The organism is Micromonospora sp. S-DT3-3-22 (genome assembly GCF_015354745.1).
Taxonomy (GTDB): domain Bacteria; phylum Actinomycetota; class Actinomycetes; order Mycobacteriales; family Micromonosporaceae; genus Micromonospora; species Micromonospora wenchangensis.
Map to the genome: position 1 here is coordinate 1 of NZ_JACGMO010000020.1, position 57671 is coordinate 57671.

At 71.9% G+C, this 57671-nt stretch carries 48 protein-coding genes; 33 read left to right on the forward strand and 15 right to left on the reverse strand.

The features are described 5' to 3' along the window. Nucleotides 1–4 precede the first annotated feature (4 nt). Entirely contained in the window at nt 5–601 is a 597-nt protein-coding gene (locus H1A17_RS08345) for a DUF3152 domain-containing protein (RefSeq protein ID WP_375372799.1), read from the forward strand. Nucleotides 602–705: 104 nt separating this feature from the next. On the opposite strand, the gene H1A17_RS08350 is transcribed toward H1A17_RS08345, so the two are convergent. Next, nucleotides 706–1134 (reverse strand): ATP-binding protein, encoded by a 429-nt coding sequence (locus tag H1A17_RS08350; protein ID WP_145917662.1) that lies wholly within the window; start codon nt 1132–1134, stop codon nt 706–708. 396 nt (nt 1135–1530) lie between these two features. On the opposite strand from H1A17_RS08350, the gene H1A17_RS08355 reads away from it, so the two are divergent. From H1A17_RS08355 to H1A17_RS08385, 7 genes are all read left to right on the forward strand, one after another. Further along, nucleotides 1531–3066, forward strand: coding sequence for a glycosyltransferase family A protein (locus H1A17_RS08355; protein ID WP_145917663.1), 1536 nt, complete (start codon nt 1531–1533; stop codon nt 3064–3066). A gap of 287 nt (nt 3067–3353) precedes the next feature. Further along, nucleotides 3354–3443, forward strand: a complete 90-nt coding sequence (gene kdpF, locus H1A17_RS08360; RefSeq protein WP_067312053.1) for a K(+)-transporting ATPase subunit F — start codon at nt 3354–3356, stop codon at nt 3441–3443. Beyond that, nucleotides 3443–5098 carry a potassium-transporting ATPase subunit KdpA gene (kdpA, locus tag H1A17_RS08365; protein WP_145917664.1) on the forward strand — a complete coding sequence of 552 codons (1656 nt, stop codon included), beginning with the start codon at nt 3443–3445 and terminating at the stop codon, nt 5096–5098. Before kdpF ends, kdpA begins: the two co-directional genes overlap by 1 nt. Before the next feature lie 20 nt (nt 5099–5118). Continuing rightward, the gene (gene kdpB / locus H1A17_RS08370) at nt 5119–7308 is read left to right on the forward strand and encodes a potassium-transporting ATPase subunit KdpB (protein WP_145917665.1); all 2190 of its coding nucleotides are present in this window, start codon (nt 5119–5121) and stop codon (nt 7306–7308) included. Beyond that, a complete protein-coding gene (locus tag H1A17_RS08375; RefSeq protein WP_194821556.1) occupies nt 7308–8189 on the forward strand; it encodes a potassium-transporting ATPase subunit C in 882 nt (293 codons plus the stop codon). Before kdpB ends, H1A17_RS08375 begins: the two co-directional genes overlap by 1 nt. 84 nt (nt 8190–8273) lie before the next feature. Further along, nucleotides 8274–10814, forward strand: a complete 2541-nt coding sequence (locus tag H1A17_RS08380) for a DUF4118 domain-containing protein (RefSeq protein ID WP_194821557.1) — start codon at nt 8274–8276, stop codon at nt 10812–10814. Next, a complete protein-coding gene (locus H1A17_RS08385; protein WP_145917668.1) occupies nt 10811–11494 on the forward strand; it encodes a response regulator in 684 nt (227 codons plus the stop codon). Before H1A17_RS08380 ends, H1A17_RS08385 begins: the two co-directional genes overlap by 4 nt. Before the next feature lie 15 nt (nt 11495–11509). Here the strand turns inward: H1A17_RS08385 and H1A17_RS08390 are convergent, their stop codons facing one another. Beyond that, nucleotides 11510–12106, reverse strand: a complete 597-nt coding sequence (locus H1A17_RS08390; protein ID WP_194821558.1) for a hypothetical protein — start codon at nt 12104–12106, stop codon at nt 11510–11512. 194 nt (nt 12107–12300) lie between these two features. Further along, complete coding sequence (locus H1A17_RS08395) at nt 12301–12690, reverse strand: DUF1304 domain-containing protein (protein ID WP_194821559.1); 390 nt, start codon at nt 12688–12690, stop codon at nt 12301–12303. Nucleotides 12691–12832: 142 nt separating this feature from the next. Between H1A17_RS08395 and H1A17_RS08400 the strand changes: the two genes are divergently transcribed. Further along, on the forward strand, nt 12833–14047 hold the full coding sequence (locus H1A17_RS08400; protein WP_145917671.1) for a PP2C family protein-serine/threonine phosphatase: 1215 nt from the start codon (nt 12833–12835) through the stop codon (nt 14045–14047). Nucleotides 14048–14087: 40 nt separating this feature from the next. On the opposite strand, the gene H1A17_RS08405 is transcribed toward H1A17_RS08400, so the two are convergent. Both H1A17_RS08405 and H1A17_RS08410 read right to left on the reverse strand, forming a co-directional pair. Continuing rightward, complete coding sequence (locus H1A17_RS08405) at nt 14088–15227, reverse strand: hypothetical protein (RefSeq protein ID WP_194821560.1); 1140 nt, start codon at nt 15225–15227, stop codon at nt 14088–14090. A gap of 275 nt (nt 15228–15502) precedes the next feature. Beyond that, nucleotides 15503–18505: a family 16 glycoside hydrolase gene (locus tag H1A17_RS08410; protein ID WP_194821561.1), complete on the reverse strand. Its 3003-nt coding sequence runs from the start codon at nt 18503–18505 to the stop codon at nt 15503–15505. Nucleotides 18506–18766: 261 nt separating this feature from the next. Here H1A17_RS08410 and H1A17_RS08415 point away from each other — a divergent pair, with 261 nt between their 5' ends. After that, on the forward strand, nt 18767–19438 hold the full coding sequence (locus tag H1A17_RS08415) for a DUF305 domain-containing protein (protein WP_145917674.1): 672 nt from the start codon (nt 18767–18769) through the stop codon (nt 19436–19438). 118 nt (nt 19439–19556) lie between these two features. On the opposite strand, the gene H1A17_RS08420 is transcribed toward H1A17_RS08415, so the two are convergent. Continuing rightward, the gene (locus tag H1A17_RS08420; protein ID WP_228543153.1) at nt 19557–22106 is read right to left on the reverse strand and encodes an LVIVD repeat-containing protein; all 2550 of its coding nucleotides are present in this window, start codon (nt 22104–22106) and stop codon (nt 19557–19559) included. Nucleotides 22107–22455: 349 nt separating this feature from the next. On the opposite strand from H1A17_RS08420, the gene H1A17_RS08425 reads away from it, so the two are divergent. Next, nucleotides 22456–22803, forward strand: a complete 348-nt coding sequence (locus tag H1A17_RS08425) for an STAS domain-containing protein (RefSeq protein ID WP_194821562.1) — start codon at nt 22456–22458, stop codon at nt 22801–22803. A 6-nt stretch (nt 22804–22809) separates the two neighbouring features. Here H1A17_RS08425 and H1A17_RS08430 read toward each other — a convergent pair whose 3' ends face one another. From H1A17_RS08430 to H1A17_RS08445, 4 genes are all read right to left on the reverse strand, one after another. Beyond that, on the reverse strand, nt 22810–24057 hold the full coding sequence (locus tag H1A17_RS08430) for a PP2C family protein-serine/threonine phosphatase (protein ID WP_145917677.1): 1248 nt from the start codon (nt 24055–24057) through the stop codon (nt 22810–22812). Between the two features lie 132 nt (nt 24058–24189). Further along, nucleotides 24190–24741: a DUF5872 domain-containing protein gene (locus tag H1A17_RS08435; protein WP_145917678.1), complete on the reverse strand. Its 552-nt coding sequence runs from the start codon at nt 24739–24741 to the stop codon at nt 24190–24192. Nucleotides 24742–24773: 32 nt separating this feature from the next. Next, the gene (locus H1A17_RS08440; protein ID WP_194821563.1) at nt 24774–25553 is read right to left on the reverse strand and encodes a SigB/SigF/SigG family RNA polymerase sigma factor; all 780 of its coding nucleotides are present in this window, start codon (nt 25551–25553) and stop codon (nt 24774–24776) included. A 203-nt stretch (nt 25554–25756) separates the two neighbouring features. Next, nucleotides 25757–26323, reverse strand: a complete 567-nt coding sequence (locus H1A17_RS08445) for a hypothetical protein (RefSeq protein ID WP_145917680.1) — start codon at nt 26321–26323, stop codon at nt 25757–25759. A gap of 89 nt (nt 26324–26412) precedes the next feature. Between H1A17_RS08445 and H1A17_RS08450 the strand changes: the two genes are divergently transcribed. From H1A17_RS08450 to H1A17_RS08490, 9 genes are all read left to right on the forward strand, one after another. Then, on the forward strand, nt 26413–27663 hold the full coding sequence (locus H1A17_RS08450) for an HlyD family secretion protein (protein ID WP_145917681.1): 1251 nt from the start codon (nt 26413–26415) through the stop codon (nt 27661–27663). A 26-nt stretch (nt 27664–27689) separates the two neighbouring features. After that, a complete protein-coding gene (locus H1A17_RS08455; RefSeq protein ID WP_145922537.1) occupies nt 27690–28346 on the forward strand; it encodes an ABC transporter ATP-binding protein in 657 nt (218 codons plus the stop codon). Continuing rightward, the gene (locus H1A17_RS08460) at nt 28343–29602 is read left to right on the forward strand and encodes an ABC transporter permease (RefSeq protein WP_145917682.1); all 1260 of its coding nucleotides are present in this window, start codon (nt 28343–28345) and stop codon (nt 29600–29602) included. The genes H1A17_RS08455 and H1A17_RS08460 overlap by 4 nt, the downstream gene beginning before the upstream one ends. A 787-nt stretch (nt 29603–30389) precedes the next feature. Beyond that, the gene (locus H1A17_RS08465; protein WP_228543155.1) at nt 30390–31709 is read left to right on the forward strand and encodes a cellulose binding domain-containing protein; all 1320 of its coding nucleotides are present in this window, start codon (nt 30390–30392) and stop codon (nt 31707–31709) included. Nucleotides 31710–31938: 229 nt separating this feature from the next. Next, entirely contained in the window at nt 31939–33570 is a 1632-nt protein-coding gene (locus H1A17_RS08470) for an ABC transporter substrate-binding protein (protein WP_309236731.1), read from the forward strand. A gap of 2 nt (nt 33571–33572) precedes the next feature. Beyond that, nucleotides 33573–34580, forward strand: coding sequence for an ABC transporter permease (locus tag H1A17_RS08475; RefSeq protein ID WP_194821594.1), 1008 nt, complete (start codon nt 33573–33575; stop codon nt 34578–34580). Then, entirely contained in the window at nt 34573–35472 is a 900-nt protein-coding gene (locus H1A17_RS08480) for an ABC transporter permease (RefSeq protein WP_194821565.1), read from the forward strand. Before H1A17_RS08475 ends, H1A17_RS08480 begins: the two co-directional genes overlap by 8 nt. Then, on the forward strand, nt 35469–36476 hold the full coding sequence (locus H1A17_RS08485) for an ABC transporter ATP-binding protein (RefSeq protein WP_309236732.1): 1008 nt from the start codon (nt 35469–35471) through the stop codon (nt 36474–36476). The genes H1A17_RS08480 and H1A17_RS08485 overlap by 4 nt, the downstream gene beginning before the upstream one ends. Beyond that, nucleotides 36473–37156 carry an ABC transporter ATP-binding protein gene (locus H1A17_RS08490; RefSeq protein WP_145917685.1) on the forward strand — a complete coding sequence of 228 codons (684 nt, stop codon included), beginning with the start codon at nt 36473–36475 and terminating at the stop codon, nt 37154–37156. Before H1A17_RS08485 ends, H1A17_RS08490 begins: the two co-directional genes overlap by 4 nt. A gap of 24 nt (nt 37157–37180) precedes the next feature. On the opposite strand, the gene H1A17_RS08495 is transcribed toward H1A17_RS08490, so the two are convergent. Both H1A17_RS08495 and H1A17_RS08500 read right to left on the reverse strand, forming a co-directional pair. Further along, complete coding sequence (locus H1A17_RS08495) at nt 37181–37846, reverse strand: response regulator transcription factor (protein WP_145917686.1); 666 nt, start codon at nt 37844–37846, stop codon at nt 37181–37183. After that, nucleotides 37834–39123 (reverse strand): sensor histidine kinase, encoded by a 1290-nt coding sequence (locus tag H1A17_RS08500; protein ID WP_194821566.1) that lies wholly within the window; start codon nt 39121–39123, stop codon nt 37834–37836. The genes H1A17_RS08495 and H1A17_RS08500 overlap by 13 nt, the downstream gene beginning before the upstream one ends. A 192-nt stretch (nt 39124–39315) precedes the next feature. Between H1A17_RS08500 and H1A17_RS08505 the strand changes: the two genes are divergently transcribed. Together H1A17_RS08505 and H1A17_RS08510 are read left to right on the forward strand one after the other, a co-directional pair. Then, nucleotides 39316–39753, forward strand: a complete 438-nt coding sequence (locus tag H1A17_RS08505; RefSeq protein ID WP_194821567.1) for a SigE family RNA polymerase sigma factor — start codon at nt 39316–39318, stop codon at nt 39751–39753. A gap of 52 nt (nt 39754–39805) precedes the next feature. Further along, nucleotides 39806–41368 carry a recombinase family protein gene (locus tag H1A17_RS08510; protein WP_194821568.1) on the forward strand — a complete coding sequence of 521 codons (1563 nt, stop codon included), beginning with the start codon at nt 39806–39808 and terminating at the stop codon, nt 41366–41368. 538 nt (nt 41369–41906) lie between these two features. On the opposite strand, the gene H1A17_RS08515 is transcribed toward H1A17_RS08510, so the two are convergent. Then, nucleotides 41907–43271: a hypothetical protein gene (locus tag H1A17_RS08515; protein ID WP_194821569.1), complete on the reverse strand. Its 1365-nt coding sequence runs from the start codon at nt 43269–43271 to the stop codon at nt 41907–41909. A gap of 104 nt (nt 43272–43375) precedes the next feature. Here H1A17_RS08515 and H1A17_RS08520 point away from each other — a divergent pair, with 104 nt between their 5' ends. From H1A17_RS08520 to H1A17_RS34325, 6 genes are all read left to right on the forward strand, one after another. Further along, the gene (locus tag H1A17_RS08520) at nt 43376–44128 is read left to right on the forward strand and encodes a DUF5131 family protein (protein ID WP_194821570.1); all 753 of its coding nucleotides are present in this window, start codon (nt 43376–43378) and stop codon (nt 44126–44128) included. Nucleotides 44129–44276: 148 nt separating this feature from the next. Beyond that, complete coding sequence (locus H1A17_RS08525) at nt 44277–45365, forward strand: three-Cys-motif partner protein TcmP (RefSeq protein ID WP_194821571.1); 1089 nt, start codon at nt 44277–44279, stop codon at nt 45363–45365. Nucleotides 45366–45927: 562 nt separating this feature from the next. Further along, nucleotides 45928–47076 (forward strand): IS3 family transposase, encoded by a 1149-nt coding sequence (locus H1A17_RS08530; RefSeq protein WP_145919019.1) that lies wholly within the window; start codon nt 45928–45930, stop codon nt 47074–47076. Nucleotides 47077–47124: 48 nt separating this feature from the next. Next, nucleotides 47125–47619: a hypothetical protein gene (locus H1A17_RS08535; RefSeq protein WP_375372798.1), complete on the forward strand. Its 495-nt coding sequence runs from the start codon at nt 47125–47127 to the stop codon at nt 47617–47619. 441 nt (nt 47620–48060) lie between these two features. After that, a complete protein-coding gene (locus H1A17_RS08540; protein ID WP_194821572.1) occupies nt 48061–48999 on the forward strand; it encodes a replication-relaxation family protein in 939 nt (312 codons plus the stop codon). A gap of 654 nt (nt 49000–49653) precedes the next feature. Beyond that, nucleotides 49654–49797 (forward strand): hypothetical protein, encoded by a 144-nt coding sequence (locus H1A17_RS34325; protein WP_228543157.1) that lies wholly within the window; start codon nt 49654–49656, stop codon nt 49795–49797. A 169-nt stretch (nt 49798–49966) separates the two neighbouring features. Here the strand turns inward: H1A17_RS34325 and H1A17_RS08550 are convergent, their stop codons facing one another. Further along, entirely contained in the window at nt 49967–50599 is a 633-nt protein-coding gene (locus H1A17_RS08550) for a 2'-5' RNA ligase family protein (protein ID WP_194821574.1), read from the reverse strand. A gap of 13 nt (nt 50600–50612) precedes the next feature. Then, nucleotides 50613–52082: a helix-turn-helix domain-containing protein gene (locus H1A17_RS08555; protein ID WP_194821575.1), complete on the reverse strand. Its 1470-nt coding sequence runs from the start codon at nt 52080–52082 to the stop codon at nt 50613–50615. 375 nt (nt 52083–52457) lie between these two features. Here H1A17_RS08555 and H1A17_RS08560 point away from each other — a divergent pair, with 375 nt between their 5' ends. From H1A17_RS08560 to H1A17_RS08580, 5 genes are read left to right on the forward strand one after another with little or no spacing between them, the layout of a single operon-like run. After that, a complete protein-coding gene (locus tag H1A17_RS08560; protein ID WP_194821576.1) occupies nt 52458–53864 on the forward strand; it encodes an APC family permease in 1407 nt (468 codons plus the stop codon). A gap of 5 nt (nt 53865–53869) precedes the next feature. Next, nucleotides 53870–54874, forward strand: coding sequence for an acetamidase/formamidase family protein (locus tag H1A17_RS08565; RefSeq protein ID WP_228543169.1), 1005 nt, complete (start codon nt 53870–53872; stop codon nt 54872–54874). Nucleotides 54875–54884: 10 nt separating this feature from the next. Further along, entirely contained in the window at nt 54885–55565 is a 681-nt protein-coding gene (locus tag H1A17_RS08570) for a GPP34 family phosphoprotein (protein WP_194821578.1), read from the forward strand. 24 nt (nt 55566–55589) lie between these two features. Beyond that, nucleotides 55590–56258, forward strand: coding sequence for a GNAT family N-acetyltransferase (locus H1A17_RS08575; RefSeq protein WP_194821579.1), 669 nt, complete (start codon nt 55590–55592; stop codon nt 56256–56258). Nucleotides 56259–56266: 8 nt separating this feature from the next. Further along, entirely contained in the window at nt 56267–57394 is a 1128-nt protein-coding gene (locus tag H1A17_RS08580) for a hypothetical protein (RefSeq protein WP_194821580.1), read from the forward strand. Nucleotides 57395–57671 lie beyond the last annotated feature (277 nt).

Genomic DNA, 57671 nt, shown 5'->3' on the forward strand with positions numbered 1-57671 from the left:
GGCGCTGCGTTATCCGCAGCGGGGGACCGGCACCTGGCGGACGGCTACCGCCCAGGGTGCGGTGGCCGGGCGCGGCGGGCAGCTGCTGCGCTACCGGGTGGCGGTGGAGGGCGGCATCGACGACGTCGACCCGGAGCGGTTCGGTCGGGAGGTGGCGGTGGTGCTCGCCGACCGCCGGGGCTGGACCGCCGACGGCCGGTGGCGGCTGCAACGGGTCGGCGGCGACACCCCGGCCGACTTCACCGTGCTGCTGACCACCCCGGTCACCCGGGGTGAGCTGTGCGGGGACACCTCCGACCGGTACACCTCCTGCCGCAACGGCGACCGGGTGGTGGTCAACGTGGCGCGCTGGGCCCGGGGCGTGCCGGACTTCCGGGGCGACCTCGGCACCTACCGGGCGTACGTGCTCAACCACGAGGTGGGGCACCGGCTGGGCCGGGGGCACGAACGGTGTCCGGCGGCGGGCGGGCCGGCGCCGGTGATGCAGCAGCAGACCCTCGGCCTGCACGGCTGCCGCCCGAACGCCTGGCCGATGGTGGGCGGCAGCCTGCTCACCGGCCCGGCCGGCGAGTACGACGACCCGATCCCCTCCGACGGCTGACCCGGCCTCCGGGCGGGCGTTGATCGGCTCAGGTGGGCCGATGTTGCGCTGTCCCGGGCGGGCGAAGGCGCATCATCGGCCCCGTTGCTTCGCGTCCCGTCCGCTCAACGGCGGGGGAAGGACGCCCAGATGTTCTTGGTGCGGTCGGTGGCGTACCAGCCGACCTTCAGCGAGACGGCCATGGCGATCTGGAGTCCCCGGCCCCCGGCCCCCATCGGGCGGGTGTCGGCCAGCTCGGGGATGCTGCTGAGGTCGTGGTCGGCCACGTCGAGGATGAGCGAGTCGTCGACGGTCAGTAACCGGACGATAGTCGGCGGAATGCCATGCTTGAGGGCATTCGTGGCGAGTTCGGTGGCAACCAGGACGACCAACTCGGGGACCTCGTCCATCCGTTGACCGTCGAGGAGCCGCTCACCGGTGAGGGCCTCGTGCAGGGAAGCGCGCAGGGTACGCAGGTCGGCGGGATCGGCCAGTTCCCACCGTCGCAACTCGGTTGCCTGCGGCGGGGGCGGCGAGGTGAGAAGCTGTGCCATGATCCCGGTTTACCCTACGTAGCGGTCAGCTATGCCAGCCCCGGCTGTCGGGGATTCGTCGCATGCCACCCGCCGTACGGCCCCTCGCGTCGGCCCGGTTCGACGACCCCTGGGCGGCCCGGGGCAGGAGCCCCGTCGGCCCGCCTCCGGCGCCCGGCGGGGTGTGCTTCGGGCCACTGTCCAGGGTGGTGTGCCAGGCGGGGACGGGTGGGGTTCCGGCGTCCCGCCGGGGATCGCAGAAATCATCCGATTCGGGGCCTGCGTCAGCCCTTGCGGTCGCGTAAAGTCCGCAAACTGAACGGGCCATGTCGGCGACGGAACGCCCCGCTAACGGGTGCCCGTCCGCACGGTTGGGCGCATCCCCGCGCCGGCTCGCGGACCGCCTCAGGAAGAGCCATGACCGCCAGTACAAAGACCCCCAAGGTGACCGTCGTGGTCCCGGCGTACAACTCCGGACCGCACATCGAGAAGCTCGTCACCTCGTTGCTGGGCCAGTCGCTGCCCGCCGGTGAGTTCGAGGTCATGTTCGTCGACGACGGCTCGACCGACTCGACCGGTGCCCGCCTCGACGAGCTGGCCGCCGCCCACCCGCACTTCCGGGTGCTGCACATCGACAACTCCGGCTGGCCGTCGCGCCCCCGCAACCTCGGCGTCGAGCACGCCCGGGGCGAGTACGTCTTCTTCGCCGACGACGACGACTGGTTCGGCGAGGAGGCGCTGGAACGCCTGTACGCCTGTGCCACCGGGCACGACGCCGACCTGGTGGTCGGCAAGATGGCCGGGCACCGCCGCTCGGTGCCGCGCGAGCTGTTCCGGCGCAACCGGTTCGACGCCACCCTGGAGAACTCGCCCCTGATCGACAGCCTCACCGCGCACAAGCTGTTCCGGCGCTCCTTCCTCGTCGAGCACGACCTGCGCTTCCCCGAGGGCAAGCGTCGGCTGGAGGACCACGTCTTCGTCACCCGGGCCTTCTTCCTGTCCCGGCGCACCTGCGTGCTGGCCGACTACGTCTGCTACCACCACCAGCGGCGGGTCGACGCCGGCAACGTCACGGCCACCGCGCTGGAGCCCGCCGGCTACTTCGTCAACCTGCGCGAGGCGCTCGACATCGTCGACGCGCACACCGAGCCCGGCCCGCTGCGTGACCGGCTGCACCGGCGGTGGCTGCGCAACGAGATGGTGTCCCGGTTGCGCGGCCGGCGGCTGCTCGACGCGCCCGCCGACTGGGTGGACCAGCTGGTCGGCGAGGCGCAGCGGACGATCCGGGACCGGTTCGCCCCGGGCGTCGCCGCCGGTCTGCCGCCGCTGCAACGGATCATCACCCGGCTCATCGAGCAGGGACGCACCCCGGACCTGCGCCGGCTCGCCGAGTGGGAGGCGGCCGTCCGGGCCGTGCCCACCGTGCAGCGGGTCGAGCGGGACGCCACCACCCTGACCGTCACGCTCACCGCCGAGCTGTCCTTCGGCGACCGGCCGCTCACCCTCACCGCCGACGGCGAGCAGCGGCTGCTGGTGGTGCCGGTGGACGACGTCCCGGCCGACCTGCGGGACGCCACCACCCGGATCAAGCAGTCCAAGCTCGACGTGATCGCCCGGCGGCGGGACACCCGGGAGGAGTTCTTCGTGCCGGTCACCGGCACCGTCGAGCTGGTCCCGGCGGCCGACGGCATGCTGCGACTGGTCCAGCGGGGCACCGCCCGCCTCGACGTCGGGGCGCTCAACGGCGGCCGGAGCAGGGGCACCTGGGACCTCAAGGCCCGGGTCACCTGCTGCGGCTGGACCGAGGACGCCGTACTCCCGGTGGCGTTCCGCTGCGCGGCCGACGGGGCCCGGCCGGTCTCCGTGCCGTACCTGGGCAGCCTGCGTTTCCGGCTGCGGCGGGCGGTGGCCCGCCGGGTGCCCGAGTCGATCCGGCGGGTCATCCGCCGCTGACCCCGCCCGTCCCGTAGCGGGACGTGGACCGGCGCCACCGTGACCCCCGTCACCGGTCGGGCGGCCGGCGTGAAGAACGCGTCAAGAAACCGTGGCCCCCCGTCACGGTCGCGTTATGGCCCCTGTCCGGTCGGACGACAGCGCGTTGTGATTGCCCGGCGTGGCCGGGAGGCGGTCACGCGTACCCGTCCGGTTGGGGGAGTCCGCGTGTCTGACGTGGTGTTCGTGCTGGTGACGGTGGTGCTGTTCGCGGCGCTCACCCTCGTGGTGAGGGGCGTGGAGAAGCGGTGAACGCCGTCAACGCCGTCGGCCTGGTGCTGGCGATCGGTCTGGGTGTGTTCATGGTCGTCGCGCTGCTGTTCCCGGAGCGTTTCTGATGACCACGAGGACAGCCGGCGTCGTTTTCGTGGTGTCCCTGGTGGTGGCGCTCGCCGTCGCGTACCGCCCGGTCGGTGACCACCTGTACCGGTCGGTCGCCGGCACCCGTCAGTCCCGGGTGGAGCGCGGGGTGTTCCGGCTGGTCGGGGTGAACCCGGCCGCCGGGCAGTCGTGGGGCGTCTACGCCCGCAGCGTGCTGGCCTTCTCCGCCGTCTCGGTCCTGTTCCTCTACGCCCTCCAGCGGTGGCAGGACCACCTGTGGCTGTCGCTGGGCTTCGACCCGGTGGTCCCGCACGGGGCCTGGAACACCGCCGTGTCCTTCGTGACCAACACGAACTGGCAGTGGTACTCGGGCGAGTCGACCATGGGGCACCTGGTGCAGATGGCCGGGCTGGCGGTGCAGAACTTCGTCTCCGCCGCGGTGGGCATCGCCGTGGCGGTGGCCCTGATCCGGGGCTTCGCCCGCAGCCGCACCGGCGAGGTGGGCAACTTCTGGGTCGACCTGGTGCGGATCGTGCTGCGGGTGCTGCTGCCGGTCGCGGTGCTCGGCGCGCTGGTGCTGATGCTCGGCGGCGTGGTGCAGAACCTCTCCGCCGGCACCGACGTGACCACCCTGACCGGCGGCGGCCAAAGCCTCCCCGGCGGGCCGGTGGCCGGCCAGGAGGTGATCAAGGAGCTGGGCACCAACGGCGGCGGCTTCTACAACGCCAACAGCGCCCACCCGTTCGAGAACCCCACCGCCTGGACGAACTGGATCGAGCTGTTCCTGATCCTGCTGATCCCGTTCAGCCTGCCCCGGGTCCTCGGCCGGATGGTCGGCCAGCAGCGGCAGGGCTACGCCGTCGTCGCGGTGATGGCCGTCCTGGCGCTCGGCAGCGTCGCCCTCACCACCGGGTTCGAGCTGGCCGGGCAGGGCACCGTGCCGCAGGCGGTCGGCGCGGCGCTGGAGGGCAAGGAGGTCCGCTTCGACGTGTCGGACTCGGCGACGTTCGGGGCCGTCACCACGCTGACGTCGACCGGCGCGGTGAACTCGTTCCACGACTCGTACACGGCGCTGGGCGGGATGATGACGCTGGGCAACATGATGCTCGGCGAGGTCGCCCCCGGCGGCGTCGGCGCCGGCCTGTACGGGCTGCTGGTCCTCGCGGTGATCACGGTGTTCGTCGCCGGGCTGATGGTCGGCCGGACCCCGGAGTACCTGGGTAAGAAGATCGGCACCCGGGAGATCACGTTCGCCTCGCTGTACTTCCTGGTCACCCCGGCCCTGGTGCTGATCGGCACCGCCACCGCCTTCGCCACCGGCAACGACGCGACCGCGTTGAACACCGGCCCGCACGGCCTGACCGAGGTGCTCTACGCGTTCACCTCGGCGAGCAACAACAACGGCTCGGCGTTCGCCGGGATCACCGTGAACACCGCGTGGTGGAACACCGCGCTCGGGTTGTGCATGCTGCTCGGCCGGTTCCTGCCGATCATCTTCGTGCTCGCCCTGGCCGGCTCGCTCGCCCGCCAGGCACCCGTCCCCGCCTCCGAGGGCACCCTGCCGACGCACCGACCACTCTTCGTCGGAATGGTCGTCGGCGTCACGGTGATCCTGGTGGCGCTCACCTTCCTGCCCGCGCTCGCGCTCGGCCCGCTGGCCGAAGGGCTGTGACCCGCATGAGGAACGAGGACATGTCCGTCGCGTCCGTGACCACCGACGACGACCGGCCGGCCGTCGACACCCCCGCCGTCGACACCCCCGCCCCCCGGGCCGGTGGCGGCCTGCTCGACCCCCGGCAGCTGGTCAGGTCCCTGCCCGGGGCGCTGCGCAAACTCGACCCGCGCACCCTGTGGCGCAGCCCGGTGCTGCTGATCGTGGCGATCGGCGCGGCCTTCACCACCGTCCTGGCGGTCACCGACCCGTCGGTGTTCGGCTGGGCGATCACCGGCTGGCTCTGGCTCACCGTGATCTTCGCCAACCTCGCCGAGGCGGTCGCCGAGGGCCGGGGCAAGGCGCAGGCCGCCACGCTGCGCCGGGCCCGGCAGGACACCGTCGCCACCCGGCTGGTCGGCTGGACCCCGGGCGCGCCCGCCGACGCGTACACCGACGAGGCGGTGCCGGCGCCGCAGCTGCGGCAGGGGGACGTCGTCCTGGTCGACGCCGGCGGGATCATCCCCGGCGACGGCGACGTCGTCGAGGGCATCGCCAGCGTCGACGAGTCCGCGATCACCGGGGAGTCCGCCCCGGTGATCCGGGAGTCCGGCGGCGACCGCAGCGCCGTCACCGGCGGCACCCGGGTGCTCTCCGACCGGATCGTCGTGCGGATCACCCAGCGGCCGGGGGAGAGCTTCATCGACCGGATGATCGCCCTGGTCGAGGGGGCCGACCGGCAGAAGACACCGAACGAGATCGCGCTGAACATCCTGCTCGCCGCGCTCACCCTGATCTTCCTGCTGGCCGTGGTCACCCTCCAACCGTTGGCGATCTCCGCCAAGGGCTGGCAGGCCGCCGCCCCCGACACCGGGGCGGTCACCGGCACCGGGGTGACCGGGGTGGTGCTGGTGTCCCTGCTGGTCTGCCTGATCCCCACCACCATCGGGGCGCTGCTGTCGGCGATCGGCATCGCCGGCATGGACCGCCTCGTGCAGCGCAACGTGCTGGCGATGAGCGGCCGGGCGGTGGAGGCGGCGGGGGACGTCAGCACCCTGCTGCTCGACAAGACCGGCACGATCACCCTGGGCAATCGACAGGCCACCGCGTTCCTGCCGGTCGAGGGGGTCACCGCCGACGAGGTGGCCGCCGCCGCGCGGCTGTCCAGCCTCGCCGACGAGACGCCCGAGGGGCGGTCGGTGGTGTCGCTGGCCACGCGGGAGTTCGACCTGGGCACGCCGGAGCCGGATCCGCTGCCGTACGCCGACTTCGTGCCGTTCACCGCGCAGACCCGGATGAGCGGCGTCGACCTGACGCCCCCGGACGCGCCGGCCCGGAAGGTCCGCAAGGGCGCGGCGACGGCGGTGCTGACCTGGGTACGGGAGCACGGCGGCGAGCCGGGCACCGGGGTCGACCGGATCGTCGACGGGATCAGCGGACACGGCGGCACCCCGCTGGTGGTGGCCGAACACGTCGCCGGGGAACCGGCCCGCGCGCTCGGCGTCATCCACCTCAAGGACGTGGTGAAGGCCGGGATGCGGGAGCGGTTCGCCGAACTGCGCCGGATGGGCATCCGGACCGTGATGATCACCGGCGACAACCCGCGTACCGCGAAGGCGATCGCGGACGAGGCCGGGGTGGACGACTTCCTCGCCGAGGCCACCCCGGAGGACAAGCTCGCCCTGATCCGCCGGGAGCAGGAGGGCGGCCGGCTGGTCGCGATGACCGGGGACGGCACCAACGACGCCCCCGCCCTGGCCCAGGCCGACGTCGGCGTCGCCATGAACACCGGCACGTCGGCGGCGAAGGAGGCCGGCAACATGGTCGACCTGGACTCCGACCCGACGAAGCTGATCGAGATCGTCGAGATCGGCAAGCAGTTGCTGATCACCCGGGGCGCGTTGACCACCTTCAGCATCGCCAACGACGTGGCGAAGTACTTCGCGATCATCCCGGCCATGTTCGCCGGCATCTACCCGGGCCTGGACCGGCTCAACGTGATGCGGCTGGGCAGCCCCGAGTCGGCGATCCTCGCCGCGGTGATCTTCAACGCCCTGGTCATCGTCGCGCTCATCCCGCTGGCCCTGCGCGGCGTGCGGTACCGGCCGGCCGCCGCGTCGACGCTGCTCGGCCGCAACCTGCTGATCTACGGCGTCGGCGGCCTCGTCGCGCCGTTCGTCGGCATCAAGCTCATCGACCTGCTCATCCAGTACGTCCCGGGGATCTCGTGATGCGCCTACCCACCTGGCTCGCCCAACACCTCGCCGCCCTGCGTGCCCTGCTCGTGTTCACCGTGCTGCTCGGCGTCGCCTACCCGCTCGCCCTGGTCGCCGCCGGCCGGCTCCCCGGCCTCGACGCGAAGGCCGACGGATCGCTGCTGACCGTGGACGGCCGGACCGTCGGCAGCGCCCTGATCGGGCAGTCCTTCACCGACGCCGACGGCGACCCCGTCCCGCGCTACTTCCAGTCCCGCCCGTCGGCGGCCGGCGACGGCTACGACCCGACCGCCTCCGCCGCCTCGAACCTCGGCCCGGAGAGCGTGCTGGACACCCTCGCCGCCGACCCGCAGCAGTCGACCCGGAGCCTGCTCAGCCAGGTCTGCGCGCGCAGCCGGGCGGTCGGCCTGCTCGACGGCGTCGACGGGCGGCGGCCGTACTGCACGCCCGACGGGGTGGGCGCGGTGCTCGCGGTGTTCCGCGCCGACGGGCTGACCGGCCGGATCACCCGGGTGGTCAGCGTCAACCAGACCGCCCCGGCCACCCCGTTCGTCGCCTCCTGGCAGGGGGTGCCGGTGGAGCTGGCGGAGCCCGGGGAGGACTACCGGGCCGCCGGTGGGCTGGTCACCCCGGTCCGGGGGGACGCACCGGAGCATCCCGCCGTCCCCGCCGACGCGGTCACCGCCAGCGGCAGCGGCCTCGACCCGCACATCAGCCCCGCGTACGCCGAGATCCAGGTGGCCCGGGTGGCGCGGGAGCGGGGCGCGGACCCGGCGGTGGTGCGGCGGCTGGTCCGGGAGCACACCACCGGGCGGACGCTCGGCTTCATGGGCGCCCCCGCGGTGAACGTGCTGGAACTCAACCTGGCCCTGGACCGGAACCTGCCCGCCCGCTGACCCCCGACGCCGGCACCCCCGCCCGGGGGTGCCGGCCCGGCGGTCGCGCCCCCGGGACGGTACGCACAGCGGGAGGATGGACGCGTGCCACGAGGTGAACTGCGCATCTACCTGGGCGCCGCCCCCGGCGTCGGCAAGACGTACGCGATGCTGGAGGAGGCCCGGCGGCGGGCCGGGCGGGGCACCGACGTGGTGGTCGGCCTGGTCGAGACGCACGGCCGGCCGCAGACCGCCGAGATGATCGGCGACCTGACGGTGCTGCCCCGCCGCCCGCTGCGCTACCGGGGCACCGACTTCACCGAGCTGGACCTCGACGCCGTGCTGGCCCGCCGCCCGGACCTCGTCGTGGTCGACGAACTGGCCCACACCAACGTGCCCGGCTCCCGGCACGAGAAGCGCTGGCAGGACGTCCAGGAGCTGCTCGACGCGGGCATCTCGGTGCTGTCGACGGTCAACGTCCAGCACCTGGAGTCGCTCAACGACGTGGTCGCCCGGATCACCGGCACCACCCAGCGGGAGACCGTCCCGGACGCCGTGGTCCGCGCCGCCGAGCAGGTCGAACTGGTCGACATGACCCCGGAGGCGCTGCGCCGGCGGATGGCGCACGGCAACATCTACCGGCCCGACCGGATCGACGCCGCGCTCGGCAACTACTTCCGGGTCGGCAACCTCACCGCGCTGCGTGAGCTGGCCCTGCTCTGGCTGGCCGACAAGGTCGACGACCAGCTCGACCGGTACCGGGCACAGCAGGGCATCTCCGCCACCTGGGAGGCCCGGGAACGGGTCGTCGTCGCCCTCACCGGGGGCCCGGAGGGGGAGACGCTGATCCGTCGGGCCGCCCGGATCGCCGACCGGAGCAAGGGCGCCGACCTGCTCGCCGTGCACGTGGCCCGCAACGACGGGCTGGCCGGGGCGGACCCGGCCCAGCTCGCCCGGCAGCGGGTCCTGGTGGAGAGCCTCGGGGGCAGCTACCACCAGGTGCTCGGCGCGGACGTCCCGGCCGCGCTGCTCGACTTCGCCCGGGGGGTCAACGCCACCCAACTGGTGCTCGGCGCCAGCCGGCGCGGCCGGTTCGCCCAGCTGTTCGCCCGGGGTGTCGGCGTCACCACCACGGCCCGCTCCGGGGCGATCGACGTGCACCTGGTGACCCACCCCGAGGCCGGGCGGGGCCGGCGCGGGGCGGCCATGCCGGCGGCGCTGTCCCGGCGGCGTCGGCTGCTCGGGTTCGCCCTCGCCGGGCTGGGCCTGCCGCTGCTCACCCTGCTGCTGTCGGTGTTGCCGGACCTCACCCTGACCAACGACATCCTGATCTTCCTGGCCGGGGTGGTCGGGGTGGCGCTGGTCGGTGGACTGTGGCCGGCGCTGGTCGCCGCGCTCGGCGGATCGCTGCTGCTGAACTGGTTCTTCACCCCGCCGTACCGCACGCTGACCATCGCCGAGGCGGACAACCTGCTCGCGCTGGGCGTCTTCGTCGCGGTGGCGGTCGCGGTGAGCGGGGTGGTGGACGTGGCGGCCCGGCGTACCCGGGAGGCGGCCCGCGCCGCCGCCGACGCGCAGACCCTGGCCACCGTCGCCGGCAGCGTGCTGCGCGGCGAGCGGCCGTTGCCGGCGCTGCTGGACCGGCTGCGGGAGACCTTCGCGCTGCGCGCGGTCAGCGTGCTGGAACTCGCCCCCGACGCGTACGGCCGGCCCGGCCGCGCCCACGAGGAGGGCGTGTGGCGTCGGGTCGCCAGCGTCGGCGTGGACCCGGCGGGCAGCCCCGGCGCGGGGGAGACCACGGTGCCGGTCGACGAGCGGCTGACCGTGGTGCTCAGCGGTCGCCGGCTGGAGGCCGCCGACCGGCGCATCGTCGAGGCGTTCGCCGCCCAGGCCGCCGTCGCGCTGCGCCAGGAACGGCTCGCCGAGGAGGCGGCCACCGCCCGGCCGCTCGCCGAGGCCGACCGGTTGCGCACCGCGCTGCTCGCCGCCGTCAGCCACGACCTGCGTACGCCGCTGGCGTCGGCGAAGGCGGCGGTGAGCAGCCTGCGCAGCCCCGACGTCGAGTTCGACCCGGAGGACCGGGCCGAACTGCTCGCCACCGCCGACGAGTCCCTGGACCGGCTCGGCCGGCTGGTGGCGAACCTGCTCGACATGAGCCGGTTGCAGGCCGGCGCGTTGGGCGTCACCCGCACCGCCGTCGGGCTGGAGGACGCCGTACCGCTGGCCCTGGACGAGCTGGGGCCGGCCGCCGCCGGGGTGCGCACCGACATCCCCGCCGACCTGCCGGCGGTCGACGCCGACCCGGGCCTGCTGGAACGGGTGCTGGTCAACGTCGTCGCCAACGCGCTGCGGCACAGCCCGGCCGGCCGGCCCCCCACGATCACCGCCAGCGCCCACGCCGGGCGGGTGGAGCTGCGGGTCATCGACACCGGCCCCGGTATCCCCGAGGACCGGTGGGAACACGTGTTCCTGCCGTTCCAGCGGCTCGGCGACCGGGACAACCAGACCGGGGTGGGGCTCGGGCTGGCCCTGTCCCGGGGGCTGGCCGAGGCGATGGGTGGCAGCATCACCCCGGAAACCACCCCCGGCGGAGGGCTGACCATGGTGCTGCGGCTACCCGCCGCCGACGAGAGGCCGGTCCGGTGACCCGCATCCTGGTCGTCGACGACGAACCACAGATCCTCCGCGCGCTGCGGATCAACCTGCGCGCCCGGGGGTACGACGTCGAGGTCGCCGGGACCGGCACGGCCGCGCTGAAGGCCGCCGCCGGCCACCCGCCGGACCTGGTGGTGCTCGACCTCGGCCTGCCCGACCTCGACGGCGTCGACGTGATCCGGGGCCTGCGCGGCTGGACCGGCATCCCGATCATCGTGCTCTCCGGCCGGGCCGGCAGCGCCGACAAGGTCGCCGCCCTCGACGCCGGTGCCGACGACTACGTCACCAAGCCGTTCGGGGTGGACGAACTCCTCGCCCGGATCCGCGCCGTCACCCGCCGCCTCGCCACCTCACCGGCCGACGCCACCGCGACCGCCCGGGTGGGGCGGCACACCGTCGACCTCGCCGCCCGCACCGTCACCCGGGACGACGGCACCGAGGTCCGGCTCACCCCCACCCAGTGGGCGGTGCTGGAACGGCTGCTGCGTCACCCCGGGAAGCTGATCAGCCAACGTCAGCTCCTGCACGAGGTGTGGGGGCCGGAGTACCAGCAGGAGACCAACTACCTGCGGCAGTACCTGGCGCAGTTGCGGCGCAAGCTGGAGGTCGACCCGGCCCGGCCCCGGCACCTGATCACCGAGCCGGGCATGGGCTACCGCTACCGTCCCTGACCGGCGCGCCCGGTCTCAGGCCGCGCCCCGGCCGAGCGCCTCGGCGGCCACCGCCGCGACGACCACCAGGCCGTCGGTGTTGCTCTTGCGGCTGGACCCCTGGATCACCATCACGGCCGACACCAGGTTGCCCCGGGCGAGGAAGGCGTCGCAGGCGACGAAGTCCGTCCCGCTGGCCCGCTCGGTGCGGTAGCAGTATCCGTAGCGCGCCTCCGTACCCGGGTAACTCGGCAGGGTCGCCGGCCCGAGGATGGCGATCGACTCGTCCTGCGACTTGTACTTCTTGCAACTGCCGACGGCCTCCTTCACCTGGGCCAGCACGGTGGTGCCGGGGACGGTGTACGCGTGGGTCGTGTTGCGCACCCACAGCCCGTCGGCGGACCAGGTGCGGGCGTGGCTGGCGTGCACCGGGCCGGCGTCGGCCGCGATGTTCCGGTCGCACACGTCGGTCACCCAGAAGGTCTCCTTCTCGTCTTCCGAAGGCTTACGCGCACCTCCGACGGCCACCAGGCCACCCGGGGCGATCAGCGCGGCGGTCGCCTGCTTCTGCAACGTCGGCAGATCCGGTGCGGCGGTGGTCGGGGTCGAGGCGGCCAGGGTGGTGCTGGTCACGGTCGTCGGCGTCGCACTCGCCGAGGGTGGCGCCGCCGCCGGGTCGCTCTGCCCGCAACCGGTGAGCAGGAGGGCTACGCAGCCGACGACGGCCGCAGCCCACCGTGGGCGATGAGGGGACATGGAGCGCTCCTGTCGGTCGTACGGTGGCAGCATCGTACGAGGACATCACGGAGCGTCGCTGTCCCGCCTCGCTATCCGAGGCTGAGCCCGACCGCCAGGGCGACGACGCCGAGCAGTGGAGGGAGGAGTTGCTTGAGCGCGGTGCTGGCCTTGGACGGTGCCGAGATCAGCAGCACCAGACCGGCGGCGACCATCGACCCGGCGCCGACGAAGACCAGGGTCGCGCCGACGGTGTGCGCGCCCACGGCGTACGCGACGATGCCGACGACCACCGCGACCGCCAGGAAGAGGTTATAGAAGCCCTGGTTGAAGGCGAGCTGCCGGGTCACCTCCGCCTCCTGGCGGCTGGTGCCGAAGACCGCGCGGGCGCGGGCGGAGGTCCAGACGACGGACTCCAGGTAGAAGATGTAGACGTGGACGAGGCCGGAGATTCCGGCCAGGACGAGCCCTGCGACGATCACGACGCTGCCTCCTGCGTTCGGGCGGGCCGGAGATGTCCGCCACCGGCATTCTCCCTGTCCGCTGTGCCCCCGTATCGGCCGGTGGCGGGTTGTCCCCGTGACTCCTACGGTGTGGAGGACAACGTGGGGGAGGCTCAGGTAGATGGTCGACGCGGGTGACGCGGTGCGTTGGCTCCAACTCGCCGCACCCCGCGGTGGGCCGGACGACCTGCCCATGCTGGTGAACCGGGCTGCGCCAGCCATGGACGCCACCGAGATCGTGATCTACCTGGCCGACTACCAGCAGGCCAGTCTCGTACCGCTGCTCGGTGCCGGCCTCGACCGGGGTGAGCTGTCGATCGAGACGACCCTCGCCGGTCGGGCGTTCACCGGCCTCGACGTGCAGCGGGCGGCCGACAGCCCGGACCGGGTCTGGGTGCCGCTGCTGGTCGGGTGCGAGCGGATGGGTGTCCTGGAGATCGTCTCGCCGGTCGCCGGGGACCCGGCGATGGACGAGCCGGCCTGGGAGTTGGCGACCTGCGTCGGTCAACTGGTGGTGAACCGCCGACCGTACGGCGACGTGGTCGAGCGGCTGCGACGTCGGCTGCCGATGCAGGTCGCCGCCGAGATCGTCTGGGGCCTGCTGCCCCCGCTGACCTTCGCCACCGACGACATGCTGCTCACCACCATCCTCGAACCGTGCTACGACGTCGGCGGCGACATCGTCGACTACGCCCTCAACGGTGACGTGCTCAGCGTCGGGCTGTTCGACACCTGCGGGCACGGCATCAAGGCGAGCACCCTGGCCTCCCTCGTGGTCAGCGCCTACCGCAACGCCCGCCGGTGCGGCCTCGACCTGGTCGACACGGCGATCAGCATCGACAGGTGGGTGCGCTCCGAGCACCCCCACCTGTTCGCCACCGCGCTGCTGGCCGAGCTGGACCGGAGCACCGGTCGGCTCCGGGTGATCAACGCCGGTCACCCGGGCGCCCTGCTGCTGCGCGACGGCAAGGCGATCCGGGAACTGCCGGGCCCGACCGCGCTCCCGCTCGGCCTGGGCCACCTGACGACCCACCGCCCCGAGGTGTACGAGGAGGAGCTGCATCCGGGGGACCGCATCCTCGCCTACACCGACGGCATCACCGACGCGCGCGGCGTCGACGGGGAGCGGTTCGGGTTGGAGCGTCTCGTCGACTTCGTCAACCGGGCCCTCAACGACCGGTTGGCGACCCCGGAGACGATGCGCCGGCTGGTGCGCGCGGTGGTCGCCTACCAGGAGGGGCAGCTCGACGACGACGCGACGGCGCTGCTGCTGGAGTGGCGTCCGTCGCGGTCGCCGCTCCCCGACCTGCCCGGGGGTCCGACGCCCGGTCGCTGAGCGACCCGTGCGGGGTGGCCGGCGGTGCCGGGACGACGGGTCACCCGCTCGGATCGGTGTCCCGGTGGCCGGAGCGGGGCACCGGGACGGGGTCGGTCCGCGGGGGCCGGTCGGGCTCGGTGAGCTGGAGCAGGCGGTACATGGTGCGCCGCAGCAGCAGCGCGGCGTCGCCCGGACGGGCGGTCAACGCGCCCGTCACCGCCGCCCGGTCGACCTCGCCGGTCCGGGCGAGCTGGGGCAGCAGCGGCTGGTGCGGGTCCAGCCGGGGCGCGTGGAGGGCGAGCAGGTGTTGGGGTGTTCCGGGGGCGGGCGCCGGCTCCGGGGTGGGAAGGACCAGGGTCCGTCGTCCGACGGCGGCGGCGTAGGCGGTGACGGAGCCGTGGTCACCGATGACATGGTCGGCGGCGACCAGGGGGGCCCGCCAGTCCTCGGTCGGCTCGGGCAGCAGCAGCCCGGCGTCGAGGCACCCCCGGAGCCAGGCGCGGACCTGGCGGTGCCCATGGGCGGCCCAGATCGCCGGGTGCAGCAGCGCGGCGACCCGGTACCGGTCGGCCGGGAGCTGCGTCATCACCTGCGGAAGCAGGTCGGGCCAACGACCGAAGCTGCCGTCCGGGCCCCAGGTGGAGGCGACCACCACGAGTTCCTGCTGCTCACCGAGCCCGAGAGCCCGCCGGTAGTCGGGGCGTCGGGCCAGGCTGGCGACGAGCCGGTCGACGCAGGGGTCACCGACGACCACCGCCGCGCCGACCGCCTCCGGGCACTGCCGTCGCAGCACCTCCACCTCGGAGTCGTGGCAGAGGGCGAGCGCCGCCGGGAGGACCCGCCCGTCATGGGTGAGCCGTTGCGCGTCGAGGCCGTAGACGGGGCGGTCGGTGGGTGCCGGCCCGGCGTCCGGGCCGGACCGGACCCGTTTGCTGCGCCCGGCTCCGTGGGCCATCAGCAGCAGGGGGGCGTGGACCTGGTGCAACCCGCCGTGGGCGGCGGCGAGGCCGAGGTCGAAGCGTTCCCGGACGGCCTGCTGCCAGGGCAGGACGAGCGCGCCGAGCCGGTCGAGGAGCTGGTTCACCTGGTGGTTGAAGACGTCCGGTGCCACCGTGTAGACCACCTGCACCCGAGGATCGCTCTCGACGTGGCCGACGACGTCCAGCAGCCGGTGGCAGCTCGCGACGGTGTGGGTCACGGCGAGTACCGTGCGGCGGACCGACCGGGTCACCCAGCGGTCGGCATCGATGCCGATGGGGGCGGGTGGCCACGCCGACGTCATGGCTTCCCCCTCGACCGTCCTGTCCCTACTGTCCGATCAGGACGGTACCTGCGTCGGTGGCAGGGCGCCGGACCGTACCGCGATTCCCGGGAGCGGCGGGCGGTCCGCGCCACGACGACGGCCGGCCGATTCGCGACGCGGAACGGCCGGGACCGCCGCAACGGTCCCGGCCGCATCGCCTGCCGGCCGGGTCACCCGGCCAGCGGCTTGATCCAGATATTGCGGTACTGGACGGGGTTGCCGTGGTCCTGGAGCCGGATCGCGCCGGCCGCCGGACCCTCGGGCCGGCTGCCGCCGGTCGGGCCGAGGATCTCCACGTCGTCGTGCACGGTGACGCCGTTCCACACCACGGTGACCCGGGGGTTCGCCACCTTGACGCCGGCCGCGTCGTAGCGGGCCTGACGGTACTCGATGTCGTACGTCTGCCAGGTCTGCGGCGGTCGGGCCGCGTTCACGTCGGGCGCCTTCTGGGTGTAGATGGCGGCGGCGTCGTTGTTCTGCGGCGGGTCGATGCCGAACGAGTCGAGCACCTGGATCTCGTAGCGGTCCTGGAGGTAGACCCCGCTGTTGGCGCGCTGCTGGCCGGTCACCTCCGGCGGGTAGAGCGGCAGGTTGAACTCGACGTGCAGCCGGAAGTCGCCGAACGCCTGCACGGTACGCAGGTCGCCGCCGCGTACGGTCATGGTGTTGCCGTCGAGCGTCCACTCCGGTTCGCGCCCGTCGGTGTGCTGCCACTCGGTGAGGTCGCCGCCGTCGAAGAGGGTGATCCGTTCCCCGCGTGGCCGGACGGCGAGCACGTCGAGGTTGACGTGCCCGGAGTCCGCGCTCTCCTTGCGGTACTCGACGATGTTGCGGCCCCGGCGCAGGTGCGCCTTGGTGGTGACGGTGCCCCACTCCTCCCAGGTGACGGTGGAGGGGAAGATCGTCTGTTCGATCCGCTTGCCGTTGACGTACAGGCTGAGCTGTTTCGGGCCGGAGAACGGGTTGGGGCCGTTGCTGTAGCGCATCGCCAGGTCGTAGTTGCCGGCCTCGGGGACGTCGACGGAGATCCGGGTCGACGCGCCGTCGTCGGCGAATCCGGCGGCGAAGCCGGCACCGGAGTAGGCGGCGTGGTCGGTGGCCATCCCGACGCCGACGGTACGGCCCTCCTCGGCCTCGAAGAACGTCTGCGGCTGGGCCACCCGGCCGGGGATCTCGTTGAGCGTGTACCAGGCTTCGGTGTTCCACAGCTGCTCACCGTCGGCGGCGGAGAACGGGCGCGGCGAGCGGACGTGCACCACCCGGTTCTCCTTGAGGCCCGGAATCCGCAGCCGCACGGTGCGCCCGTTGGCCGCCAGCACCGCCCTGGTCACGGTGAGTTTCTCCAGGTCGAGCTTGGGGCCGCCGTACTGGCTGGTCGCCCCGTAGCGCCACTGCGTCACCTGGTACGCCTCGGCGAGCCGGGCGGCGGTCTCGGTCGAGACCGGCTCGGTGTACTCCAGGTCGAACCCGTTGGCGGTGGCGCGCATCTGCTTGACCTCGAAGGTCGAGGTGCCGTTGGGGGTGAGCTTCTGCAACCCGTAGCTGAGTTTGCCCTCCTGGCCCCAGTTGCCGCCGGCACCCACGCCGCCCACGTAGAGCGCGCCGTCCGGGCCGAGGGTGACCTCGTTGACGCCGGCCTCCAGGCCCTGCGTGTGCCGGAACACCGCCCCCTGGTACTGCCCCTCGACCTCGTCGAGGTACACCCGTTGCAGACCGCCGTAGGTCACGTCACCGACGACGAGCTGGCCGGCGTACGGGCCCTGCGACAGCAGCACCGGGCTGGACGGGGAGTTGCCGATCTCGTTCTGCGGCAGCCAGACGATGGGCCGGGTGACCGGCTTGTCGTCGTACGGCCCGTCGGGGGTGGTGTAGTGGTTGAAGAACGCCCCCTGCTGGATCTGGACCAGCTTGGACGCGGGCAGCCAACCGCCCTGGTTGTCGGTGACGAGGACCTCGCCGCGCGGCCCCCAGCCGATGCCGTTCGGGGTGCGCAGCCCACCGGCCACGTACGTGATCTTGCCGGTCCGGGCGTTCACCGTGATCGAGGTGCCCCGGTTGGGCGCGGGCTGCGGCACGGTGGTGGCACCGCCCTGGTTGATCGCGACCGACAGGTTGAGGTGGAAGAACCCGTCCCGGTAGAGCAGGCCGAACGCGAACTCGTGGAAGTTGCCGCCCCACGGCCAGGTGGCGACCGTACGCCGGTCGTCGGCGACGCCGTCGCCGTCGGTGTCGCGCAGCGCGGTCAGTTCGTGCTTCTGGCTGACGTAGACGGTGCCGTCGACCACGGCGACGCCCTGCGGCTCGCGCAGCCCGTCGGCGAACCGGCGGTAGGTGACCTGGTCGGGGCCGGTCGCGCCGGTCGCGCCCGTGGCCACCCAGATCTCGCCGGTGGCGTTGTCGGTGCCGCCCCAGGTGCTCAGCACGAGCGCGCCGTCGGGTCGGAACGCCATCCCGGTGACCTGTGGTCGGAACCCGTCGGGGCGCAGGTCGGTGAGGGTGTAGCCGGGGTGCACCCGGTCGAGCGGCAGGCCGTCGCCGGCCGAGTCGGTGGCCCCCTCGCAGTACTTCCAGCCGGGCGCGGTGACCCGGACGACCCCGGCGTCGGTGCTCAGCGCGGAGGTCGGGACGAGGGTGAAGTCGGCGCTGCCGGGCGGACGCCATTCCAGCCGGAGCACCTGGCCGCCGCCGTCGTCGAAGTGCTCGATGCGCAGCGGGTGCCGGCCGGCGGTGAGGGTGGTCGACCCCTCCTTGGCGGTTTCCCCGTGCAGCCCGTCGTGGTCGACGACGACGGTGTCGCCGATGCTCAGTCGGGAGCCGTCGTCGCTGGTGAGGCGGAAGGCGTAGGCGCCGTCGACGGGTGCGGCGAGGTTGCCGGTGACGTGGCTGACGAACCGGTCGGAGAGCCCGAAGTCGTCGGTGCTGCTCCAGTTGACCTGCGGCATCAGCTTGTCGACGTTCGGTGTCTGGGCGGGCTTGAGGGTGCACAGCGCGGACAGCGGGGTGCCCATGTCGTACGTGCGCAGGGTGACGCCGGGCTCCTGGGGCGGCAGGTCGGCGGCGGGGGCGGCGGTGGCCGGGGCGACGGACCCGGTGGCGAGCGCGGTCGCCAGGGCGGTGCCGGCGGCCACGAGCGCGGATCTGCGCCGCCGGTGCCGCCGGTGCGGGGTGGTCATGGTGCCTCCAGTGGTGGTGGGCCCGGCCGGGGGACCGCGCCACTTTCTCCCGTTGGCGGTCCGGTAGGGAACGCGTCACACCAAAGATTGATCGCAGACACTAGCACTTTGGATCGATTCGGGGAAACTTTTCGATGGTCGTACAAAAGTCGCCCGGGGGCGGGTCGAATCCACCGGCTCGTGGGCTGGTGGGCGGGGTCGGGGTGAGGCACTATGCCCATGGAATCCGCGCAGCTCAAGCCCAGGACTGGTAGGTGAACCGTGCCGCTGCCCCGTCGCGTGGTCGTTTCCGGTGTGGTCGCCACGGCCGTCCTCGGCACGGCGGTGGGCGTCGCCGTCTGGGCCGGCCGGGACGACCCGGCGTACCAACCGCCGACGTCACGCGTGGTGCAGCCCGGCGCACCCGGGCAGCCGGGCCGGCAACTGTCCGGCACCGACCTGTCGCAGGTCTCGCCGCCCGGGTTCACCGCCGCCGACAGCCGTTTCGTGCAGGGCATGATCCCGCACCACACCCAGGCCCTGGCGATGACCGCGCTGCTGCCCGGGCGTACCACCAGCCCCGACGTGACGCTGCTGGCCAAGCGGATCGAGGTGTCGCAGGGCGACGAGATCGCCCGGATGCGCACCTGGCTCGCCGAGCGCAACGTGCCGGCCGCCGGCCCGCACGACGGGGCGGCGCACGACGCGCTCATGCCGGGGATGCTCACCGCCGCCCAGTTCGACCAGCTCAAGCAGGCGCGCGGTACGGAGTTCGACAGGCTCTTCCTCACCGCGATGATCCGTCACCACCAGGGCGCACTGACCATGGTGGAGCAGCTGTACGCCGCCGGCGGCGGCCTGGAACCGGCGAGCGACCAGTTCGCCCGGGAGGTCAACGCCGACCAGGGCATCGAGATCCAGCGCATGCAGCAGATGCTGGCCAAGCTCGGCTGAGCCGCCGCCAGGCGGCGCCGGCCCGGCCACAACGGTCGGGAACGGCCGGGGCCTGCCCAGCGATGCTGGGCAGGCCCCGGTTCCGTGCGGTCCCGTCGGTCCGGCCGGACCGGGCGGGTTACCTGTCGAACTGGTCGATCAGCGCCTGGGCGTCGCGGACCAGCAGGTTGCGCGCCCCGATGGCGTTGAGCGCGCGGGCCTGGTCGAGGAAGGCGGTCAGGTGGGTGACCGCCTCCGCCGGCTGGCCGCCGCTGGCCGCCGCGCCGGCCTTGCCGAGGCTGGTGGTCAGCTTGTCGGCGTTGCCCGCGCTGACAGTGCCGGCGGACCGGTAGCCGCCGACGAGGGCCTGCAGGTCGGCGAAGGACGTCGTGGTGGTGAACGTGACGGACCGGTTGGTGGTGTTACCGGCCTTGTCCTTCGCGGTCACCGTCAGGGTGTGGCTGCCCAGCGGGAGGCCGGACAGGGTGACCGTCGCCCCCCGGGCGACCCGCTTGCCGTCCAGCAGCGCGCTGTCCGGGTTGATGCCGGGCCCGGAACCGGTGTCGGTGACCGTCCAGTCCACCGTCACCGTGCCGGAGTCGCCGTACGCCGTGCCCTCGGTCAGCCCGGACACCTGCACCTCGGGGGCGGTCCGGTCGATCTTGAGCCACTGGCTGCCCTGCCGGGAGGTGTTGCCGGCCCCGTCGACCGCCCGGTACCGCACCGAACCCCTGACCTCGGCACTGATCGTCGCGACGCCGCTGGCCGGCACGTCCACCCAGGTCACGCCGTCGTCGACGGAGTACTGGCCGGTCCACATGCCGGGGATCAGGCCGGTCAGGGTGAGCGTGACGGCATCGGTGTACCAGCCGTTGTTGCCGGTCGGCTCGGCCGGGCCCACCGTGGCGGAGACCCGGGGGTTGAAGGTGTCCGCGAGGTCCACCACGGCCCCGCGGAGCGTCCCGTACGCCGCGGCGTCGAGCCGGTCGGCGAGCGTCCGCAGTTGCGTCTCGGCGGCGAACCGCCTGCCCTCGGCGGCGAACCCGCCGGCCCGGCCCAGGGCCGTGTCGACCTCCGCGCTCAACGCCTGGTCGATCGCGCCGGCCCGGACCAACTGGTCGTGGTAGGCGCGGACGAGCGCGAAGCTCGGCGTCCAGCTGATCTTCGGCTGCCCCTGGGCGTTGAACCCGGCCAGCTTCACCTGGGTGGCGGCCTCGATCTCGGCCGCCGACAGGTGGGCGCTGGGGGTCAGCTTGAACACGTCGAAGCCCCGGGCGATCTCGTTACCGTACAGATTGCCGTTGTACCAGTACGCCGACCAGAAGCCACCCAGCACGAGCGCGCTCGGGTTGACCGGTCCCCGGTCGAAGTACGCGATCTCGTGCGGGTTCTTCGAGTCGGTGAAGTCGAACACCGAGATGCCGCCCTGGTACCAGGCCTGCATCATGACGTCGCGGCCGGGCACCGGGATCAGCGAGCCGTTGTGCGCGACGCAGTTCTCCTGCAACGACTGGGGCACCGGCAGCTTGTAGTAGCTGGCGAAGGTCATCTTCCGGTCGACGATGTCGAAGATGGCGTTGGCGCCCCACTGCGGCAGGTCGGTGTCGCGGCAGCGTGCGCCGCTGCCACCGCCCCACTCGTCGGTGAAGATCACCTTGGTGCCGTCGTTGTTGAACGTCGCCGAGTGCCAGTACGCGAAGTTCGGGTCGGCCACCTCGTCGATCCGCTTCGGGTTCGCCGGGTCCGAGATGTCGATCAGGATGCCGTTGCCCTGGCACGCGCCGGCCGCGAGCCCGATCTCCGGGTACGCGGTGATGTCGTGGCAGGCGTTGGTGTTCGGCGTGGGCGACCAGGTCGACCCGGACGGGTGCCGGGGCGTCACCGGGCCGTTCTGGAGGCCGTCGACCCGACCGGTGACCGGGTCCTGGAACAGCCTCGGCTGGTTCACCACGGCGGCGTCCTGCGGGGCGGCCAGCGGCACCTTGATGACGTCGATCCGCCACCGTGACGGGTTCTCCCCGTCGGCCGCGTTGTTGTTGCAGCCCTCCATCGTGGTCGCCGGCCGCACCGAGGTGGTGCCGGAGACGTAGACGTAGACGTTGTCGGCGTCGCGGGGGTCGGTCACCACGGAGTGCGTGTGCGAGCCACGGCAGAGCTGGACGGCCGCCACCTGCACCGGGCTGCGGACGTCGCTGATGTCGAAGACCCGCACCCCCTGGAACCGGGTGCCGACGTTGGGGTTGGTGCCGCAGTCGACCCGACCCCGGCTCTCCTCGACCGACATGAACAGCAGGTTGCCGTGCACGGAGAGGTCGCCCTGCCCGCCGGGGCAGACGACGCTGGTGACCAGCGTCGGCTCGGCCGGGTCGGCGATGTCGACGATGGTGAACCCGTTGTAGTTGCCCTGGAAGGCGTACCGGCCGCCGAAGGCGAGATCCGAGTTGTAGTACCCGCCGTTGCCCGGGTTCGTCGGGTCGACGAATCCGGCCGGCTTGTCGCGGTGTGCGACGTGTTCCAGATTGCTGATCGCGGACTGTGCGTCGAGCCAGCCGCCGCCGAGGCCGACGCGCGGATCGGGCTCCGCCGCCGACGCGGTGCCGGGGAGCGCGCCGGCCAGCAGCAGCCCGGCGGCTATCAGGCCGAGGGTCCGTCGACCCCGGCGTGCCCTGGTGGTTGGGGGAGTTGTCATGTGTCGCCTTCCGATCGAAGACCAGCCGCGACGTCCACATCGGGAGAAACGCGTCGCGTGAGTAAGGACCGTACCGACGATGCGGTGCTGGTCAAGACGCCCAGGTGAGCTATGTACGTGTTTGCGCGGCAAGCCGTACGCAATTGCTCCCGGGCGATCACGCAGGTCACGACAGTCGTAGGAGCGAGTGCCTCGGTCCTTACGCCAACCGTCGAGTCACCGCCCGCACCCCCGGACGCACCGGGACACCCGGCGGACGTCCGCGAGCGCTCCCGTTCGGATTCTGGCACCGTGGGTACGACGTACCGCGTCGCCGGATGTCCGGTACGCCTTGACGAAGGGGGTTCGGGTGGAATTCACGCTGTCGACCCGCCGGGAGGGGGCCGGCACGGTGGTCGAAGTCGCCGGTGACCTGGACATGAGCACCACGCCCCAGTTGCGCGAACGGTTACGCGAGGTGGTCGAGGGTGGCACCCGGGTGGTGGTGGTCGACCTGACCGGCGTCGGGTTCATGGACTCCAGCGGCCTCGGCGCGCTGGTTGTCGCCTATCGTGAGCTGCGGGAACGCAACGGCTGGCTGGGGCTGGCCGGGGTCCGCCGGTCGGTCCGGACGGTGTTGTCGATCACCTCGGTCGACCAGGTCATCGACATCTTCGACACGGTGCGCGACGCCGAGGCGGCATCCCCGGTGGCGTGAGCATCCTCACCGGGACGAGGCGCTGGCCCGCTCGGTGTCCGCACCGGCGGTGCTGCGGCGCGGCCCGTGGTCGCCGTACCAGTCGACGATCATCAGGGTGGCGTCGTCGGCCAGGTCGGGGCCGGCGGTGGACAGCACCGCGTCCGACAGCGCCCGGACCGCCTCGCGGGGGTGCAACGAGGCGATGTCGCGCAGGGCGGCCGGCAGGTCGAGATTGGCGGCGTTGCGTTCGCGCATCCCGTCGGTGACCACGACCAGCCGGTCACCGGGCCGCAGGACGACCTCCCCGCTGCGGAACCCCGCCTCGGGGAACATGCCCAGCGGAAAGTTGCCGGGCAGCTCCAGCATCGTGGTCCGGCCGTCACGCACCAGCATCGGGGGCACGTGCCCGGCGTTGAGCAGCTCGCAGCGCCCGGTGGGCAGGTCGATCCGGCCCAGCACCGCCGTCACGTACGCGCCGCGGACGTTGGCGTGTGCGGCGATGGCGCGGTTGGCCTCGTCGGCCTGACCGGTGAGGCTCACCCCCCGGCGGCGGGTGTTGCGCAGGCTGCCCACCCCCAGGGTGGCGGTCAGCGCGCTGGCGACCCCGTGGCCCATCGCGTCGGTGACGCTGAGGTGCAGCACGTCCCGGGCCACGCTGTAGTCGAAGGTGTCCCCGCCGACGCTCGCGGCCGGCTCCAACCAGCCGGAGAGGGCGAACGCCCCGGCCTCGCAGGTGAACGAGGCGGGCAGCAGCCGACGCTGGATCTCGGCGGAGAGGGTGAACGGGGTGCTGCGCTGCCCCCACTCGAACAGGTCGGTGTGCCGCCGGTTGGCGATCACCACGAACGCCAACGCGTGCGCGGTACGGGCGACCCGCTCGATCACCTCGGCGTCGGGCTCGTCGGGCAGGTCGATCTCCAACAGGCCGATGGCCTCGCCGCGCTCGGTGACGGGGGCGAGCAGCGTCCACCGCCCGTCGCCGGGAAGCACCCGGGGGACCTGGTGGCGTACCGCCTGCTCGTAGGGGCCGCCGTCGAAGGGCAGCACCTCGGCGAGTTCCTCGCCCTGGAGGCGGCCCGGCCCGGCGGCGCCCGGCTGGTGGGTCAGCCGGACCAGGGCCCGGCCGCTGAGGGCGGCGATCAGCAGGGAGACGCCGAGCGCGTTCAACGCCGTGGCGATCGCCCCGGTGACCGCCTCGACCGCCTCGACCGGCGCGGCGTCCTCGGCCGACTGCAGCATCTCGGCCAGCACGATCTGCTCGCTGTCCTCCACCCGTCGAGGATATGCACTCCCGGTGCCGGCCGCCGCACGGGCGACCGGCCCGGCGACCCGACGGCAGCGGTCACGCCCCGGGCCGCCGTACGGGCGGTGGCCCGACGGCCGCAAGCCGGAGCGCCGGTCCGGTCAGCGGCGGTCCAGCGCGGACTCCAGCCGCCGGAGCAGCGTCTTACGCCCCTTGCCCCGGCGTTCGGCCCGCAGGGCGGCCCGTAGCTGTGCGGTGTCGAGATCGCGGACGTGCCGGGTCGCCTCGGCGACGGTCAGCTCGGTCAGCGACCCACCCGAGGTGACGCTGCGGCGTGCGCGTTTGGCCGGGCCGGTGTTGGCCACGTACTGCCGGCCGGAGGTCGACGCCCGGCGCTTACGCGCGTCGGTGGCCCGTTGCTGCTGCGGGGAGAGCTGCTTCCACGCCTTGTCGGGCAGGTACCGGTCGGTCTCACCGTCGTGCCGGGCCCGGGTGGTGCCCCGCCTGGTCCGCCACTTCTGGTCGCCCCAGCGGCGCAGGGACTGCTGCCGTTCGTCCCGTGGGCCCTGGTAGCCGCCGCCGCGCTGCTGGTACTCGCGGGTCAGCAGTTGCGACTTGCGCGCCGACCACTGCCCCGGTCGTCCACCCCGGTCACCGGCCCGGATCTCCTCCTTGAGCTGCTCGCGCAGCTCGGGTTTCGTGTAGCGAGCCATGGCCGCGGATTACCCGTGGTGGCCCGCCGTACTCACCCGCGGACGAGCCGGCCGCGCAGGGTGGCCAGTGCCCGGCTGATCAGCCGGGAGACGTGCATCTGCGAGATGCCGATCCGGCCGGCGATCTCCGCCTGGGTCAGGTTGCCGTGGAACCGCAGGGTCAGGATCAGGCGTTCGCGTTCCGGCAGGGCGGCGAGGGCGGGGCCGAGGGCGACGTGGATCTCGACGAGTTCGAGGTCGTGGTCCTCGGACCCGAGGGTGTCGGCGAGTTCCATGCCGCTGTCGGTGCCGACGGGGGTGGACAGCGAGGTCGCCCGGTAGGCGCGGGCCCCCTCCAGCCCCTCCAGGATGGTCTCTTCGGACAGGTCGAGGTAGGCGGCGATGTCGGCGACGGTCGGCGACCGCCCCAGTGTGTGGGTGAGGGTGCCGTTCGCCTCGCTGATCGCCAGCCGTAGCTCCTGGAGCCGGCGGGGGACCCGCACCGACCAGGTGCGGTCCCGGAAGTACCGCTTGATCTCGCCGACCACGGTGGGAATGGCGTACCCGGTGAAGGCGACGCCCCGGGCCGGGTCGAAGTGGTCGACCGCCTTGATCAGACCGACCGCCGCGGTCTGGGTGAGGTCGTCGTCCTGGACGCCGCGCCCGGCGTAGCGGCGGGCCAGGTGCCGGGCGAGCGGCAGCCACGCCTCGATGGCGCGTTCCCGCAGCGCCGGCCGACGCGGATCGCCGGCCGGCAGGGCTGCCATCGTGGCCACCAGGTCGTCGGCGGTGGCGCCGTCCGGGTCGAGGGTCGGTTCGGAGGTGGTGAGCATGCTGGACCTTCCGCAGGTGCCCGCTGATCGGAGGCGACACATCGGCTGAGCACGCGGACGGGCTGCGTGCTGTCGCAGGGTCACGATCACGGGCATGGTCACCGCGTCATGTAGTCCATTCGTTGGACCGAACCTACCCGAACGGAGGGCTGATTACCAGCCGAAAGGTGGATATTGGGCTGTTGGGTGGCCCGACGCCCCGGTCACCGGCTGAACGCCTCCCGCCGGCACGCCGTCATCTTGGGCGACTGGAAGTCACCGTTCGGGCCGACCTCGGTGATCCCGAACTCGCCGTCCTCGTCGGGCGTGGTCAACCGGTAACCGGCCTGCTTGGCGCACCGGTACCACTCGCGCTGGTTGTCCCGGAACGCCGCGTTGTCCGTACGCTTCTGGCGCTCCTCGAAGAACTCCGGCTCCGTCGACCGGCACGCCGCCCGTACCCGCTTCGCCTTCGGGTCGTTCTGGCTCTCCTTCCAGATCACGCTCCGGCCGTCCTCGTAGCCGGGGCCGCCCTCCTTCGCCACACACCGCCCCCAGACCGCCCGCAGGGCCTCGATCTCGTCTTGGGTGGCGTCGAGGGGGATCAGCGGGCGCTGGTCCTCGACGTCGGCGGGGCCGGTGGCGCGGGCGGTCGGGCTGCGTACCGAGGCCACCCGTGAGCCGTCGGCCCGGTCGTCGGTCGGGGCGGCGGAACAACCAGCGAGCAGGCAACCGACCACCAGCGCCGGTACGGCGAAGCGGCGGGCCGTGGTGACGAACGCGTATGACATGCCGACCACGGTCGGGGCGTGATGTCAGGAACCCGTGTGGATTCGCCGATCCTGACAGGTTTCTGAAGAACCGTCGCCATGCTCGCGGCGTGTCAACAGAACAGTCACCAGCGCAGAGCCCACCGCGCCGTACCGGTCGACGCGTCGTCGTCCCGGCCGTGCTGATCCTGGTGGTGGCGGTCGTCGCAAGCGGCGTCGTCTGGTCCGTCCACCGTGGTCCGGCCACGGCCGGCGGCGACCCGCCGGTCCCGGTGCAGACCACCACCGTCGTGCGGACCGACCTCGCCACCACCGTGTCGCTGACCGGCACCCTCGGGTACGGGCGGGCGCAGCCGGTGAAGGGCGGCCGGAGCGGGACGGTCACCTGGCTGCCGCCGGCCGGCGCGACGGTCACCCGGGGAAAGCAGCTCTACCGGATCGACGACCAGCCGGTGCCGCTGTTCTACGGCGGCCTGCCGCTCTACCGCGACCTGGCCGAACCCGGCACGGTGGGCCGCGACGTGCGGATCATCGCCACCAACCTCAAGGCCTTGGGGTACGAGATCGGCTACCAGCCCGTACCGGGGGAGAAGGTCTCCCGACCGGTCAAGTCCGGCGCCTCCGCACCACCCGCCGGGCAGCAGCAGGCGGCACCGGAGCCGGGCAGGGGCACCTCCGGCCAGGGCGCGGCGGCACCCACGCCGACGGCTGCCGCCCCGGCCCGGGTCGTCGTCCGCAAGGGCGAGGGGGTGCTGACCGGCTCGCTGATGCGGGCCGTCAAGCGCTGGCAGCAGGACGCCGAACTGCCGGTGACCGGCCGGATCGCCGTCGGCGACGTGGCCGTACTGCCCGGCGCGGTCCGGGTCGACGCCGTCACCGCGTTGCGCGGGGACCCCGCCGAGACGCCGCTGCTGACCGTCACGCCGACCGCGAAGGTGATCACCGTTCAGGCCGACGTGGCCGAGGCCGGCACGATCCAGCGGGGCGACCGGGTGACGGTGACGCTGCCGGGCGACAAGACCGTCGACGGCACCGTCTCGGCGGTCGCCACCGCCGTCACCCAGGACGACAACCCCGGCCCGACCGCCACGCCGAAGCGGGCCGTCACGGTGACCGTGGACGACGACCTGGCCGGGATCGACGCCGCCGACGTACAGGTCGACCTGGCCGGCGAGACCCGGGAAGGGGTGCTCGCCGTACCGGTCGGCGCGCTGGTGGCGCTCAGCGAGGGCGGCTACGCGCTGCAACTGGCCGACAGTGGACGGTTCGTCGCCGTCACCACCGGCATGTTCAGCAAGGGGATGGTCGAGGTCTCCGGTGACGGGATCACCGAGGACCTCGCGGTGGTGACCGCCTCGTGACCGTACTGTCCGTACGCGATGCCGCCATGCGCTATCCGGGCGGGGTCACCGCCCTCGCCGGCGTCTCGCTCGACATCACCGGGGGCGAGATGCTGGCCATCGTCGGCCCGTCCGGCTCCGGCAAGTCGACCCTGCTGCACATCATGGGCACGCTGGACCGGCCGACCTCCGGCACGGTGCACCTCGGCGGCCTCGACGTGGCCGGGCTGTCCGACCGGCAGCTGTCCGCGCTGCGCGGGCGCTGGCTGGGTTTCGTCTTCCAGCAGTTCCACCTCACCGCCGGGCTCACCGCCGCCGAGAACGTCGCCACCGGCCTGCTCTACGCCGGGGTGCCCCGCCGGCACCGCCGGCCGCTGGCCCTCGCGGCGCTGGACCGGGTCGGCCTGGCGCACCGCGTCACCCACCTGCCGCACCAGCTCTCCGGCGGGGAACGGCAGCGGGTGGCGATCGCCCGCGCCCTGGTCCACCAGCCCGCGCTGCTGCTCGCCGACGAACCCACCGGCGCGCTGGACACCCGTACCGGCCAGGCCGTCCTGGAGCTGCTGTACCGGCTGCACGCGGAGGGCACCACCATCGCCGTGATCACCCACGACCGGGACATCGCCGCCCGCCTGCCCCGCCGGGTGGAGCTGCGCGACGGCCACCTGGTCGCCGACTCCGGCCGGGTGGTGACGCCCCGATGAGCACACCCACCGACGGGGGTACGCCGCACCGCGCGCATCCGGGTACGGCGCGCGAGGCCGCCCGGCCGGTCCGGCTGGCCGTGTCCGACCTGCTCGGTCTGGGGCTGCTCGGTATCCGTACCCGGCGCACCCGGGCCGCGCTGTCGGCGCTCGGCATCGCCATCGGGATCGCCACGATGATCGTGGTCACCGGCATCCCCGCCTCCAGCCAGGCCCAGCTGATGCGGGAACTCTCCGCGCTCGGCACGAACATGTTGGAGGTGCGGGCGCTGCCCGACCAGGACCCACCGGCGCTGCTGCCGAAGGAGTCGACCGCCATGGTCCGGCGGGTGGGGCCGGTGACCGGCGTCAGCGCGGTCGCCAACACCCACCGGTTGGTCCGCCGCTCCGACCGTACCGACCCCGACGACGGCTCCGGTCTGACGGTGCTGGCCAGCCAGCTCGACCTGCTCCCGATCATCAACGCCCGGGTCCGGCACGGAAGCTGGCTCACCCCGGCGACGGCCCGTTTCCCCACCGTGGTGCTCGGCGCGGTCGCAGCGGCCCGGCTGGGCGTACGCGACGTGCCCGCCGGGGGTGGCCCCGGCCAGCAGGTGTTGATCGGCGACCGGTGGTTCACCGTGGTCGGCATCCTGGCCGCCGTACCGCTGCTGCCGGACATCGACCGGTCGGTGCTGGTCGGCTGGCCGGCCGCGCAGTCCGAGCTGGGCTTCGACGGGCATCCCACGGTGCTCTACATCCGGTCGCTGGAGCCGGCGGTGGAGCAGGTCCGGGCGGTGCTGCCCGAGACGGTCAGCCCGCAGAGCCCGGCCGACGTGCTGGTCAGCCGCCCCTCCGACGCGCTGGCCGCGAAGCGTGCCACCGAGAACGCCTTCTCGTCGCTGTTTCTGGCCCTGGCCGCGGTGGCGCTGCTGGTGGGTGGGATCGGGGTGGCCAACACGATGGTCATCTCGGTGCTGGAACGACGGGCCGAGATCGGCCTACGGCGCGCGCTCGGCGCGCACCGGGGGCAGATCCGTGGCCAGTTCCTCACCGAGTCGGTGGCCCTGGCGTCGCTGGGCGGGATCGTCGGGACGCTGCTCGGGCTGGCCGTCACCGCCGGCTACGCCGCGTACCACCAGTGGCCGGTGGTGATCCCGCTCGGCTCGACGCTGGCCGGGCTGGGCGGTGCGGCGGTGGTGGGCGTGGTGGCCGGCGTCTACCCGTCGATGCGGGCCGCCGCCCTGCCGCCGACCGAGGCGCTGGCCAGCGTCTGAGCCGGGTCGGCGGCGGGCACGGCGGGTCCGGCCCCGGGCCGGACCCGCCGCCGGTCGGGCGTCCGTCCCGGCCGGCGGTGCCGCAGGTGGCGGCGGGTTCACCCGCGCCCTGCTGCCGCCGACGTTAACGGTCACATGGGTCGGCGGGGCCGGATTCAGAAAGTTGCGACCTGAGCGAACCGATAGTTTCGAGAACGGCTGTCGGTTCCGGGGCCGGTCGACCCGTCCCGGTGCGGGTCGGTCCCCGGTCGTCGGCGGGTCGGTCGCGGGTCTGTCCGGCCCTCACCGATCCGCTGGCGGTGCTCCCCGGCAAGGCTGCTGACCAGTGGGGACGGTGTGGCCGGGCCGGCGGTGGGCGGGTCGTCGCGGGTGGACCGGATCCGGCGCGCCGGACCCGGCCGGCCGGGGGACGCGGGTCGCGTCGCGGTGCGCCGAAACGCCCGCTCCGACAGCCGGCACCGCCCGTCCGGTTGAGTATGTTATCGATAACCTGCTATCTTTCGGCCGGGAGCGAAGGGCACGCTTCCCGTCGTCCCAGTCCGTTGGCAGCGGCACACGAGGGCACCCCTCGCGCCGCCCTGCCGGTCGACGACCAAGTCCGGGCCGCTCCACCGAGCCGTCGTGCCGTCCGCGCCGAGCGGGCGCGTCCGCCCACCCGAGTCGCCCCGCCCCGGCGAGGAGACGGGGTGCGGGTCGTTCACCGCATCCTGCCGTCCCCGCCGGCCATCGCCGGGTCGACTCCGCGTATCACCACCGGGACACCAGACCCATGGCAAGGAGCCAAGCAATGGTCAGACACAGACACCTACTCCCGACCATCGCCGCCGCGGCCGTCCTGCTCGCGGCGACCGTCGGCGGCGCGCTGAACGGCGGCCTCTCCGCGACGGCGGAGGCGGCGACGAACGGCACCCTCGCGGCGACGGCGGGCTGCGGCAAGGCCCCCACGCTGAGCAACGGAACGCGCACGATCACCAGCAGCGGGCAGAACCGCAGCTACATCCTGCGGCTTCCGGACGGCTACGACCGCAACCGCCAGTACCGGCTGGTCGTCGGCTTCCACTGGTTGAACGGCTCGGCGCAGAACGTCTCCTCGGCCGGCTACTACGGCCTGCTGCCGCTGTCCAACAACAGCACGATCTTCGTCGCCCCGCAGGGCATCGACGCCGGCTGGGCCAACACCAACGGCCGGGACCTGACCCTCTTCGACGACATCCTCCGGCAGGTCGAGAACGACCTGTGCGTGGACACCACCCAGCGGTTCGTGCTGGGCTGGAGCTACGGCGGCGCGATGAGCTACGCGGTGGCCTGCGCCCGGCCCACCGTCGTCCGCGCGGTCGCGGTGCTGTCCGGCGCCCAGCTCAGTGGCTGCAACGGCGGTACCCAGCCGGTGCCGTACTTCGGCATCCACGGCACCCACGACAGCGTGCTGAACATCTCGATGGGCCGGTCGCTGCGCGACACGTTCGTCCGGAACAACGGGTGCACCGCGCAGAGCCCGCGCGAGCCGGCCCTGAACAGCTTCACCCACATCACCACGACCTACTCGGGCTGCCGTTCCGGCTTCCCGGTGCAGTGGGCCGCGTTCGACGGTGACCACACCCCCAGCCCGGTCGACGGGTCGGGCACCCCCAACGACTCGCGGACCTGGACGTCGGGGGAGATCTGGCGCTTCTTCAGCCAGTTCCAGTCCACCACGCCGCCGACCACGCCCCCGCCGACCACCGCTCCGCCGACGACCCCGCCGCCCACCACCGCCCCGCCGACCACCCCGCCGCCGACCACGCCCCCGCCCACCAGCGGGCCCGGCGGCTGCACCGCCACCTACAAGGCGGTCAACAGCTGGCCCGGCGGTTTCCAGGGTGAGGTCACCGTGGCCAACACCAGCTCCGATGCGATCACCGGCTGGGCCGTGGGCCTGAGCCTCGGCAGCGGCCAGGCGATCAGTAGCGTCTGGAACGGCGTCAACACCGGCACCACCGGCAACGTCACCGTCCGCAACGCCGCCTACAACGGCGCGCTGGCGCCCAACGCTTCGACCACCTTCGGGTTCACCGCCACCGGCAACGGCACCCCGCCGCCCGGCAACATCACCTGCGCCATCTCCTGACCACGGACGCCCTCAGGGCCCGGAGCCACCCGGCTCCGGGCCCGCCGTCCGTTCCGGGCCCGGTCGGCGTCGCGGGGTGTGCCGTACGGGTGCCGCGCCGGCGGGTCTTATTGCCAATAACTGGCAACTACGCGATAGTGGCAGCAGTGGCGGGTACCCGGGCCTGCGATGATCCGACCTGGCCCGAGTGCCCGCCCCTGTGTCGATCCACGACCCGAGGGAGCTGCCGGTGGGGCCCAGGCGCACGGACGCGATCTCCCCGGAGAACGTCACGTCCCGTTCCGTACGCGTGCCGGCGTTGCTCGGCATCGTCCTGGCCGTCGTCGCCGGCTGCGCGTCCCCGACGCCGTCGTCGACCGACCGCACCGGGAGCGGCCCGGTCGTGGTGGCCACGGCGGGTGAGCCGGACACCCTCAACCCGGTGCTCAACTACGGCCCCGACGGCGCGTCGCTGATCTTCGACGGGCTGGTCGCCCGGGACGCCCGCAACCAGCTCGTGCCGGCCCTGGCCCGGGAACTGCCGACGGTCTCGGCGGACGGCCGGACCGTCACGGCGACCCTGCGCGACGGGGTGCTGTTCCACGACGGCAGCCCGCTCACCGCCGGAGACGTCGTCTTCACCTACCAGGCGGTGCTGGACCCGAAGGTCGACTCGACGCTCCGCTCGGACCTCGACATGCTCGCCTCCGTCGCCGCCCCCGACCCCACCACCGTGGTCTTCACCCTCAAACACCCGTACGCGCCGTTCGTGCAGCGGCTGGCGCTGGGCATCGTGCCGGCGAAGGCGTTCGCCGGGCAGGACGTCAACCGGGCGGAGTTCAACCGCAGGCCGATCGGCACCGGGCCGTACCGGATGACGTCCTGGACGCCGGGGGACCGGCTGGTGCTGGCGGCGAACGAGCGGTACTGGGGCGGCAAGCCGGCGAACTCCGGCGTGGTGGTGGCGTTCGTCGCCGACGACAACGTCCGCGCGCAGCGGATGCGGGCCGGCGAGTTCGACGCGGCCGAACTACCGCCGAAGCTGGCGACCGGATTCGACGGCCAGCGCGGTCACCAGGTACGCAACGTCCCCACCGCCGACTACCGGGGCGTCATGCTGCCCATGGGCAACCCCGTCCTGGGCGACCTGGCGGTCCGCCGGGCGCTGAGCACGGCGGTGGACCGGCAGGCCATGGTGACCGGGGTGCTCGGCGGGGCGGGGGAGCCGGCGTTCGGCCCGGTGCCGCCCACCTCCGAGTTCGCCGAGCCGTCGGTCACCGGGCGGCCCACCGCCGACCGGGCCGCCGCCACCGCGATCCTCGACGCCGCCGGCTGGACGCCCGGCCCGGACGGCATCCGCGCCAAAGCCGGGCGGCAGGCGGCGTTCACCCTGATGTACCCGGCCACCGACAGCCTGCGCAAGGAACTGGCCCTGGCGGTCACCGCCGACGCCAGGAAGATCGGCGTCGCGGTCACCCCGCAGGGCCTCACCTGGGACGCGATCACCCCCCGGATGGGGACCGACGCGCTGGTCATGGGGTACGGTACGCCGTACGACCCGGACTTCGTCTCGTTCAAGCTGTTCGGATCGGCCTTCGCCGGGCAGGGCTTCTTCAACCCCGGCTCCTACCGGTCCGCCACCGTCGACGCCGCCCTACAGGCCGGCCGGGACACCACCGACCCGGCCGCCCGACGGGCCGCGTACGCCACCTTCCAGAAGCAGCTCGCCGCCGACGTGCCGTGGGTGTTCCTCACCTACCTGCAACACACCTACGTGGTGCGCGACACCGTGGCCGGGGTGACGCCCCGGGTCGAGCCGCACGAGCACGACGTCGCCAACAGCCTCTGGTGGAACGTGCACACCTGGGAGAAGACATCGTGACGATGCCGGCCCCACCGCCGGTCCGCCGTCGACGGCTGGCCGGGGCCGGGGTCATGATCCGCCGCCGGCTGCTGGTCGCCGTACCGGTGCTCGCCGCGACCAGCATGGGCATGTTCGCCCTCGGCGCGGCCTCCCCGATCGACCCGGCCCAGCAGTACGCGGGCGCGGCGGCCTTCACCACCACCGAGGAGAACCTCGCGCAGTTGCGCGCCAACTGGGGTGTCGACGACCCGCTGCCGGTGCAGTACGCCCGCTGGGTGGGCAACCTGCTGCGCGGCGACCTCGGCTGGTCCACCAGCCGCCACGAACCGGTCACCTCCGTGCTGGCCGCCCGCGCCGGCTGGACCCTGCTGCTCGTCGGCCTGGCCCTCGCCCTCGTCCTGGTGGCGAGCGTGCTGCTGGGCACCCTCGCCGCGTACCGGCGCGGTGGTGTCTTCGACCGCGCCCTGCGCACCGTCGCGTACGCCGTGCAGTCGATGCCGGTGTTCTGGATCGGGCTGGCCGCGATCGCCGTGTTCGCCCTCACCCTGGGCTGGCTGCCCGCCGGTGGGCTCACCGACATCACCGCGACCGGCACCGACCCGGCCGACGTGGCCCGGCACCTGGTGCTGCCGGTGAGCGTGCTGGCGATCTCCCAGGCCCCGTGGTTCGTGCTGTTCGTCCGGGACGCCGTCGCCGAGAGCCTGCGCGACGACCACGTGCTGGCCGCCCGCGCCCGGGGGCTGCCCGGCCGTACCGTCCTGTTCGGCCACGCGCTGCGGACCGCGCTGCTGCCCTTCCTCACCCTGGTCGGCACCCACCTGCCCGAACTCGTCGGCGGCGCGGTGCTGGTGGAGACCGTGTTCTCGCTGCCCGGCCTGGGCGCGGTCACCGTCCAGGCGGCGTTGGGCGCCGACTTCCCGCTGCTGGCCGCCACCACCCTGGCCACCACCGTGGTGGTGCTGGCCGCGAACCTGGCCACCGACCTCGGCTACGCCGCCGCCGACCCCCGGGTACGCCTCGATGACTGACCTCGCCCCACCGCCGCCCGCCCCGCCCGTCCGACGCCTGCCGCCGCGCCGACCGGCCACCCTGCTGCGGGGCGGACGGCCCGGCGCGGTGGTGGCCGCCGCCGTGCTCGTCGTCGCGGTCGCCGGCTGCCTGCTCGCGCCCCTGCTCTGGCCGCTGGACCAGAGCGCGGTCGACCTCGCCCGGACCCGGCTCGCTCCCTCACCCGACCACCTGGCCGGCACCGACGACCTGGGCCGGGACGTGGCCCAGCGCAGCCTCTACGGGCTGCGCGTCTCGCTGCTCGTCGGGGTGGTCGCCGCGCTGGTCGCCACCGTCATCGGTGGCCTCGTCGGCGCGGTCGCCGGCAGCGTCGGCGGGCGCGTCGACCGGGTGCTGATGCGGGTCGTCGACACCGTCGCCGCCCTGCCGCACCTGCTGCTGGGCATCTTCATCGTGGCGATGCTGCGGCCCGGCCTCGGTGCGGTCGTCGCCTCGATCGCGTTGACGCACTGGCTGTCCACCGCCCGCATCGTCCGCTCCGAACTGCTCAGCCTGCGGTCCCGCCCGTTCGTCGACGCCGCGATCTCCGGCGGGGCGGGCCGGGCCCGGGTGCTCACCCGGCACCTGCTGCCGCACGTGCTGCCCCGGCTCGCGCTGGCGACCACGCTGATGGTGCCGCACGCCGTCTGGCACGAGACCGCGCTGTCCTTCCTCGGCCTGGGCCTGCCGCCGCACCTCGCCTCCATCGGCAACATGATCAACGACGGCCAGCGGTCCCTGCTCACCGGCGCGTGGTGGGCCAGCATCGTCCCCGGCCTGGCCCTGGTCGCCGTCACCCTCGCCCTGGCCGTGCTCACCGGCCGCTGGCGGGACCGCCTCGACCCCCGCGTACGGGCGGAGTTGCAGCTGTGACCGCGAGCGCAACCGGCACCGTGCCCACCGCCGCCGGCCGCCGGCCGGCGTTGCTGACGGTCGACGGGCTGACCGTCCGGTTCCGGCTTCCCGACGCCGTCGTGCACGCCGTCACCGACCTGCGCCTCGCCCTGCACCCGGGCGAACTGCTGGCCGTGGTGGGCGAGTCGGGCTGCGGCAAGTCCGTCCTCGCGCACGCGCTGCTCGGTCTGCTGCCCCGCAACGCCACCGTCACCGGGCACGCCCACCTGCACCAGGCGGACGGCACCCCGGTCGACCTGGTCGCGGCGGGCGAACGGCACCTCGCCCGGCACGTCCGGGGCCGGGCCGTCGGGCTCGTCCCGCAGAGCCCCGCCACCGCCCTGACCCCGGTACGCACCGGCCGGCGGCTGCTGGAGGAGACCCTGCGCGCCCACGGGCACCCCCGGCGCAGCGCCGCCGACACCGCCGGGCGGGCCGCCGCCGACGTCGGCCTGCACCCCGCCGACCTCGACCGCTACCCGCACGAGATGTCCGGGGGGATGGCCCAGCGGCTGGCGACCGCCCTGGCGCTGGCCCCCGACCCGCCGCTGCTGCTCGCCGACGAACCCACCACCGGCCTCGACCGGCCGCTGGTGGAGCACACCCTGGACCTGCTGCGCCGCCGCTGCGACGCCGGGGCCGCCGTCCTGCTCATCACCCACGACCTCGCCGCCGCCCGCCGCGTCGCCGACACCGTCGCCGTCATGTACGCCAGCCGCATCGTCGAACACCGGCCCACCCCGGACCTGTTCGACAGGCCCGCCCACCCCTACACCGCCGGGCTGCTCGACGCCCTGCCCGACCGGGCGTTCACCCCGGTGCCCGGTCACCCGCCGATGCTCACCGACCTGCCCGACGGCTGCTCCTTCGCCCCGCGTTGCCCCCGGGCCACCGACACCTGCCGCACCCCGCCCCGCCCGGCGGCCGATGGCACCGGGCAGGTCGCCTGCCACCACCCGCTCACCTCCGGAGCAGCGGCATGACGACCACGGTCGACCATCCGCCCGCCGGGCTCGCCGCGCACCAGGTCACCGTCCACTACGGCCGGCAGCGCGTCCTCGACCGCGTGGACCTGCACGTCGCTCCCGGGGAGACGGTCGGTCTGCGCGGCCCCTCCGGCAGCGGCAAGTCGACCCTCGCCCGCGTGCTGGCCTTCCTGCACGCCCCGGACGACGGCCGGGTCACCCTCGACGGTGAACCCGTCGCGGGGGTCCGGCACCGGCTGCCCGCCGCCGTACGGACCCGGGTGGCGATCCTGTTCCAGAGCCCCCGCGCCGCCAGCGACCCCCGGTTGAGCCTGGCCGACCTGATCGCCGAACCGTTGCGCGCCACCGGGACACCGGCCGGGCAGGTGACGGCCCGGACGGCCGAGCTGGCCGACCTGGTCGGGCTCACCCCCGACCTGCTCACCCGGCGTCCGCACGCGGTCAGCGACGGGCAGCTGCAACGCGCCTGCCTGGCCCGCGCCCTCGCGCACCGCCCCGACCACCTGCTCTGCGACGAGGCCACCGCCATGCTCGACGCCTCCACCCAGGCCCACGTGGCGGCAGTCGTCACCGACTACCAGCGTCGGCACCGCGCGGGCGTGCTGCTGATCACCCACGATCCGGCGCTGCTGGCCCGCTGGGCGACCCGGGTGGTGGACCTGCCGGTCACCCGGTGACGGCGGTGCCCGACCTGGCGGCGGCTACCGGGCGGGGCCGGTCCGCAGGTAGGTGAGGACGGCGAGGACCCGGCGGTTGGTGTCGTCGCTGGGCGGCAGGTCGAGCTTGGCCAGGATGTTGCCGACGTGCTTGCCGATCGCCGCCTCGGTGACGTGCAGCCGGGCCGCGATCGCCGCGTTGGAGTGCCCCTCGGCCAGCAGCACCAGCACCTCCCGCTCCCGGGCCGACAGGGCGGCGAGCGGGTCGCGCGGCCGGTGCAGCAGGTGCCGCACCACGTCGGGGTCGATGGCCGTGCCGCCGCCGGTGACCCGGCGCAGGGTAGCGGCGAACTCGGCGACGTCGGCGACCCGGTCCTTGAGCAGGTAGCCGACCCGGCGACGGTCCCCGCTGTCGAGCAGCGCCGCGGCGTACTCGGCCTGCACGTGCTGGCTGAGCACCACCACCGCGAGGTGCGGGCAGGCGGCGCGGGCGGTGACGGCGGCCCGTAGCCCGTCGTCGCGGTGCTGCGGCGGCATCCGGATGTCGGTCACCACCAGGTCCGGTTCGTGCGCGTCGACCGCCGCCAGCAGTTCCGGGGCGGAGCCGACGGCGGCGACCACCGCGAAGTCGAACCGGGTCAGCAGGCCGATCATGCCCTCCCGCAGGAGCACCTCGTCCTCGGCGAGCACGACCCGGGTCACCGGGGGCACGGCAGCTCCACCCGTACCAGGGTAGGCCCGCCGGGCGGGCTGGACAGCAGCAGCCGGCCGTCGACGGCGGCGACCCGGTCGGCGAGACCGGTCAGTCCGCTGCCCCGGGCCGGGTCGGCGTCGCCGCGCCCGTCGTCCTCGATCTCGACGACGAGACTGCCGGCGGACCGGGTCAGCCGCACCTCGGCCCGGCCCGCGCGGGCGTGCCGGGCCACGTTGCCCAGGGACTCGGACACCACGAAGTAGGCGGTGGTCTCGACCACCTCCGGCAGCGGCTGCCCGAGGTCGGCCCGGACGTCGACCGGGATGGTGGCCGCCCCGGCCAGTTCCCGGACGGCGCCGGCCAGGCCGAGTTCGGTGAGGTGCTGCGGGCGGATGCCCTGCACGATCTGCCGGAGGGTGACCATCAGCCCCTTGGCCTGCTCGTGCGCGACGGCCAACGGGCGGGCGGCGGGGGAGTCGTCGGGCACGTCCAGCCGGGCCAGGCCGAGCTGGAGGGTGAGGCTGGTCAGCCGGGGCTGCGCGCCGTCGTGCACGTCCCGCTCGATGCGGCGGCGTTCGGCCTCGTACGCGTCGACCAGCCGGGCCCGGGAGCGGGTGACCTCCCGCAGCGCCGTGGCGTCGGCGGACCCGTCGAGCAGCCGGCGGGCCGCCGTCGCCTGGCCGGCGGCGAGCAGGCCGGCCAGGTACACCAGCGCCGGGACGCACAGGACGCCCACGGCCGCGTACGGGATCGCCTCGCGGGGGGTGTCGATCGTGGTCCAGACCACGATGACCGGGTCGCTGCCGCTGGCCAGCCAGGGGCTGGCGATCAGCGTCGCGTCGAGCAGCACGAGCAGGAACAGCAGCCAGTACGCCAGCGGCACGAGCCCGCCCAGCAGGAAGGTGTAGCCGACCTCCCGCCAGGCCGCGGCGCTGGTGTAGCGGGCCGCCAGACCCGTGAACCGGGGCCGGTGCACCGGTCGCGGATCGACCAGGCGCAGCCGCCACCGCTCGATCGCGGCCACCGCGATGCTGACGACCGGGGCCGACGCGAGCACCAGCAGGGCGACGACGGTGAGGAACACGACGATGGGCAGCTCGACCGGGCGGTCCTGCCGCACCGTGTTGAGGACGGCCATCAGGGGCGCGCCGACGACGAGCAGCCCGATCGACAGGGGTCCGGCGACCGGCAGGGTGGTGGCGAGGTAGGCCAGCGCCCGCCACGGCCACGGGGAGAGCAGGTGGTCGCGTCGGCGCAGTGACGCCGCCAGGTGCAGGGGTACGTCCGGGGTCATGGTCGAACCCTGTCAGGGCGACGCCCTCCGACCCAGCCCACTGGTCGTAGCGTTGCGGGTATGCCTGGCCCTACCCGGCCGGACCGCCGGCCGAAGCCGCTACGCAGAGTTATTCGGCAACTACCTTAGCGGGCCGTGCAACTCTGCGGGCCGGTGGCTCCGTTCTACCTCCGTCACAAGGAGGCAGTCGACTTGAAAGCCGAAGACGAACAGGCGTTCCGCGAGTTCGTGACGTCGCAGATGGCGTCGCTGCGCAAGCTGGCGTACATGACCTGCGGCGACTGGCACGCGGCCGAGGACGCCGTGGCCAACGCCCTGGTCAAGCTCTATCCCCGCTGGCGTCGGCTGGAACGGCCCGATCTCTACGTCAAGACCATGGTCTACCGGGCTGCCGTCGACGAGACCCGGCGGCCCTGGCGGCGGGAGCGGTCGTTCGGCGACGCCATGCCGGACGTCGCGCTGCGCGACCCGGCCGACGCCGCCGACGAGCGGCTGCGCCTGCGGGCGGCGCTCGACGCCGTACCGGCCCGGCAGCGGGCCGCCGTCGTGCTCCGGCACTACCTGGGCCTGAGCCTGGAGGACACGGCCGGCGTCCTCGACTGCACGGTGGGCACTGTCAAGAATCGTTAGAAGCTATGGTCGATGTTGCCGACACGAACGTCGACCTAGGGGGACGGTTCTGATGGTACGGCGGAAGGCCCGGTCGGGGAACCGGGGCCGGTTCGACAGCAAGGACGCGTTGCTGGCCGGGGGCTCGGACGTGCGGGCGTTGCGGTATCAGCGCGCGAGTCAGGACAAGAAGGAGCAGGGCAAGAGCGTTCACGACCAGGGCGTGCTCAACCTGGCGGAGATCACGAAGCGGTCGTGGACGGACGCGGGATCATTCACGGACAACCACCGCTCGGCCAGCCGCCGCGCGACGAAGGAGCGCGAGCAGTTCGAGTTGTTGATCGAGCAGATCCGCGCGGGCAAGGGTGACGTGCTGGTGGTCTGGGAGATCTCCCGCAAGGAACGCGACCTCGCGGTGTTCGTGAAGATCCGCGACATGTGCCACGAGGTCGGCCTCAACTTCTGGCTGGTCGGCGGGGTGCTGTATGACCTGCGGGACAAGAACGACCGGATGATGCTCGGCTTCCAGGCGGTGCAGGCCGAGTGGATGGCCGACTCGATCCGCGACAACGTGCTGCGCGGCATCGTCGGCGCCGCCGAAGCGGGCCGTCCGCACGGGAAGATCACCTACGGGTACCGGCGGATCTACGACCAGCGCACCCGCGCCCTGCTGCGTCAGGAGCCCGACACCGAGATCCACACGGCCGTGGCGGCCGACGGGACGGTGACGGAGTACTCGCGGGCACAGGTGGTGCGGGACAACTTCCGCAAGATCTCCGAGGGCACGCCGCTGACCGCGATCGAGGCCGAACTCAACCGGCTCGGGATCCCCGCCTCCGAGGGAGGACTCTGGCGGCGCGGCATCCTTCGCAAGCAGGTGATGAACCCGGCCTACATCGGCAAGCGGGTGCTCCGAGGCGAGATCGTTGGCGACGGCATCTGGCCCGCACTCGTCGACGAGGAGACGTACTGGTCGGTGGTACGGATGCTGGGCGACCCGTCGCGCACCACGACCCGGCCCGCCCGCGCGGTGCATCTGCTGTCGTACCTGGTGCGCTGCGGAGTCTGCGACGGGCCGCTGTCGTCTCAGAAGGTGAACCGGCACGGCTGGACCGGGCAGGTGTACTCCTGCCTGCACAAGCGGTGCGCCGCGGTGAAAGCCGAGTTCCTCGACGAGTACGTGCAGCGCACCGTGGTGGCGTGGCTGTCCCGCCCCGACGTCTACGACATCCTCACCGCCGCCAGCGCCACCGACGAGGAAGTCGCCCACGCCCGCGCCGAAGCCCAACGGCTGCGCGGGGAGTTGGAGGACTGGCGCAAGCTCGGGGAGGAGGGCGAGGTCACCGCGATCGCCTACGCCCGCGCCGAGAAAGGCCTGCTCGCGCAGATCGCCGAGCACGAGCAACGCGCCGCCGACGCCGGGATCCCGGCCGTGCTACGGGGGCGCATCGGCGACCAAGCGGTGCAGGCGTGGCAGGAACTGGGCGACGACATCCCGGTCAAGCGGGAGATCATCCGCCTCATCGCCGACATCAAACTCCTGCGCGCCGGGTTCAAGGGCGAACGCCGCACCTTCGGCCGCCACCGCCTGGACTGGCGGTGGAAGTTTGGCCCGCAGGACCAGCAAACGGCCTGAACTCGGCGGTTGCTGAGTCAGGACATGTTGAGGGCGACTTGACCTCTGGAAAGAGTAGAGCGTCGATGGTGTCCGCCGCCCGCCCACGGGGCGGGCGGCGTGATCCGTCGACGGAAGGTGTTCAGCTGTGCCACGCGAACGACTCAGCACCCTGGCCGTGCTGCCGGAAGATGTCACCGATCCGCTGTTCTGGCGGCTCGCCTTCGACGTCGCCTCCGCACACCAACCCGACGAGCGCGGCGACTGCCGCAACCTGCAGTGCCAAGGCCAGCGCGGCATGTGCGCCGCCGCTCGCGCCGCCCGTCGTGCGATGAGCATGGCGCGGGCACCGCGGACTACCGCGCCGCACCCGCCACATGCTCGGGGCTGCGCTGCTGGGGACTCACCTAAGCGCAGCTTCGTCGGCTGGTTTACCGCGCGCTCGCCGATTGAGGCGACACGCTTCGTCAGTCGTGCGGAGACATGGCCACGCTGGCCGCATCCGAGGCGCGCGGTGGCGTGACCGGAAACGGCTGTCGCAGGCTAGCGATATGACTGCTCACCTCAGGTGGCCGAGGAGTTCGGCGGTATCGATCTTCCCTGCGGCGGTCAGCGCTACAGCGATGAAGGTCGCTGCCATTCCTGCGACGGCGGCCAGGACGGCAGCGGTTCGTTGCGCGCTGTCGGTGAGCCTTGTCAATGCCACCGCGAGGCGCCCGGGGGGCTTGACGAACGTCTCTGCTGTGGGGATTCCGTTCTCGTCGAACGCCTGGACCCTGGAGGCGAGTTCGCGTAGTGACGATGTCCCTTCCGGATCGACGAGCAGGTCCAGCACCATGCGCAACGTTTCTCGCAGGTTGAGGGGAAGCGTCGGCTCGCACGACTCTGGGCTTTGCAGGTGTCGTCGGATCGACGCGCTCACCGCTCGCAGGGCGGTAGCCGCGGGGTGCGGGGTGAACCCTCGTGGTTGCCGGCGATCCCACAGCCCGGCGGTCTGATCGAGCAGTACGGCGATGTCGACCAGACTGCCGCGGTGGGCGTCGGCAACCGCGCGGAGAGGCTCAGGCATTTCCAGCGAGTCGCCGCGCTCTTCTAGGACAGGCGGGGCCAACAACTGGCAGATCTCTACCGACAACTCCCATCCGGCCAAGCGACGGCGCAGGAAGGACGCGGCAATGTGAGCAGGCACCAGCATCGGCGTTACCGCCAGGAAGAACACGATGACGCCGAGCAGAGGAGGCAGCGCGGAGTCGGCGTCCGATGACGGCGTAGCAGCACTTGACGGCGTTGCAGCGGTGCCCAGGTCGGGTATCACCGCGACCAGGACGAGGACGGGATACATGGCGGCGAGCAATTCGACGGTATGGGCCATCGTGAACCAGAACGCGTTGGCGGCGAGCCGGTCACGTCCCCTGCTGGACAGATCGTCAGGAAAACGCAGACCCGGAAGCTTCCCGCGCGGCTTGCCGGGCTGGGCGATGTAGCGCAGCCCGTTGAGGAAGATGCGTATCGCCACCAGCACGCCGAGGATGCCGGTGAAGCGACCCACTCTGTCGATCGCCTCCGCGAACTCGCCACCGGCGATGGCCCCTGGCACCAGCAGCAAGACGACGTAGGGAAGACTCACCGGCACCAGGAAGCCAATGATCGGGACCAGCACCATCAGCGTCACCCGACGCCACGACGCGCGGGCGACCAGCCGGCCAAAGATCCCGGGCCCGGCAGCCGATCGAATCAGCTCCCATGCACCTCTGCGCAGCCCTCGCCGTCGGATGGGCTCAAACGATATGGACGAGACGCATCTCCACTGCACCGCCCAGAGCATCGAGCCACCGAAGGCGGCTGCCGCAACGATCCAGCCGACCATCAGGGCGATGATGCAGACGAGCAGAAGGGCCGCGATCACGGTCACATCGACCGTCATACCAGTCACGGTCAACGTGCCGGCCGTCCAGCTCGATATTCGGCGGTGTCGGGCCTGTCGAACTTGCGTTCGAACCAATACTCTTTGCAGTGTGAGTGTGAGCCATGGGTGACCGCAGCGCCATCGAGTGGACGGAGGCGACGTGGAACCCGACGACGGGCTGCGATCGCGTGAGCCGCGGATGCGACAACTGTTACGCGTTGACACTGGCCAAACGGCTCAAGGCGATGGGGCAGCCGCGGTACCAGCGGGATGGAGACCCGCGGACGAGTGGGCCAGGGTTCGGGTTGACGCTGCATCCGGACAGCCTTGAGCTGCCACTGACTTGGAAACGTCCTCGTCTCGTGTTTGTCAACTCGATGAGTGACCTGTTCCACGCTCAGGTGCCGACGAGTTTCGTTCGCCAGGTCTTCGAGGTCATCGCGGCGACCCCGCAGCACACGTATCAGGTACTAACTAAACGAGCCCGCCGCCTACGCCGGGCAGCCCCCTCCCTGGCCTGGCCCTCCAACTTGTGGATGGGCGTCTCCGTCGAGGACCTCAGCGCTGTGCACCGAATCGATGATCTGCGGACAGTGCCGGCGGCGCTGCGATTCCTGTCGTGTGAACCGTTGCTGGGCCCGCTCCCGCGCTTGCAGCTAGACGGCATCGGCTGGGTGATCGCAGGCGGCGAGAGCGGCGCCAACGCCCGACAGCTAGACCCGGCATGGGTCGTAGACCTGCGCGATCAATGCACCAGCGTCGAGGTGCCGTTCTTCTTCAAGCAGTGGGGCGGACGGACGCCCAAGGCTGGCGGCCGTGTCTTGAATGGCCGGACCTGGGATGACATGCCCCTCAGCCTAGCCGCCGCCTGCTGACAACCCACCCGCCAGCAGACGCAGCTGCGGGCGCCAACTTGCGTCCGACTACTCGGTCTTCACGCCGTGCCGCTCATGGGCAGTTTCGCTTTGAGCGTCACAATGAGAGACTGTCTCGCAACCTGTTGTGACGGAACAAGGGGGCTGGATGCCGGTCGACGGTCCGGTGCCGTGGCCGTGTGCGGAACACACGGGCGCGAAGCACGACATCTACCGCCACTACCTCGGAAAGTGGTTTCCCATCCTGCTCGCTTACTCCAACGCCTACCCCTCGGTCACCTACGCGGAGGGATTCGCCGGGCCCGGCATCTACAGCGGTGGGGAACCGGGCTCGCCTGTCATCGCGATCCGCGCCCTCGTCGAGAACGTCCCCCCGACCAAGGGCGTCGCCCGATTCGTCTTCATCGATGACGACCAGCGTTGCGTCGACATGCTGCGGGAGACCCTGCAACAAGCGTTTCCCGACCGGCCGAGGTCCAAGGTCGCGATGCCCGTGACGATGGGCAAAGGCACCTGCGCTGGCGACCTTGAAGCCGCGCTGGACCGCATAGGCGCCTGGGGCCAACCGATATTCGCGAACCTGGACTCCTGGGGCAACGCACCCGTGCCCTTCAAGCTGCTGGAGCGCCTCGCCTCGAACGTGTCCACCGAGGTCATCGTTACGCTGCTGCCGCAGCACTTCGTGCGCTTCGTCAGCAACCTTGGCGAGGCAGGCGACGACGTTTTCGGCGGCGACCCGCGCTGGCGCGAAGTCGTCAACCTCCCACCAGCGGCGAAGAGCCGACACATCCTCACCTGCTATCGACAGGCCCTGCAGGCAGCGGGTTTTCCCTACCTGCTGGACTTCGAACTGATCCCCCGCAACGGCCAGCCCCTCTACCTCGTCTTCGGCACCGGGCACCCACTTGGCGTGCAGAAGATGAAAGACAGCCTCTGGGAAGTCGACCGCGCTCAAGGCGTGGGCTTCCGCGATCCCCGCGACGAACAGGCGGAGACGTTGTTCGCCATCGATGAACCACTGCTCGGTCCGCTGACCCGGCTACTTGCGCAGAGGCTGCGTGACAGTGAACCGGTCCGCGTCGAGGACCTGCGCAACTTCGCACTGCTGGAAACGGTGTACCGGCCGGAACACGTCATCAAGGCACTCAAGCCGCTTGTTGACGCCGGCACCGTGAAGATTGAGGGCGGCGGCCGGCTGCAGAGATCATCCTTCGTCTCGCTGGCACCGTCGACTTGAGCGCCCGCTACGCGCTCACGACATCGGTGCTGCTCACCGCCATGCGTCCCTAACCGGCCTGGCGACTACAGGACCCTGCCGAGGCGGCGCGGACAGCGACGTCGGCGTACGCCTGCCGAGTGCCGGTCAGAACCGTCCCGGATCTTCGGAGCCCAGCGGCCCCGCACGGAGTTCCCGAGAAGGAGATGCGCGTCCCAACAAGTGATCCCTGCCAGAAGGTTCTTTCGCTTCGTCGGACCGGACTGGGAAGGACCGCGACGAACAAATGCGGACCCATTAGCACCCGGCCGGACCTTTGGCAAGACTCGGTGACCTGCCTGTTATGAATTGGTGGTTGACTCCATCGGTTTCCCGGGGCGTAATGGAGTGACGTTCCCGCAGCGCCGGTTGGCGCGGTCGGCCACACACGCAGCGGGCAGGCACCCCCGGACGGGGTGCCTGCCGATGTTCGTGCCGACGCCGCGCGGGGCGTTGAGAGTAGGGAGGCCCCACATGATGTTCCCCGGGTTCGGTGGAGTCAGGTTGGTTGACTCGTCAGGCTCGTCATTCGTTGAGGAGAGACGTGCCGAGGAGATACCCACCCGAGTTTCGTCGTAAGGTCCTCGATCTACTCAAGGCTGGCCGATCGGTAGCGGAGCTGGTCCGTGACTTGGACATCAGTGATCAGACGATCTACAACTGGCGCCGCCAGGAGCTGATCGACACCGGTCAGATGCCAGGCGTGAGCTCCGCTGACCAGGCGGAGCTGGTCGCCGCTCGGCGGCGTATCGCCGAGCTGGAGACCGAGTTGGCCGTGCATCGCCGTGCGACCGAACTGCTCAAGGAGGTGGTGCCCCCAAAAGGCCGGTACGCGGTCATCCACCGGATGGCCGCTGAGGGGTTGCCTGTCGAGGTCTGCTGCCGTGTGCTCGAGGTCTCGGCTTCCGGGTACTACGCCTGGCGCAACCGGCCACCGTCGCAGCGGGCGCTGCGGCACGCGTGGCTGACCGAACAGATCCGTGCGGTGCATCTGGCCTCCAGGGGAACCTACGGTTCCCGCCGCGTGCATGCCGAACTACGGCTGGGCCGTGGACTCGTCGTGGGCTATCACGCGGTCGAGATGCTGATGCGCCGCGCCGGCATCCGCGGGCTGCCCGGTAGCCGGAGGCCGCGGCCCAAGCACCAGACCCCAACCGCGGCGGACTTGGTCAACCGCGACTTCACCCGATCGTCGCCGAACCAGTTGTGGGTCACCGACATCACCGAACACCCGACCCGGGAGGGCAAGGTCTACTGCGCAGTCGTGCTGGACACCTTCTCCCGAAAAGTCGTCGGCTGGTCCATCGACGCCACCCAGACCGCCACCCTGGTGACCAACGCCCTGAGCATGGCCATCAGCAACCGCCAACCTACCGGCACCGTGATCCACTCGGACCACGGAGTCCAGTTCACCTCATGGGCCTTCACCCGCCGGGTCCAGGAAGCCGGCCTGGCACCGTCGATGGGATCCATCGGCGACTGCTACGACAACGGCATGATCGAGTCGTTCTGGGGCCGAATGCAGACCGAACTGCTCAACCGCCGCCGCTGGCGCACCCGCATCGAACTAGCCAATGCGATCTTCGAGTACCTAGAGATCTTCCACAACCGGCAACGCCGCCACAGCTCACTGGGCATGCTCACCCCGAACGAGTATGAGAGGCTCCACCCGATCGCCCTATCCGTCGCCTGACGCCAACCAACACGGCTCCGAGAAACCCGGGGAACATCAGAGGCGTCGGTGATCGGCTGGATCGCCGCCGCCCTGCCAGCCCTCGGCTTCCTGGCGATGGTCAAGATCGCCCTCGGTCGCGCCGACCCCACCCCACCCAAACAGCCCCGGCCCGGCCGGACGGAGCCCGGACCGCCGCCCGCTGTCGACGCGCCAGTCCCGGACCTCGAACCGCCGGCCCCCGTCACCGCCGCCGCGCTCCCGGACTCCCGGACTGCGGTCCCCGCCGTCGCGGACCAACCGCTGGCGGTCCCGGACCGCCGGGCCACCGGGATGACGACAGACGAGGACGGTCCGGAGGTCGCCGCTCTGGTCCCGGCCGCCCGGACCGCCGCCCACATCCTCACCACCGAAGGGACACCGCTGTCCCGCAAGGCCCTCGCCCACCAGCTACGCGCGGACGGGCACCAGTTGTCCAACGCCACCGCCTCCGCGCTCGTGCGCGTCCTGCGCGCCGAGACCACACCGCCCGAACGGGATCTGTCACCGCGGGAGGCCGCGTGACAGAGCTTCGACCATCGACTTCTGTCAGATCGAGCCGACGCTGTCAGACCCGCATCCACGTCTGCTACGAGACCCGGCAGCTGACACCACCTGACCAGACCTGTCAGCGCGTTCCCACTCGCCGCAGCGGGCGGACACGCACCACAAACCCACCCACATCCTCGACCTTGGAGCAGCAAACGATGACGACCCCAACCGACGACCTCCGCCGGCATCGCCGACCGGACTCACACCGGCTTGCACGAACCCGTCGCCCGGCACCCGTTGTGCCCGGCGGTTCAGCAGTCAGTGCCGACCTCCGTTCTACCGTCCGTCTTGATCCTGACCCCCATCCTGACCCCTCACGGCCGCTCACAGCCCAGGTCAGCGCCCATGTCGGCAGTCGGGGACCCCTCCAGACAGACCCTCTAGTCTCGGGTCTCCCCCCAGGGGCTTGTGCCCATGGGTAAACACCTACCGACCGCGGATCCGCTACTGCGCCTGCAGGCCAGCATCACCGCCCGCGACGACCGGCTCCTGGGCTGGCTCTACGACCACGGCGTGCTCACCACCGACCAGATCGCCGCCGCCCTGTTCCCATCCTTGGACTTCACCCAACGCCGGCTGCGCCGCCTCACCGCCCTGCGGGCGGTGGACCGGTTCCGACCCAACAAGGCCGACGGAGGCTCATACCCCTACCACTACGTCCTGGACCAGCTCGGCTACGACCACGTCCACGCCCAACGCGCACTCCCACGAGGCCGCCGGGACCAGGCCCGCCGCCGCAAACAGTCATTGACGTCCCGGCCGGACCTGCCGCATCTGCTCGGCGCTAACCAGGTCTTCATCGACCTCGCCGCCCACGCCCGCACTCACCCCGACACCGACCTGGTTCGCTGGCAGCCCGCGTCGGCCTACCACGAACCCGGCTCCCTGTACCGCGCAGGCGGCGACCCGCAGATCATCATCGCCGGAGCGACCGGCTTCCCCCGCCCGGACGGTGCCGGGGTGTGGACCGAGGACGGACGGTCCCTGCCGTTCTTCCTCGAGTACGACACCAGCGGCGAAAACCTTCACGTCCTCATCGACAAGGTCATCAAGTACGAGCGGCTGTACATGATGAGCACCTGGGCCTGGCCGGTGCTGTTCCATCTCCCCTCGGCCCGCCGGGAGGCGAACCTGCACCACCGCCTCGCCGCCGTCCCCGACCCGACAATGGTCATCGCCACCACCACCGCCGAACTACGCACCGCACTCGCCGCCAGCCCCGCCCACCAAATCTGGCGGCTGCCCGGCCGCGCGGGCCGGCACCGCCTCATCGACCTGCCCTACACCGACACCCGCCACGACCAGGAGTTCCCCACCCACGACCAACCCGCCCCGGACGAGCGGACCGCCTGATGAGGCCAGGCGGGACGTGCGGCGCGTCCGGCGGCCTGGAGCCCCACACGCCGCCGGACCACCCGCACCAGCCAAACCCGCCGGGGCGGGAGACGTTCTTTGCGTGTGCGCGCACCGAGGGCGACGAGAGCGGACCGCCCGCGTCGGACCGGGAGCTGTCAGAATCTGTCAGCAGCGCAGTTCGGCGACAAACCCGGACCCGTCCGAGTACTCACACCCGACGGCACGCCGCTGTGAGTCGCTGTGAGTGGCGAACCCCTTCACTTCCGTGGCCATCGGAGCTATCGTCCGCGGTCCTCCACCCGCTGCTCGCCGCAGCCGAAGTCACCCTGTCGGCTCCGCCTGAAAATTTCAGCCGGCGTTGACACACCCGACCGGCGACCGCGTCGACCCACGGCGCGACTCCGGCCGACGATATCCGGCAATCGATCTTCAGTACTGCCTGCCAACCGAGAGAGGAGATGCCATGGCCCTACACCTCACCCTCACGCCACCAGCCGTCCTGGGAGGGACATGGCCACACGCCGTGACCAGCAATCACGCGCGAACACACCACACCCGTCGCCGCCGACCGCGCCCACGCGGACAACCGGAGGCGAGGCCCCGACCGCACACCCCGACACCGAGTGCTCCGCCCTGCCGGGGACGCTGTCGATGGCCCGCTACCTGACCGACCCCGCCACCGAGACCGAGATCCAAGCCCTGGCCGCCGAAGCCGGCCTCCCCACCGTCGACCAAGCCGCCACCCTCGCCCGCCTGCTCCGCTTGCACCAACCCGCACCGCCACGCGCCGCGTGACCTGCGCCCGCTCCCCATCGGAGCGGGCGCAGGCCCCTTCACGGATCGCCGGCCGAGTGAGCAGCCATCGCAGGCGGCGACTCCTGCCGCCCGCGATGAGGTGCGGAGCCAGGAGGCATGGGTTGGACGATCACCACTACGAGGTGACATGGCGGACGTAGAAAATGATTCAGGAACCGAGCTCTACGGTGGCGTACGGTTCCCACACGTACATGCCCTCGTCCCGGTTGAGGACGATGAGCTGGCACGAGGTGATCAGCGCGTCGGCGCTGATCTTCGGGGCGGCGGAGAGGGCCTCTATGAGCGGCGCCGCCGGACCGTTGGTGTTGGTGTAGGCCAGGCTGAGGTGAGGGTTGAAGGGCTCGGCGGCCTCGGGCACGCGGTCCTGACCCCAGACGTCGGCGATGGCGGCACGGATGGCGGCGCGTAGTTGCCGCACGGGCTCGATCGGGTCAACGGCGATCTGAATGGATTCGGGATCGACGTGGGGGGTGCCGATGGTGAGCTTGAAGGGTGACAGGCGCGAGCAGCGGTCACTGGCGGCGGCCACGATGGCGTCGATGTCGTCGGTGGCGACATCTTGGACGAAGCCGATGCCCTGCATGGTGAGGTGAAGCCATCGGTTCGGAATGACGTCGAGGCAGGGCTGCGAAGACAGTAGGGACCGGTACTGGTCAGCGAGCTTCTCGACCTCGGGTTGCCCGTCGAAGGTGATGTGCCAGGTATAGAAGCGGGAGCCGATGCCCCAACCCGGTCGCCAGTACCAGTGGTTACGGATGTCGGTGGCGTGCGGGACTGCCATGGGTTCTCCAGGTTCAGGGAAGTTGCCGGGCGGCGCCTGTGGCGCAGAACTCGGTGATTGCTGCTTGGACACTGCGGGCCTCGATGCTCGTGCGCAGCGACGGGTTGCCGGCGATGTTGCGCCCGACGCCGCGCAGGCGGTGCACCAGCGGGTCGAGCCGCTGTTCGGGCGGTAGAGCGAGCACCGGCGACAGGACCGAGACCGCGCCGTCGAGGCTGCCGGCTTTGAGATGTGCTGCGGCGGCCCAAATGCGGATCTGGGCGAGCGTGCCGTAGGCAACCGACGGGTCTGCGGCGGCTTCCGTCAGGGCGTGCTCGGCATGCTCGATGGCGTTGGCGGCCTCGCCGATGCGGAGCAGCACTGATCCAGCGTAGTTGTGTTGGCGCACCGTGCCGCAGGCAAGAAGGCCACCCACCGGGTCGCGGCTGGCATGTTGGCGGGCCTCTTCGGCGCGTTGCAGTGCTGCCCGTGCCGGCTCGACAGCGCCGATCTCCGCCCACGCGTCCGCTTCCTGGCACGCCAGCATGACCGCCGCGCTGCCCTCGGCGGCATGACCGTAGCCGCGCATGGCGGCGTTGGCCGCGTCTTCGAACCGCCGCTCCCACAGGTGGGTCTTGCTGATCGTGGAGAGGACCCAGGCGCGGAGGGTGTTGTCGCGGACGGTCTCGGCGCACATCCAGGCCGTGCGTGCCTGGGACTCGGCTGCGGCCGGGTGTCCGAGATCGCCCGCCATCCAGGCGAGCAGTGTGCAGAGGTAGCCCGCCCAGGTGTAGAGCTCCCGAGACTGATCAGGGTTCTGACGCCCGGTCTGCAGAAGCCGGAATACGCGGTCGGCCAGGAGCCCGGCCCGCGCGTAGACGACGACGGGCGGCTCGGTCAGGTAGTCGACGGCGATCCTGCGGGTGGAGGCAGCGACATCGTCGAGGGTGAAAGGCCCGACGTTGGAGGCTTGCGCCCATGTGCCGAAGCTCGCCGTGCGTTCTGCCACCGCTATCACCAGTTCCGTCTCGTCCTGCAGAGCGCCGAGGTCCCACCGCAGAGGCTCAGTCATCGCGCCAGGCGGTGCTGAGGATGCGACCGATGGTGCAGGCACCGGGGCGGCGTTCCTGCCGCTCAACGCCTCTCGGTCTGCTTCCGGCATAGCGGTCAGGTCGTCGAGGTCGACCAGACTGCTCGGTTCGGTGCCGAAGACCTGCGCCAGTGCGTTCAAGGCGGCCAAGGTGGGCCGACGACCACCGAAGGGCCACCGCTCGTAGTCGCTAATCCGCGCCCCGGTGAACGTCGCCGAACCGCTCCCTTTGGCGTTCAACCTCTCGGCTACCGCGTCCTGGGTCCAACCATGGGCCTGGCGGAAGGCATCCCGGGGGCGCAGCCCGAAGCGGCGCTGCAGCTCGGCGGCGATGGCGGCCGGGGTCACTCCGAAGCCGGCCAGTGTCTGGCGTACGTGATCACGCTGCGCCTTGGTGCCCGTCGTCCTTGCCATCGCGGTCACCCCCTACGTGCGGCCTCTTGTCGCACGGTATCGCCCCTCTCATCGGAACCGGTACGGGACGCGACGAGGCCAGCGACCCGGAGGTGGGGAGCTAGCCGCTAATTGATCAAAGTTTGCGCAGGTCGCGGGCATGCGCGGGTGGGGAAAAATCTCACCACCACTGGGGATCCACTTACGTGGATGCGCTTGGCAAGCTTGCTGAGCCGGATCACCGACGGTCCGGATGTAGCCACCGCCCGTGATGAAGGGAGTGGCTGCCATAGCAACGCCAACTGCGCATGCCCGTCGCCGTCGGGTCGTTGACGACCACCCGGCAGGCGACTTTCCGCGCCCTGCTCGCGCTTCTCATCCTCGTGAGGATTACCGATGACAACCTCGAACGATTTGGCCCGCTACGGCTATCGGCAGGAACTCAGCCGCCAGCTGCGGTTTCGGGACCTGTTGGCGTACGGCTTGGTGTACATGGTGCCGATCGCGCCGATGGCGATCTTCGGAAGCGTCTATGCGGGCTCTGGCGGCATGGTGGCCCTCGCCTACGCCATCGGTGTGGTGGCGTTGGTGTTCACCGCGTTCTCGTACGCGCAGATGGTCAAGGCGTTCCCGATGTCAGGCAGTGTCTACAACTACGCCGGTCGCGGCATCAGCCCGCCGGTCGGATTCCTCGCCGGCTGGGTGATCCTCCTCGACTACGTCCTCGTGCCCGGTCTGCTGTATCTGGTGGCGTCGGTGGCGATGCACGCCACGGTGCCGGCGGTGCCGGTATGGCTGTGGCTGCTCGGGTTCGTCGCGATCAACACCGTCGTCAACTCGGTCGGCATCCGCATGACGGCGGTGGTCACCCGGGTGATGCTCGTCGGTGAGCTGATCGTCCTGGCGGTCTTCCTGGTCGTCGCCGGTTGGGCCCTCGCGACGGGTAGGGGACGGTTCAGCTGGGACGCGTTCTACAACGCCGACACCTTCACCTGGTCCCTCGTGGCGGGGGCGGTGTCGATCGAGGTGCTGTCGTTCCTGGGCTTCGACGGCATCTCCATGCTGGCGGAGGAAACCCGTGACGGCGCCCGGCAGATCGGCCGGGCGATGGCAGCCGTACTCGTCTTGGCGGGGGTGTTGTTCATCGTGCAGACGTGGTTGGCGGCGATGCTCGTGCCCAACCCCGGCGGGCTGCTGGCCGAGGGCGACGCGAACGGCACCGCCTTCTACGACGCCGCCGCAGTGGCCGGCGGGAGCTGGCTGGCGACGGTGTGCGCGGTGGCGACCGCGATTGCATGGGGTTTGCCGAACTCGATGGTCGCGCAGGTCGCCACGTCCAGGCTGCTGTACGCGATGGCCCGTGATCGGCAGCTCCCCGCCTTCCTGGCCACGGTGTCGGTGCGGCGCAGCGTGCCGATCAACGCGACCCTGCTCACCGGCGTCGTGTCCCTCGCCCTGGGCTTGTACATGGCGACGCGGGCGGATGGCATCACGCTGTTGTCGTCGCTGATCAACTTCGGGGCGATGGTGGCGTTCCTGGTCCTGCACGTCTCCGTGGTCGTGCACCACCTGATCCGCCGTCACAGCGGCAGCTGGTCCGCGCACCTGCTCATTCCCGGAATCGGTTTCGTGATCCTCGCCTACGTGGTGGTGAACGCCAACATCGCCGCCCAGCGCCTAGGCCTCGCTTGGCTGGCCCTCGGCATGGTTGTCCTGGCCGGTCTGTACCTGACCGGCCGCCGGCCGGTGCTGTCCGGCCTGGCCCCCACCCAGGCCGCCGGGCGTGACATGGAGCGGGTGTGATCTCGATGAGCCACTTCACCTACCGGCCCGCCCGCGACGAGTTGGCCTACACCTTCGGCGGACGCCTGCCGGTGGCGCACATCCGCTCCGGCGACGTCATCACCGTGCGCACCGAGGACTGCTTCGGAGGCCTCGTGCGAGGACCGGCGGACCTGCCGTCGAAGGTCTGCCAGATGCCGTACCTGAACCCGGTGTCGGGGCCGTTCTTCGTCGAGGACGCCGAGCCCGGCGACACCCTCGCCGTGCATCTCCTGTCGATCGAACCGGCCCGGGACTGGGGCGTGTCGGCTACCTTCCCGTACTTCGGGGCACTCACGTCGACCTCGCACACAGCCACGTTGCAGCCGCCGCTGGAGGAGCGGGTGTGGGTGTACGACATCGACCGGCGCGCGGGCATCGTCCGTTATCGGGCCACCGCCAGCGAGCACACCGTCGAGCTGCCGCTGGATCCCATGATCGGCACCATCGGCGTAGCCCCAGGGGGCATGGAGTCCCGGTCCACGATCGTTCCGGACTATTACGGCGGGAACCTCGACACCCCGGATCTGCGCGCCGGGATCACGCTGTATCTCGGGGTGAACGTGCACGGGGCGATGCTCGCCCTCGGCGACGGTCACGCCCGCCAGGGACACGGCGAAGCCTGCGGCGTTGGCGTGGAGATCGCCACCGTCACCACCCTCGCCATCGAGGTCATCAAGGGCGCCGACACCGCCTGGCCGCGCCTGGAAACCAACACCGAGATCTTGTCGGTCGGCTGCGCCCGCCCTCTGGAGGACGCCTACCGCATGGCGCATCAGGACCTCACCGCCTGGACCGTCGACCTGTGCGGCCTACAGACCCTGGACGCCTACCAGCTCATCTCGCAGGCCGGGCGGGCGCCCATCGGCAACGTCTGCGACCCCAACTACACCGTCCTGGCCGCTATCGACAAAGCCCTGCTCCCGCAGCCGCAGCCTGCCTACCGCGACGCGCACGCCCGGCTGCGGGGCCTTGCCGCAGTTCAGGAATAGAGGGCCTCTGATGACCGCGTCGATACCCCAGCTGCCGCTGCGCGACGAGCTGTTCCTGCTCGGGCACCACGACGACACCGGCCAGCCGCACCTGCACCGCCAAGCCTTGGCCCTCGGCATGGCCGGTGGAGTGCTGATCGACCTGTTCCTCGCCGGACGGATCACCCTCAACTCCTACGGCGACCATCCGGCCGCGGACCGGTGGCTACGCCTGAACTCCGACCAGGCAGTCGGTGACCTGATCGCCGACACCGCCCTCGCCGCGATCCATCACTCCCGGACCACCCCGACCGTGAAGGCGTTCCTGCGTAGCTTCGCCGACGACCTGTACGAACGCACCCGCGCCGGACTCGTCGCCGCCGGCATCCTGCGCCACACCGCCCGCCGCCGCCTCGGCGGCCTAATCCGCTCCGACGCCTACCTCGCCACCGACACCAAGTGGGCCGTCGTCGCCCGCGCCCGCCTGCGCTACCTCGCCGCCGGCCGCGAACAACCGGACAACCACACCGCCGCCCTCGCCGGACTCGTCGCCGTCCTCGGACTCGCCGACCACCTTTACCTCGACGACGACGCCGCCACCCTCACCGCCCACCTGAAGACCATCGCCGCTCAGCACCACCGCCCCGTCCGAGAGATCACCGCCGCCGTCGACGCCGCGATCGGTGACCTCGCCACCGCCACCTACCGATAGACCGCCGAGGGGGACGACAACACCGTGGACTCGAGCGTTCGTATCCGTGCCGCCCGCTGGACAGACAGACAGGCCCTCGCCGCGTTGATCGCTGACACGCTGCACCCCAGCCCGCTCGGTGCCTGGCTGGTGCCGGACGCGGCGCAGCGCCGCCGGGTGCTGACCGACGTCGTCGCGGTGTGGGTGGAGCACGCGATGTTCTTCGGCGACGTACACCTCACCGACGACCTCACCGCCGCCATCGTCGGCTTTCACCGCTACCGACCGATCCCACCGCCGGCCAACTACCCGACCCGCCTCGTGGAGGCCGCTCGCTCACGAGCTGAGCGTTTCACCGCCCTTGAGGGCCTGATCGCACAGCAGCAGCCCACCGAACCGCACTACCACCTGGCGCTCCTCGCCGTATCCCCAACGCGGCAGAAGGCCGGCTGCGGCAGCGCACTGCTCGGCGATCACCGCACCCGCCTCGACCGCATCGAACTGCCCTCCTGGACCACCGTTCCCGCAGAACCGGAGCACCTGCTCGCCCGATATGGGTACACGCTCCGCCCGCCCCTCACCCTGCCGAACGGGCCGAGCCTGCGCCCCATGCGCCGCAACCCCCACCACGCCAGCAGAGCCATGCCGATCAATCCCACGCGCCCGGTCGGTGACCGCTGGCAAAACCAGCCCGCCTACCCGTCCACCCCATAGGACAGATCATGGCCTTCGCTCGCAGATACCCGACCGACCTCGTGGACGCTGTCGTCCAGCGCGTCGCTGACGCCCGCACCGTCAAGGCATACGGCGCCGTCACCAGCGTCGCCCGCCAGTTGGACCTCGATCCCCGCACTGTGCAGAAATGGGTCACCAAGGCCACCGCTCCACAGGCGCAGCAGGCGGACCGAGCGGCGGACGGAACCCGACCGGGGCCTGACTATCTGGTCCCTGGGCTGCTGCACTGCAAGTTCTGCCACCAACCAGTGGCTCTGGCGGAGACGGCCGCCGCGGCACCGGCGTACCTATGCGGAAACGACTGCTGGCCCAGGCCACTCGACGCCGTCGTCATCGCCGATCATGTCGGTAGAGCGATCCTGCGACACGCGCCACGGATCATCGCTGCCCCCGCAGGGACACCGGCGCGGCCACACCTGGCCGCCATGCACGCGCACCGCATCCTGACCTGTGTCACCGTCGGCGCCGCCGCTCACGATATGACCCTGACCTGGCGCGCGGTACCCGTGGCCAGTCCAGACCGATGGGAGACCGAACGCGCGAAGCGTGTCGCAGCCGCCCGCGACCTCGCCGCCAGCGATCCCCTACGCGCCCGGCAACTCCTGCACGGCAGCCTCACCGGCATCGACCCCGCGACCGCCCCACCCCATCCGGTGCATGCCGAAGCCGGCACCCTTCTGGCCGCACTGCACCTGCGGCTCGGAGAGCTCGATGCCGCCATCCGCTGGGCCGGGTACGGCCACCACAGCGCCAACCACCTCTACGGCCCCACGCACCGGCGCAGCCTGCACGCCCTGCACCTATTCGCCGTCGCTCACCGCAGCGCCGGCCACCATCAACGCGCATACCACCTCTATCGGCAGCTCGGCGAGCACGCCGCGAGCAGCGACGGCCCACGCGGCCACCGCACCCTCGCCGTTCATGCCACAACAGCCCTCGTCCTGCACGACCTCGGCCACTGCCAAGCCGCCCAGGACCTTCTCGCCGACACCATCGCCACGCAGCGCCGTGAGCACCCCGGAAACCCCACCACCGCCCGCATGACCCGCCACCTCGCCCGCGTCCGACAGGACTGCGCCACCAAGAGTCACCACCACCAGGACGGTCAGCGGTGAGCGCCCCCCTCGCCACTGCCTCACCTCCACAACGCCAGCACTGCCGTCGCCACCGACTGCTCAGTGCCAGGAAGGAACCCCGACACCGTGATGGACACCCCGACTGCTCCCGCCCGCCGCCTGGCCGTCAGCCTGCTCGGCAGCGTCCTCCATCACCGCCGACGGATCCACCTCCCAGCTGCTGGTCAATCCGCACAGTGGCGAGATCCTCGTCGCGCACGAGCGGCTGAGCGGGCGCCGGCCAGGCCTGTTCTCCGCCGTCCTCATCCTCGAACGC

Excerpts from the sequence above, each read along its gene's own strand:
- H1A17_RS08475 (WP_194821594.1), top strand. The coding sequence starts at position 33,573 with ATGCCGGCCCCACCGCCGGTCCGCCGTCGACGGCTGGCCGGGGCCGGG.
- H1A17_RS08400 (WP_145917671.1), top strand. The coding sequence starts at position 12,833 with ATGGTCGACGCGGGTGACGCGGTGCGTTGGCTCCAACTCGCCGCACCC.
- H1A17_RS08420 (WP_228543153.1), bottom strand. The coding sequence starts at position 22,106 with ATGACAACTCCCCCAACCACCAGGGCACGCCGGGGTCGACGGACCCTC.
- H1A17_RS08525 (WP_194821571.1), top strand. The coding sequence starts at position 44,277 with ATGCCGGTCGACGGTCCGGTGCCGTGGCCGTGTGCGGAACACACGGGC.
- H1A17_RS08510 (WP_194821568.1), top strand. The coding sequence starts at position 39,806 with ATGGTACGGCGGAAGGCCCGGTCGGGGAACCGGGGCCGGTTCGACAGC.
- H1A17_RS08540 (WP_194821572.1), top strand. The coding sequence starts at position 48,061 with ATGGGTAAACACCTACCGACCGCGGATCCGCTACTGCGCCTGCAGGCC.
- H1A17_RS08410 (WP_194821561.1), bottom strand. The coding sequence starts at position 18,505 with ATGACCACCCCGCACCGGCGGCACCGGCGGCGCAGATCCGCGCTCGTG.
- H1A17_RS08560 (WP_194821576.1), top strand. The coding sequence starts at position 52,458 with ATGACAACCTCGAACGATTTGGCCCGCTACGGCTATCGGCAGGAACTC.
- H1A17_RS08465 (WP_228543155.1), top strand. The coding sequence starts at position 30,390 with ATGGTCAGACACAGACACCTACTCCCGACCATCGCCGCCGCGGCCGTC.
- H1A17_RS08555 (WP_194821575.1), bottom strand. The coding sequence starts at position 52,082 with ATGGCAAGGACGACGGGCACCAAGGCGCAGCGTGATCACGTACGCCAG.
- kdpA (WP_145917664.1), top strand. The coding sequence starts at position 3,443 with ATGACCACGAGGACAGCCGGCGTCGTTTTCGTGGTGTCCCTGGTGGTG.
- H1A17_RS08355 (WP_145917663.1), top strand. The coding sequence starts at position 1,531 with ATGACCGCCAGTACAAAGACCCCCAAGGTGACCGTCGTGGTCCCGGCG.
- H1A17_RS08500 (WP_194821566.1), bottom strand. The coding sequence starts at position 39,123 with ATGACCCCGGACGTACCCCTGCACCTGGCGGCGTCACTGCGCCGACGC.
- H1A17_RS08515 (WP_194821569.1), bottom strand. The coding sequence starts at position 43,271 with ATGACGGTCGATGTGACCGTGATCGCGGCCCTTCTGCTCGTCTGCATC.
- H1A17_RS08565 (WP_228543169.1), top strand. The coding sequence starts at position 53,870 with ATGAGCCACTTCACCTACCGGCCCGCCCGCGACGAGTTGGCCTACACC.
- H1A17_RS08460 (WP_145917682.1), top strand. The coding sequence starts at position 28,343 with ATGAGCACACCCACCGACGGGGGTACGCCGCACCGCGCGCATCCGGGT.
- H1A17_RS08445 (WP_145917680.1), bottom strand. The coding sequence starts at position 26,323 with ATGTCATACGCGTTCGTCACCACGGCCCGCCGCTTCGCCGTACCGGCG.
- H1A17_RS08550 (WP_194821574.1), bottom strand. The coding sequence starts at position 50,599 with ATGGCAGTCCCGCACGCCACCGACATCCGTAACCACTGGTACTGGCGA.
- H1A17_RS08520 (WP_194821570.1), top strand. The coding sequence starts at position 43,376 with ATGGGTGACCGCAGCGCCATCGAGTGGACGGAGGCGACGTGGAACCCG.
- H1A17_RS08580 (WP_194821580.1), top strand. The coding sequence starts at position 56,267 with ATGGCCTTCGCTCGCAGATACCCGACCGACCTCGTGGACGCTGTCGTC.
- H1A17_RS08350 (WP_145917662.1), bottom strand. The coding sequence starts at position 1,134 with ATGGCACAGCTTCTCACCTCGCCGCCCCCGCCGCAGGCAACCGAGTTG.
- H1A17_RS34325 (WP_228543157.1), top strand. The coding sequence starts at position 49,654 with ATGGCCCGCTACCTGACCGACCCCGCCACCGAGACCGAGATCCAAGCC.
- H1A17_RS08455 (WP_145922537.1), top strand. The coding sequence starts at position 27,690 with ATGCGCTATCCGGGCGGGGTCACCGCCCTCGCCGGCGTCTCGCTCGAC.
- H1A17_RS08570 (WP_194821578.1), top strand. The coding sequence starts at position 54,885 with ATGACCGCGTCGATACCCCAGCTGCCGCTGCGCGACGAGCTGTTCCTG.
- H1A17_RS08480 (WP_194821565.1), top strand. The coding sequence starts at position 34,573 with ATGACTGACCTCGCCCCACCGCCGCCCGCCCCGCCCGTCCGACGCCTG.
- H1A17_RS08435 (WP_145917678.1), bottom strand. The coding sequence starts at position 24,741 with ATGGCTCGCTACACGAAACCCGAGCTGCGCGAGCAGCTCAAGGAGGAG.
- H1A17_RS08375 (WP_194821556.1), top strand. The coding sequence starts at position 7,308 with ATGCGCCTACCCACCTGGCTCGCCCAACACCTCGCCGCCCTGCGTGCC.
- kdpB (WP_145917665.1), top strand. The coding sequence starts at position 5,119 with ATGTCCGTCGCGTCCGTGACCACCGACGACGACCGGCCGGCCGTCGAC.
- H1A17_RS08490 (WP_145917685.1), top strand. The coding sequence starts at position 36,473 with ATGACGACCACGGTCGACCATCCGCCCGCCGGGCTCGCCGCGCACCAG.
- H1A17_RS08440 (WP_194821563.1), bottom strand. The coding sequence starts at position 25,553 with ATGCTCACCACCTCCGAACCGACCCTCGACCCGGACGGCGCCACCGCC.